This is a genomic window from Burkholderia sp. MSMB1498 (assembly GCF_001526245.1).
Taxonomy (GTDB): Bacteria; Pseudomonadota; Gammaproteobacteria; order Burkholderiales; family Burkholderiaceae; genus Burkholderia; species Burkholderia savannae.
In genome coordinates this window covers 55,638-113,308 of record NZ_LOYJ01000015.1, presented here as the reverse complement: position 1 = coordinate 113,308, position 57,671 = coordinate 55,638, and the positions used below count along the sequence as shown (strand labels likewise).

Here is a 57,671-nt window from a genome sequence, read left to right as displayed (position 1 = left end):
GCTCCTCGTCTGAACGGCGCGCCGCGTGCCCCGGGCAAGCCCGGCGCTGCCTTGGATGACTGCCGATTCCGCGATCTGAAAGAACGTCACGCGCAGGACGAATCGCAGCGGACTCGATGCGCCGCGCGCACAACCGAGCGAGCAGGCTGCGGTCGACGTTCGTTGATCGGCGGTCACCGGCTTCGTTGAAAAATCGGACGGCCCGATGCCGTGCCGGCTCATGCGTTCTGCACGACGTGCGCCTCGGCGCGCGCGGGCGGTGATCGTTTCGCGTCGAGGATCGGCGCGATCCGTGCGACGCTCGGCGCGGCGAACAGCTCGCGGATCGACAGCTTGACGCCGAATGTCGCCCGCACGCGATTGATGACGCGCATCGCGGCCAGCGAATCGCCGCCCATCTCGAAGAAATTGTCGTCCGGGCCGATGGTGTCGACGCCGAGAATGTCCGCGAGCAGCACGCAAAGCGCGCGTTCCTGCTCGCCGGCGGGCGTGCGCGTGCCGTGGCTCGAGAAAACAGGTGCGGGCAACGCGCGACGATCAAGCTTGCCGTTCGGCGTCAACGGCAGCGCATCGAGCGCGACGATCGCGGAGGGCACCATGTGCTCGGGCAGATGCCGCGAGAGATCCTCGCGCAGCGCCTGCGGCTGCGCGGAAAAGCCCGCCGCCGCGACGACGTAGGCGACGAGGCGCTTCTCGCCGGGCCGGTCCTCGCGAACGACGGCTTCCGCTTGCGCGATGCTTTCGTGCCGCATCAGCGCGTGGGCGATTTCTCCCAGCTCGACGCGAAACCCGCGGATCTTGATCTGATCGTCCTGCCGGCCGATGAAGTCGAGCGTGCCGTCGGCGCGCCAGCGCGCGAGGTCGCCGGAGCGGTACATGCGCGCGCCCGGCGCGCCGAACGGGTCCGCGACGAAGCGCTGCGCCGTCAGGCCTGGTCGTCGGAGATAACCGAGCGCGAGTCCCGCGCCGGCGACGTAGATTTCGCCCGTGACACCGGGCGGCACGGGATTGAGCGCGCCGTCGAGGACATAGAGGCGCAGGTCGGGAATCTTGCTGCCGATCGGGCTGTGAGCGGGCTCGGCGGCCATGCGCTGCGTCAGCTCGAGATAGCTGACGTGCACGGTCGTCTCCGTGATGCCGTACATGTTGATCAGTTGCGGCGCGTTTTCGGCGTGGCGCGCGTACCAGTCGTCGAGCTTGCGCATGTCGAGCGCCTCGCCGCCGAAGATCACGTAGCGCAGCCGCAACGACCGGCCGAGCGCCGGATCGTCGCGATCCGCCTGCATCAGCTGCTGGAACGCCGACGGCGTCTGATTCAGCACGGTCACGCGCTCGCGCGCGAGGAGGCTCAGAAATTCGACGGGCGAGCGGCTGACCGGAAACGGCACGATCACGAGCCGGCCGCCGCGTAGCAGCGCCCCCCAGCATTCCCATACCGAGAAATCGAATGCGCACGAATGGAACAGCGTCCAGACGTCGTCGGCGCCGAAGCCGAACCATCGATCGGTGCTCGTCAACAGACGGATCACGTTGGCGTGCGGCACGACGACGCCTTTCGGCTTGCCGGTCGACCCGGACGTATAGATGACGTACGCCGGGTCCGACGCAAGCAACGGCCGGAGCCGGTCGCCGTCGGCCGGATCGTGTGCGGCGGCGGGCGATGCGTCGTTTTCGGCGGGGCTGTCGACATACAGCACGTCGCCGCCGCCGCCGCCGCGCGCCGCAAGCGCCGCGGTGGTCAGCGTCGCAGCGGGCCTGGCGTCGGCGAGCATGAACGCGAGCCGCTCCGGCGGATAGTCAGGATCGAGCGGCAGATAGGCGGCGCCCGCCTTCAGGATCGCGAGCAGCGCCACGATGAGCTCGGCCGAGCGGGGCACGCACACGGCGGCGATCGCGCCGGGACCGACGCCGAGCGCGATCAGCTGGTGCGCGATGCGATTCGCGCGTGCGTTGAGCGTCGCGTAGGACAGGTGCTGCGTGCCGAAGGTGAGCGCGATCGCGTCCGGCGTGGCGGCCGCCTGCTGCTCGAACGCGGCCGGCACGGTACCCGTCGGCGCCGTGACGACCGCATTCCAGTCGTGCAGGATGCGGTGCCGCTCCGCGGCGCTCGTCAGCGCGATCGTCGCGACTGGCCGCGCGGGCTCGGCCACTGCCGCCTCGATGAGCCGCACGAAGCGTTCCCGGTGGCGGCCGAGCTCGTCGTCGCCGTACTGCGCGGCGTTCGCGTCGAACGCGATGCACAGCTCCTCGTCGCCGCCGTGGGCGTAGACGGTCCACGAAAAATCGTCGACCGGGCCGGCCGACAAGTGGCGAAAGCGCGCGCGATGGCCGGCGAAATGGGCGTCCAAGTCGAATGTCATCACGTTGACGACGTGCGCGAAGAGGCGGGTGCTCTCGCCCTTTTGCTGCGCGTCGCGGAACAGCTCGACGCTGCGGTAGCGCGCATGGCGCAGCGCCTGCCGAACCTCTCGCGCGGCCTGGCGCGCGACGGCCCGCAGGGACGTCGCCGCGTCGAACGCGAAACGGAGCGGCAGCACGTTCGCGCACATGCCCGGCGTTTTGCGCAGGTCGGGCCCAGTGCGCGCGGTGGCGGACATGCCGACCACGATTTCGTCCTGGCCGAGCGCGCGATGCAGATAGGCGGCCGCCAGCGCGATCATCAATTGCGGGACGCCCGTGCCTTCGGCCTGCGCGAGCGCGCGCAGCGCGCGGCTCGTGTCGGCCGACAGGCGCTCCCATTCGCGGCGAAACCGGCCGAGCGGCGAGAACTCGCCGGGATTCGCGTCGCTCGCGAGGCTCGCGGGCGACGGCCGGCCGGCGAGCCGCGCGCTCCAGTACTCGCGGTCGAGCGCGAACGACGGCGACGCGCGATATGCCGCGTCGATCCGAAGCAGGTCGGCGAGCGTGCCGAACGGCGCCGGCGCCGGCGTCTCGCCGGCGGCGAGCGCCGTGTAGATCTCGGCGCCGCGCCGGATCAGCAGCGAGATGCCGAACCCGTCGATCACGATGTGATGAAAGAACAGATACCAGTAGAACCGGTCGGGCGCGACGCGCAGCAGCGCGAAGCGAAACGGCGGATCGCGGGTGAGATCCGTCGGGCGAACGCGATCGGCGGCCATCCATGCCTCGGCGGCTTCGTGCGGATCGTCCGCGAAACCGAAATCGAGATGGACGACGTCCCGGTCGTCGCGTGCGCGCGCGATCTGCACCGGTATCGAGCCGCGCTCCGCGAACGCGACGCGAAGACACTCGGTTTCGGCGACGAGGCGGCGGACGGTCGCGTCGAAGCGTCCGGCGTCGATCGGACCGTCGATGTCGAGATAGGCGGCGGTGTTGTACGCGCTGGTTCCCGGCGCGAGCTGCTCCGCGAACCAGATTTCCTGCTGCGCAGGCAGCAGCGGGTGGGATGGAAGGGCGAACTCGTTCGTCATGTCGGCGTGTCCTCGTTGGGCGGCGCGTGATCGGGCGATCGCCGCCGCGACGGCGGCGCGCGGCGTCCGCGTTCCGCGGTGAAGCGTCGGCGTGCGCGTGCGCGACGTCAGGCGGCGTGCGGGCGGCGCGGGGTCAGGTCGGTCCAGTGCGCATCGAGGTAGTCGACGCAGGGCTGACGCGCGGCTTGTCCGAACACGACGCTCCAGCCGGCGGGCGGCGCGATCGACGCCGGCCAGAGCGAGTGTTGTCCTTCGGCGTTCGACAGCACGACGAACGTGCCGTCGGGATCGTCGAGCAGATTAGTCATGGCTATCCTCTCTAGCGTAGGGTGGGAGCGACGGTGCCGGAGCGCGCGCGTGCGCGCCGGAGCCGCCGCGCAGGATGGCGGCGAGCGACAGCGCGTACAGCGCCGCGGCAACCAGGAAGGGTGCACCGGGAAGGCGAAGCGGGGACGATGGCCCCGCAAAGAAGTGAAACAGGTTCGCGCCGGCGAGCGGCGCGCAGGATGCGGCCAATCCCATCAGGCAGACGAGCGCGCCCTGATATTCGCCTTGCCGGTCACTGCCGGCGCGCAGCGAGATCATCGTGCGCACGGCGGGATCGCTGACGAGCGCGAGAGCGTGCAGCGCGATCGCGACGATCACGACGGCAGGCGACGCGGCGATGCTGTAGCAGAGATAGGCCGGCACGAACAGCGCATAGCCGGCGGCCGCCGTCCCGCGCTCGCCGAGCCGCGACACGAGGCGCGGCAGCACGAAGCTTTGCGTGAGCGCGATGCCGAGACCCAGCATCGCGAGCGCCAGGCCGTTCTCTCTCGGTCCCCATCCGATCCGATGCTCGTTCGAGATGACGAAGCAGGTGAGGAAGATGCCGTAGGCCATCATGCCGCAGCACACGGCGAACGACAGCCGGCGAAAGTCACTGTCCTGCCGCAGCAGCGCGAGGCTGCCGAACGGATTCGCGCGCCGCCGCGCAAACGGGCTGCGCCGCGTCGCGGGCAGGCTCTCGGGCAGCGCGAACAGCGCGCACGCGCCGTTGCAGAGCGCAAGCGCGCCGGCCGCGTAGAACGGCGCGCGCGGCCCGAGCGTGCCGAGCAGGCCGCCGAACGCGGGGCCGGCCACGAGACCGAGGGCGACCACGCCGCTCGCGAAGCCGAACCGCGCGGCGCGCAGGTGGGGCGGTGTGACGTCGGCGAGATAGGCGGTCGCGACGCCCGTGCTGGCCGCGGTGGCGCCGACGAGCAAATGGCCGGCGAGCAACCACGCGAAGTCGCGCGCGGCGGCGAGCAGCAGGAATGCCGTCGCGTTGCCGAACAGGGCTGCCAGCAGCACCAGCCGCCTTCCCTTTGCGTCGCTCAGCGTGCCGAGCAGCGGCCCGAACACGAACTGCATGAGCGCGGCGCACGTCATCAGCACGCCGATCAGCAGTGGCACGTTCGCGGCGCCGTACCCGATCGCCCGCAGCAGCTGCGGCAGCACAGGCACCGCGACGCCCATGCCGATCGCATCCACCGCGAGCGTCAGCAGCACCACGGCGACCTGCCTAGGCGGGCGGGGGGCACGCCTTTGCGTCGGAGGCGCGCTCATGCGACGGCGGGATTCGCGGCAGAGGCCGCGTCGGCCGAAGCGAGCGCCGCGCGCACGCAGGCGGACACGTGCTCGACGTAGTCGGGCATCAGGCACGAGTAGTGATTGCCCGGCACTTCGCGGCACTCGACCGGCAGGCTCGTGAACCGTTCCCAACCCCACGCGGCGGTGTCGCGGATCTCCGGCAGATTGAAGCCTTCCGGCGTCGGGCCCGCCGCCTTCACCAGCAGCATCGGAATCGGCCGCTGCACGCGCGGCGGATCGTACTTCGGCGACAGGTCGGCGGCCGCTCGATAGACGTTGAACAGCCCGCGGATCGAATTGCTGTCCGCTTGCGAGTGCACGACGCCGGATGCCGCGAGCCGTTCGCCGATGAACTCGAGCAGCGCGGCGCGCGAAAGCGGCGCGAGCGCGGCGTCGATGCCGTCGACGAGCTCGGGCTTGTCCGCGTAATACGCGAAGATGCCGAGGATGAGGCGAGCCATCTCTGCATCGTCTTGATACACCATGGGCGCATAGGGCGGCGCAGCGGAATCGAACAGCACGACGAGCCCGATGCGTTCGCCGGCGTCGATCAACTGCCGGGCGATTTCATAGGCGATCTTGCCGCCGAGCGAATGACCGCCGAAGTGATACGGGCCTTGCGGCTGCACCGACCGCATGCAGGCGATGTAATGCGCGGCGATCTGTTCGATCGACGTGTGAGGCTCGGCCATGCCGTCGAGCCCGAGATATTGAAGCCCGACGACGGGCCGGTCCGCGCGCAGCGTCTTCGCGAGCGGCAGCAGTTGCGTGATGTTGCCGCCCATGCCGGGAATGCAGAAGAACGGCGCCCGGCGGCCCGCGTCGACCATCGGCACGATGCAATAGCGGATCGCCGCGTCGTTCGATTGCGGCGAGTCGCTTGTCGCGTTGCCCGCCGCGTCGATCGAGCGCAGGATTCGCGAGATCGTCGGCGCGTCGAGAAACTCGCCGAGCGTCAGGCAGCGGCCATACAGATCGCGCACTTGCGAAATCAGCTGCGTCGCCAGCAGCGAATGGCCGCCGAGATCGAAGAAATCGTCGTCGATGCTGACGTCGTCGACGCCGAGCAGGTCGCGCCAAAGGCCGACGAGCGTGCGCTCCACGTCACTCGAAGGCGGCGCGGCGGCCGCTTTGCGCTGCGCGTTCGATGGCTGGCGATCGAAGCCGAACTTGCTGACTGCGAGTTGCGCGATGCCCGAGCCGGGCATGCGGATCGCGAGGTCGAAGATCGCGCGGCCCTCGCGATTGGTGAGGCCGCGCACCGAGTCGGCACCGCGATGCGCGGTGCGCTCGGTGTAGTCGACGGCCATGCCGGTTTCCGTCCACGCATCCCAGTTCAGCGAAACGACCGGGATGCGCGCTCGGCTCCAGTGGCGCGCGATCGCGTCGAGGTAGCCGTTCGCGGCCGCGTAATCGGCCTGACCGAGGCCGCCGACGAGTGACGCGAGCGACGAGCACAGCACGACGAAGTCGAGGCGATCGGCTGCGACGAGATCGATGAGGTTGTGCGTGCCGGCGACTTTCGCGGCGAGCACGCGCCGCCACGCGTCGGGCGCGCCCGTCTCGATGAGGCCGCTCGCCTCGACGCCTGCCGAGTGGACGATGCCGTTCACCCGACCGAAGCGCGCATGCAGTTCGGCGATCGCCGTACGCATCTGCCGCGCGTCGGCGACGTCGGCGCGCAGCACGAGCACGTCGGCGCCCGCGGCTTCCAGCGCGCGTAGCCTGGCCGCTTGCTTGTCGGTCAACCCTTCGCGCTGGCGGCCGATCAGCGCGAGTTTCGCGCCCGGCGCCGTTTCCGCGATGTGCCGGGCAAGCTCGCCGCCGATGCCGCCCAGCCCCCCCGTGATCAGATAGACGCCGCCGTCGCGCAGCGGCGCGCCTTGCGTCGTATCGGGCGCCGGCGCATCGACGAACCGGAGCGTTTCGCGTGAGCCGGCCGCGAGGCAGACGGTCGCCGCTTTGTCGAAGTAGCCGATGCCGCTCTCGGAAATCTCCGGCACGATCGACAGTTCCGTGTGCAGCGCCTGTTGCGTCGACGGCTCGTCGTCGTCGACGTCGAGATGCCGGCAGACGATGTCGGGAAACTCCCACTGCACCGCCTTGAGCGACGCCGCCGTCGCTGCCGTCGCGCAGGCGGCGGGCGCGTCGGCGCGGCGCCATCGTCGCGTGACGAGCGTCACGCGCGGCGCGACCGCTCGTCGCGCGAGCGTCTGAATCAGCGTGACGAGATGCGTGAAGCCGTCGAGCGTTGCGTCGAGCGCCGGGCGCGATTCGTCAGCGCGCCACGCGTAGACGATCTGCGACGGCAGCCGTCCGGCGCGGGCGAGCGCGTCGAGCAACCGGGCGTAGTCGTCGCCGGAGCCGGCACGCAACGCGAAACGCGCGTCGTCGAGCTGCCGGAACGCGTCGCCCTTGACGACCAGCACGCTGCGCGGCGGCGCGTGCGCGGCAAGCGGTTCGTCCGGCGCATCGGCGAACGTCAGCCAGGCGCCCGTATCGCGTTGGTGCGCGGGCAGCGGCGCCCGCGCCCAGGCGGGCGTGCGGCACCAGTCGGCCGGCGTCGCGCCGCCGGCCCGGTTGGTTTCCCGCAGGCCGAATCCGCGGACTTCGACGAGCGTCGTCGCGCGCCGCGCTTGCGCGTTCCACGAGAACAGCGTGACGTCGAATGTCCGCGGCGCGCGTTCGATCGCGAGGCTGTAGCACTCGGCCGTCAGCGGCGCATGAACCGTCAGCGTCTCGTACCGGAACGGCAGCGATGCGTCGGCGGGGCGCAGGCACGCATGCAGGAACGCAACGCCGAGATCGAGCAGCGCCGGATGCAGCGCGAACGCGGGCAGGTCGCGCTCGAACGTGTGGGGCAGGCGCAGGCGGGCGAGGCCTTGGCGCTCGCCGAGCCACACCGCGTCGATGCAGTGCCAGCGCGGGCCGTACTCCGCGAACGCGCGCCGGAACTGCGCCGGCGCATCGGCGAGCGGCTGCAGCGACAGGCGGGCGCACAGCGCGTCGATCGAGCCGTCGGAAAGCGTTGGCGCGTCGGCGAGGCGCGTCGCCGAGACGTTGCCGCTCGCGTGCGGCGTCCAGGCGCCGGATGCGTCGTCGGGGCGGCTCTCGAGCACGAAATCCAGCGCGCCGTCGCGCTGCTTGAACACGGCGCGCAGGCTGCGCTGCACGCCGGCGTCGAACACGAGCGGTGACGGGAAATAAACGTCGCGCAGCACGGGCTGCGACGCGCCGTGCGAGATGACGAACGCGCGCCGCACGAGCTCGAGGCAGCCGGTGCCCGGCAGCACGCCGTGGCCGCCGAAGATGCGATGTTCGTCGACGAACCAGTGGCGCTCGCTCAACGTGAAGCAGACGTCGATGCGCTGCGCGTCGATTTCCTTGCGCTCGAAGCGCAGCGTGCCGTCGTCCGGCGAGGACGGCGGTGCGGGAGCCGGCGCGGCGTCGGCTGCCGGGCGACTCAGCCAGTGGCGTTTGCGGGTGAACGGATAAGTGGGCAGTGCGACGCGGCGCGCGGCGGCGCCGTCGCGCAGACGTTCCCATTCGACGTGCGCGCCGTGCGCCCACAGCGAGCCGACGCCCGTCAGCAACGCCACGTCGTCCGTGCGCGGCTCGCGCGCATGTCGCATCGTCGTCGCGACGCGCGAACGCTCGAGGCCGTCGACGCCGGCCGCAAGCGATGCGAGCGCGCGGCCGGGACCCACTTCGAGCAGCAGCGGGCGATCGAATGCGGCGAGCACGGTCGACAACCCTTCGGAGAACCGAACCGTGCGGCGCACGTGGTCACCCCAGTAGCCGGGGTCCCGTCGGTCGCTTTCGTCGAACCACCGGCCGCTGCGATTCGAGATCATCGGCACGGTGCCGTCGGCGGTCCGCAGCGATGCGCCGACGCGGTTGATCTCGCCCACCGCGTTTTCCATCAGCGAGCTATGGAACGCATGCGATGTCGCGAGGCGCTGGCACGGCAGGCCGGCGAGCACGCACGCGTCTTCGAGCTTTGCGATGTCGCCGGGCGCGCCGGACAGCACGAACTGGTCGTCGCCGTTGACGGCGGCGAGCTCGCAGCCGGTCGCGTACAGCGCGTCGAGATGCTCCGGCGACGCGGTGACGGCGAGCATCGCGCCGGCCGGCTGCCGTTGCATCGCCGATGCGCGGGCGGCGACGAGCGCGAGCGCATCGTCGAGCGCGAGCCGGCGCGACACGCACGCGGCGACCAGTTCGCCCAGGCTGTGGCCGATCAGCGCGTCGGGGGCGATGCCCCAATCCTCGAGCAGGCGCGCGAGCGCGTATTCGACCGTGAACAGCGCGGGCTGCGCGTAGCGCGTCTCGCGCAGCCGGTCCGCGCCGGCCGTGCCGCCGCCGTCGCTGTCGCCGCGGATCAGCGCGCGGATGTCGACGTGAAGATGCGGCATGAGGATGTCCGCGCAGTGGTCGACGACATCGCGGAATACGCGATACCGGCGATACAGCGCCTGTCCCATGCCCGCATGCTGGCTGCCCTGGCCGGGAAACATGAAGACGACGGGCGCCGACTTGCGCGCGCCGACGATCGGCAGGTCCGCGGCGCGCGCAAGCTGCGCGGCGACCGCGCCCATGTCGTCGCCGACGACGAAGGCGCGATGCGCGAACGCGGTGCGTCCGGCCTGAAGCGTGTGGGCGACGTTGCCGAGCGTCGCGCCTTCGACGCCGTTCGACAGGCGCGCCGACAAGCGTCGCGCGGCCTCGCCGACCGCCTCGGGCGATTTTGCCGACACCGGGAGCAACTGTGCGCCGTCGTCCGCGTCCTGCCGTTCGATCGGCGCGATCGGCGCTTCTTCGACGATCACGTGCGCGTTGGTGCCGCCGACGCCGAACGAGCTCACGCCCGCGCGCCGAGGCCTCGGGCCGCGCGCCCACGCACGCGCGGCGCGGACGACCTCGAACGGCGTTTCGTCGAAGCGGATTTCCGGGTTCGGCTCGTTGCAATGAATGCTCGGCGGAATCGTCTCGTGGCGCAGCGCGAGGATCGTCTTGATGAGGCCCGCGATGCCGGCTGCGGCGTCGAGATGCCCGATATTGCTCTTCACCGAGCCGATCCCGCACTTGCGGGCGGACGGCGCGGCGGCGTTCGCTTCCTCGCTCGAAGCCGCCGCGAACGCTTGCGTCAGCGCCCGCACTTCGACCGGATCGCCGAGCGGCGTGCCGGTGCCGTGCGCTTCGACGTAGTCGATCGTGTCGGCGGCGACGCCCGCGGCGCGCAGCGCGTCGCCGATCACGGCCGCCTGGCCGCTAACGCTCGGCGCCGTGTAGCTGACCTTGCTGCCGCCGTCGTTGTTGATCGCCGAGCCCTTGATGACCGCATGGATCGTGTCGCCGTCGCGAATCGCGGCGGATAGCTTCTTGAGCAGCACGAGGCCCGCGCCGCTGCCGCCCGCCGTGCCGTTGGCGGCGGCGTCGAACGGCCTGCAGCGGCCGTCCGGCGACATGATGCCGCCTTCCGAATAGACGTAGCCGGCCTGCTCCGGATCGAGTCCGACCGCCCCCGCGATCGCGAGTGCGCACTCGCCGGCGCGCACGCTCGCGCAAGCCATGTGAACGGCCGTCAGCGACGACGAGCAGGCTGTCGCGACGCTGACGGCGGGGCCGCGCAAATCGAGCTTGTACGCGGTGCGGGTCGCGACGAAATCCTTGTCGTTGCCGAGCATCCACTGACCCGCGTCGAGGCGGTGCGTGCGGATGTTCGGAATCACGTTCTCGACGAGGTAATAACTGAACGCGACGCTGCCGAACACGCCGACGGGCCGCTGCGCGTCGCGGTCGCCGTAGCCCGCCTCCTCGAGCAGTTCCCATGCGAGCTCGAGAAAGATTCGTTGCTGCGGGTCCATCACCTGAGCCTCGCGCGGGGAGTAGCCGAAGAACTCGGCGTCGAAATCCGCGACGCCGTCGAGCACTTTCGCGCGCCGCACGAAGTTCGGATGCGCGATGACCTCGGGGGGCACGCCGCGGGCGCGCAACTCGTCGTCAGACAGATCAGCGCCGGCGTCGTAGCCCGACAGCAGGCGCGTCCAGAACGTTTGCAGATCCGGCGCCTGCGGGAAGCGCCCGACAAGGCCGATGACGGCGATCGCGTGCTCGTCGACGGCGGCCGCCGCCGTTTCCGCCGGCGGCGGCGCTTCGCTCGCGGCCGGTTCGTGCCGGCGTCGCAACACGTCGATTTGCGCGGACAGTGCGTGAATGGTCGGATATTCGAACACGTCGGTAAGCGTGACCCAACTGCCGAATTCTTCGCCGAGGCGCTGATGCAGCGCGACCGCGCGCAGCGAATGGCCTCCCGCCTCGAAAAAATTCTCGTCGTCGCCGATGTCGGCGCGTCCGAGCAGTTCGCGCCAGATGGCCGAAACCTTGGCGATCGTGGCCGCGGGCGTTGCGCGCGGCGAGGCCGGCTTGTCGGGCGGCGTGCGCGCGATCGCGCGCGCCGCGCCGTCCGCCGTCGGCTTGATCGCCTTCAGCGCCTGCAGGTCGACCTTGCCGGTGCGTCCGGTCGGCAGGCGGTCGAGGAACACGAATGCGGTTGGAATCATCACGTCGGGTATCTTGCCGCGCAGCGCGTCGGCGATCGCATCCCGGTCGCTCGTGCCGACGACGTAGCCGACAAGCTCCGACTGGCCGCGCGTATCGGGATGGACGAGCGCTTCGGCCGCGCGCACGCCCGGCGCTTCCATCAACGCGGCGCGGACTGCGTCGAGCTCGATCCGGAAGCCGCGGATCTTCACCTGGCGGTCCGCGCGGCCGATGAACTGGACGCTGCCGTCGTCGAGCTGTCTGACGACATCGCCGGTGCGATACATCCGCGCGCCCGGGCGTGCGGCAAACGGATCGGCGACGAACGCCGACGCCGTGCGGGCGGGCTTGCCCAGATAGCCGTGCGACACGCAGACGCCGCCGACGAACAATTCGCCCGCGGCGCCGTCCCGCGTTTGCTCGAGCGCGTCGTCCAGCACGTAAAAGCGCGCGCCGCCGAGCGGGCGCAGCACGAGACGTTCGCCTTCGGCCCAGTATTCGGCCATCGAGACGGCGATCGCGCATTCCGTCGGGCCATAGCCGTTGAAGAGGCGTCGCCCGGCCGCCCAGCGCTGCGCGACTTCGCGCGGACACGCTTCGCCTCCGACGACGATCGCCTCCAGCGCGGGCAGCGGCGCGTGCGGCACGAGCGCGAGCGTGGACGGCACGATAACCAGATGCGTGATGCGCCGTTGCGCGAGCCATTCGACGAGATCGCTGCCGGGCAGCAGCCTCTGGCGGTCGCCGAAGACGATCGCCGCCCCCGACGCGAGCGGGGGGAATATCTCGGCGAGCACCGCATCGAAGATCGGCGAAAGGTACTGCGCGATGCGCGAGCCGTGCGTGATGCCCAATGTGTCGCGCATCGCGAGCACGTTGTGGCACACGCTTCGATGCGGGACCGCGACGCCCTTCGGCATGCCCGTCGAACCGGACGTGTAAATGACGTAAGCGGTGTCGCCGGGCGCGATTGCGGCGTCGGGCGCGGGCGCGCCGGCGGATGCGTCGACGTCGACGAGATCGGCGTCGACGAGCGGCAGATTCAGGTGCGACACCTTGGCGGTGAGCGCGTTGCGGCTCACGATCGCGCGCAGCGCCGCGTCGTGCGCGATGTATTGGTTCCACTGCGGCTTTTGATCCGGATCGAACGGCACGAATGCGGCGCCGATGCGCGCGATCGCGAGCATCGCCGCGATGGCGTACGGATGGCGGCCCACGCAGATGCCGACGCGGTCGCCGCCGCGAACGCCGACGTTGCGCAGCGCCGTGGCGATCGCCGCTGACAGCGCATCGAGTTCGCGATACGTCAGTGAGAGATCGTCCGCTTCGACGGCGACGCGCTCGCCGCCGTCGGCGACGCGCGCGGCGAACAGCGCGTAGAGGTCGGCATGCCCGGCGTCGCTTTCGCCGTCCGCGTCGGCGATCGCGGCCGCCGCATGGCCGTTCGGCGCCGCATCGGTGCGCCAGTCGACGTCGGCCGCCGCGCGTGCCGCGAGCGCGAGCATGCGATCGCGCATCCGCGTGAGCGATGCGCCGCCGAACGAGCCGGGCCGCGACATCAGGTGCCCGAACACGGCGTCGCCTTGCCGCGTGACGGCGAACTCCAGGTCGAGCTTCGCGACGTAAGTCTCGAGCGGATGAGGCGTCGCGCGCACGCCATCGAGATCGAGCGAGCCGACTTCGTCGAGGTCGTACGAGAATCCCGCCTGGAAAATCGGGCTGCGCGTCGGATGACGCGCCGGATTGAGCGCCTGGACCAATTGCTCGAACGCAACGTCCCGGTGCTCGAACACGTCGAGGCAGGTTTGCTTGACCTGCTCCAGCAGGCTCCGGAACGTGCCGGCTTCGCCGAAGCGCACGCGCAGCGGCAGCGTGTTCGTGAAGAAACCGATGACGGAGTCGAACGCCTCGGTCGGGCGCAATGAAATCGGGATGCCGATCGCGAGGTCGTCGTCGCCCGTTTCGTCACGCAGCGCCTGCGCGAACAGGCTCAGATAGAACATCAGCGGCGTGCAGTTGAGTTGCCGCGATGTTTGCTCGATTCGCGCCGCGAGCGGCGCGGGAATCTCGAAGCTCGACGATCCGGGTTGCGCACGCGCGGCGTCGTCGGCGGGAATGCGCAGCGTCGGCGGCAGTTCGCGCAGGCATTCACGCCAGTGCGACAGCGTCCGTTCGAGCGCGGGCGCGTTCGCGAGTGCGCGCTGTCGCGCGACGAAATCCGCGTACGTCGCGTCGGGCGGCGGCGGATCGAAGGCTTCGCCGCGCGCGCGGGCGTTGTAGGCAGCCTGCAGGTCGCGCCAGAAGATGCTGAGCGACGGGCCGTCGAACACGATGTGGTGGACGGTCACGCATAGCAGGTGGCAGCGTTCGCCGCGAGCGAACAGAACGGCGCGCACGAGCGGGCCCGTCGTCAGGTCGAACGGCGCGGTTTCTTCGTCGTGTAGCAGGCGGGACAGTGTCTCGTCGTCGGCGACGTCGACGATGCGCAACGGCGCGTGCACCGCGTCGGCGACGATCTGCGCCGGTTCGAGCGATGCGTTGCCCGATTCGTCGTCGAGCGGCACGAGCTTCGCGGAAAACGTCGTGCGAAGCGCGGGATGGCGGCGCGCGATATCGTCGAGCGCACGCGCGAGCGCGTCGCGATCCGGCGCGCCGTCGAGGCGCCAGACCATCGGGATGTTGTACGTGAAATCCTGAGGCCGCCGCTTCGCCGCGAGCCACAGGCTGTTCTGCGCGAGCGAGAGTCGGCGGGGATCGCCGGATCGCTGCGCGGCCGATCCGGGGGCCGGCGCGTCCGCGGCGCTCGCGAGCGGCGCTTCCCGCGCGTGGCTCGCCCGCGGGCACGCGCGTCGCGCGTCGTCGACATGCTCGGCCATTTCGGCGACGGTCGGGTGCTTGAACAACGTCGCGACCCGCAGACGCACATCGAATGCGTGGTTGACGCGCGAGATCAGGCGCGCGGCGATCAGCGAGTGGCCGCCGCAGAAGAAGAAGTTTTCGTCGACGCCCGTGACGGGCGCGGGCAGCACGGCGCGCCAGAGCTCGAGCACGCGGCGCTCGGTCTCGGTGCGCGGCTCCGCCCGGCTGCCGCCGAGCGGCGACAGCTCGAGCGCCTGCAAACGCTTTCGATCGATCTTGCCGCTTGCCGTCAGCGGCAGCTCCGGCAGTTGTTCGATCACTGTCGGCAACATGTGCGCGGGCAGGCGTTCGCGCAGGAAGTGATAGAGCGCGGCAGTCGGCGCGTCGCTGACGACGTATGCGACGAGCACGGCGTCGTCGAACTGCTCGTTTTTCGTGGTGAGCGCGCATTGGCGCACGTCCGGATGCGCGGCGAGCGTGCTTTCGATTTCGCCCAGTTCGACGCGGAACCCGCGAATCTTGACCTGATGATCGCGCCGTCCGAGGAATTCGATCGTGCCGTCCGCCAGCATGCGGCACATGTCGCCCGTGCGGTAAAAGCGCGTCTGGCCGGGGGCCTGCGCGAGGCGGCCGCGCGCATCGAACGCGCCGGAGATGAACTTCTCGCGCGTGAGCTCGGGGTTGTTCAGATAGCGTTGCGACACGGCGGGGCCCGCGATCAGCAGTTCGCCCGGCACGCCGATCGGCGTGAGCTGCAGCCTGGCGTCGGCGACGTAGAGCTCGCAACTCGACAGCGGCCGGCCGATCGGAACGACGCTGCCGGGCGCGAGATCGTGCTCGGCCGGATCGAACACGGAGCTGTCGATCGTCGCTTCGGTTACGCCGTACGAGCCGAGCACGCGCGCGTGCGGCGCGCACAGCGCTTGCGCCGCCTGCAATTCGTGGCCGAACCAGACGTCGGCGCCGCACACGAGGGTCGCGAGGCCGTCGAGTCGCGCATCGTGATCGTGACAGTAGCGGATCAGCTCACGCAGCACGACGGGCGGAAAATCACCGAACGTGACGCGCTCGTGCTCGATCAGCGCATGCACCCTGGATGCGTCGAGCATCCAGTCGCGCGGGCACATCACGAGTTTGCCGCCCGAGCCGAGCGTCCGGCTGAGGTCGCCGATACCGAGGTCGAACGTCGGCCCCGCGAGCTGCAGCGCGATCGGATGGCCGGGCTGATCGAAGCGATAGGCCTGACGCCACGCGTGATACGACAGATTCAGGTTGCCGTGCGACACCTCGACGCCCTTCGGCTTGCCGGTGGATCCCGACGTATAGATCACATAGGCGGGATCATCCTCCTGCAATGCCGGGATTTCGAACGGCGGCGCGCTCGAGGTGTCGCGGGCCGGGTCGCCGGCTGCTTCGTCGAGCACGAGCGCGAGCGCGCGAAGGTCGCCGTCGAGCCGCGCGAGATCGTGCGCCGTCGTGACGATCGCGAACGGCTTCGCGTCGTCGATCTTGTCGCGAAAGCGCGGATCGTCCGGTCCGATCGGCAGATAGACGCCACCGGCTTTCAGGATCGCGACGAATGCGATCGGGACCTCGTGCGAGTATGAGACGAACGACGCGACGCGGCTGCCCGCCGTCACGCCTCGCGCGCGCAGCTGCGCCGCGACGCGATCCGACAGCCGATCGAGTTGCGCGTACGTGAGCCGCGTCTCGCGATGAACGACGGCCTCCGCATCTGGCGTGCGTCGCGCCGCAGCGCGAATGCGCTGCGGAATCGGCGAGAATCCGTCCGACACGAGCGGTTCGCCGGGTTTGGCGAGCCGCAAAATGTCGGCAAGCTCGGCATCGCTCAGCAGCGAGCCTTTCGTCACGGGCTCGTTCGGCGCGTCGAGCACGGATTGCAGCAATTGATCGAGATGGCCGGCGAGGCGCGCGATCGTCGCTTCGTCGTAGAGGTCCGTGTCGTATTCGAGGTAGCCGATCAACGCGTCGTCGATTTCCTCGAGCGACAACGTCAAATCGTATTTCGCCGTGCCGTTGTGGATCAGCGCCCCCTCGACTTGCGCGCCGGTGAGCGACAGCGCGTGCGACGAGCCCTTCAGGTAATCGAACATGACCTGAAAGACGGGGGCGTGGCTCAGCGAGCGCGGCGGCTGCACGGCGTCGACGATTTCGTCGAACGACAGGCCGATGTGCTCGAATGCATCGAGCACCGTGGTCGTCGCTTGCGCGAGCAGCTCGAGAAAGCTCGGTGCGCCGCTGAAGTCGAAGCGCAGCGGCGCCAAGTTGATGAAAAAGCCGATTTGCCGCTGCTCATCCTCGGTCGCGCGGTTCGCGAACGGGCTGCCGATGACGATATCGCTCTCGTTCGAATACCGATGGAGCAGCGCGGCGAACGCCGCGACGCCGATCGTGTACGGCGTCACGCCGGCCGTGCGACAGAGGCGCGCGATGCCGGCGGCGATCGACGGCGAGAACGCGTGCTCGACGACGGCCCCCGCGCCGCGCTGCTGCGGCGGGCGGGCCCGGTCGGTCGGCAGCTTGTGCAGGTTCGGAATGCCTTCGAGACGACGCCGCCAGTATTGGCGCGATTCGTCTTTGAGCGCCGCGTCGGCGAGCTGATCCATGGCCTCGTCGACCGTCGCGTACCGCACGGCGGCGAGCGCCGGCTCGCGGCCGTCGCGCAGCGCGCGATAGGCGTCGCCGAGTTCGCGATAAAAGAGATCCAGCGACCATGCGTCGATCGCCATGTGATGAATATTGACGAGCAGCACGTGGCGATCGCCGCCGATGCGCAGCAGCGTCGCGCGCAGCGGCGCTTCGTTCTCGAGATCGAACAGATGCGCGGCCAGCTCGCGCTCGTGCTGTTGCACGGCGGCCGATTGTGCGTCGGCCGCGAGCTCGCTCAGGTCCGCGACCTGCAGCAGCGAGCCGGCGGGGCGTACGTCGATGACGAGCTCGCCGTCCACGGTGCGCAAACGCGACGCGAGAATCGGATGCCGGTTCGCGACGAAGACGAATGCGCTGCCGAGCGCGCTTTCGTCGAGGTGACCGCGGATTCGAAATGCCGCTGCGATGTTGTAAGTGGCCGAGCGAACGTCGCCGCTCGTGATGAACCACAGACGACGCTGCGCCGCCGTTGGGGCGAGCGTGAGCACCCCGTGTCCGGCAGCGGCGGTGTCGCGCTCGACTTCTTCGAGCGATTTCAATCGAGTAGAGCGATTAGTCACGGACGGGCTCCGGATTGGATGTTGGCACGATTGGGCGAGCGGCGTCCGACGGTGAGCGGACGACTGCATCGAGCGGCGTGAAATCGATGAGGATGACGGTGCGCATGCCGCACGGCGCGCCGGGCGCGCACGAGATCGACGTCACGTGATGGCTGACGGCTGCGTCGTCGATGATGTAGCTCTCGAGCGGCACGTGAAGCGAGAATGCGCGAACCTGTTCGTCGGGGACGTCGTCCACCTGGCGGCCCGCATACTGCGGCGGCGCGATGTAATTGACGCCGCCGACCGCGCTGGTGCGGTCGATCAGATGGACGGCCGTGAACGGCTGGCCGTCCTGGTGCAGGCAGTCCGGCGTGATTCTCGACATGACGCCCGGCAACGCGCGCATCCGGAGCACGTGCAGACCGCACAGGAGCGGCTCGTCGAGTTCGCTCAGCGGCGTGAGCGCGAGATCGAAGCGGATGAGCTTGCGGATCAGCGGCAGTGCGAGAATGCTGTCGCTCGTTCGCAGGAAACGGCGGTGCACGCCGCCGTATTCGGGCTGAAAACCGATTTCCTGGCGATATTCGATTTCGATCGCGCCGTCGAGTCCGACGAAGCCCGGCTTCCATGCGACGTGGCCGTCGTTCGGCGCGAGAACGCCTTCCGCATAGCTGCGGTGCCGGCCGGCACCCCCATGGCGATCGACAGGCAACTGATCGGCGTAACGGCTGAGCTGTGCGAGGCAGTGTGATTTTGCTTCGACGTGGTCGAGATCGGCGGCGTCGAATCTGGCCCAACCTTGCTGTTGCAACTTCCCTCGAATGCCTCCGTGTGTGGAGCCGGATGTTTCCGCTAGGGTTTGCGTCTCGATTAGCATTGCTAAATATCCGTCGAAGTCAAGATCAAATGAGCAGACATTGATAATCCGCTTGCCGCAGGCTGCTTTCCCGCACAACATTTGACAGCTTGGAATTTATTGTTATTTTCGAAGGAATGTCGGAGGCACTTTTGCCGGAATTTATCGTTATATCGGTTATTCGACTGAATCCTGCAAACAGGATGAATTCAATCGATGAGAGACGATGGCCCGGCGAGTCGAGTGAATTTAACCATAGGATTCTCGTAACTGTCTAATGAATTTTTAAGGATCTTGTAATTGATCTGTGACAATAACGTGTTGAAAGCGGAATTAGAGCCGATGTTAATTAGAAACTAAAATTTTGATTGTATTTGAAGTGGTTGATTTAAAAGGGTAATGTGGGATTCGTGGAAGCTGAATGGTGATCCTTTTCCGAGATGTGTGAGACGGCTGTCTTTTGCGACCTGTCGGCGGCTAATGCAGCTTCCGCGCGTGGATTTATGATTGATGTGTCGGGTGGGCATTAATCGACTTCGGTCGCCGCGAATCGAGTTCGAAGTGGATCGGGGATGCTCGCATTGCGCGGCTGGGGCCGCGTAATCAAGATCGGCGCGGGCCGTTGGGGCAATAAGGTCTTCGCCGTCATGTGGCCGAGTAAGGCGCGCGCGAACCCGATTTCGACTTGAATGACCGCGTCGCGGCCGTCAACTGGCCTATTCGAAATCTGCAATGCGCGTCGGTTGCGTCGTGAATTCGGCTGGTGCGTTCATGCGCGCGCACGCTCCGGTGCCCGATATATGGTGTCAGTGTCGCGCGTGGCGAATCGGGCGCGCGCGGCGCCGGTGGCATTGTCGCGGGCGCGTGCGGAGTTCGGCGATCCGGCGCCCATCATAACCATCGCAGAATTAATTGGTTTTCGGTTCGTCGTCCTGTCCGTATCGTTCAGCGATTCCAACAACAAGTCGACTACGAGGACAACCACCACATGAAGCAAACGAAGCACCTCGCCGCGCTCGCCGTGCCGGCCGGCCTCCTGCTCTGCGCCGGCGCGCACGCGCAAAGCAGCGTCACGCTGTACGGGATCGTCGATGCGGGCATCGCATACGTGCACAACGCGCAGGGAACCGACGGCCGCAATCAGTCGTCGCTCGTGAAATTCAGCAGCGGCAACCTGTCCGGCAGCCGCTGGGGCCTGAAGGGGACCGAGGATCTGGGCGGCGGCCTCGCGGCGCTGTTCCAGCTCGAAAACGGCTTCAATCTCGGCACCGGCCAGCAGAACGGCAATCGCGAGTTCGGCCGCAAGGCGATCGTCGGCCTCGCGAGCAACACGTGGGGCACCGTCACGCTCGGCCGCCAATACGATCCGGTCGTCGATCTCGTGCAAGGGCTTACCGAGGACAATTACTTCGGCGGCGTGTTCGCGACGCCGGGCGACCTCGACAACTACGACAACAGCCTGCGCGTGAGCAACTCGGTGAAGTACACGAGCCCGGTGCTGTCGGGCTTCCAGTTCGAAGCGCTGTACGGCTTCGGCGGCGTGGCCGGCGCGACGGGCAGCGGCCGCACATACAGTTTCGCGGCGAGCTACGCGAACGGGCCGCTGTCGCTCGGCGCCGGCTATCTGTACGCGGACGGCGGCACGACCGCCGCGAACGGCGTGCGCACGTGGACGAGCAGCTCGGACACGCTGTTCAACACCGTGATCAACCAGGGCTTCGCGAGCGCGAAGTCGATTCAGATCGTGCGCGTCGGCGGCCAGTACGTGCTCGGCTCGGCGACGTTCGGCCTCGCGTATTCGAACACGCACTACGGCCGCGATTCGCTGTCGACGTTCAACGAGACCGCGAAGTTCAACAGCGGCTCCGCGTTCTTCAACTATCAGTTCTCGCCGGCGCTGCGCGCGGGCGTCGGCTACAACTACACGTCGCTGACGGGGCCCGCTTCCGCGCACTATCACCAGGTGAACCTCGGCGCGGGCTACGCACTGTCGAAGCGCACCGATCTCTATGCGCTGTTCGGCTATCAGAAGGCGAGCGGCCGCACGCTCGGCGCGAACGGCTCGGTGGTCGATGCGCAGGCGTCCGTCGGTTCGTATGGCGTGAACTCGGGCACCGATTCGCAGGAGCTCGCGATCGTCGGGATTCGGCACAAGTTCTGATCCGGGCGCGCGATTCGCGGTGCGCGACGGGCCGGGCGGGAGGTTGCGCGCGGGCGTCGTCGCGTCGCGTCGTCGATGGAATCGAGCGAATCGGCGCAAGCGATGCTCGCGATGCGGCGGACGAAAGCGCGACGGAGCCGCGCAGATCGGGTGTCGGGATCGAAGGGCGGGAAGCGATCGAGAAGATCTACGTCGCCGCCGCTCCGACTGCCATTGCGGCGATCGTCGCGAATCGCGCGCGTGTCGATGATGTCGATCCATCGCGACGACGTCGGCTCCGTCCGCCGCCGCGGACGTCTCGGCTGCCCGGCTGGTCGTGAACGACGCGCTCGTGTCGACGGCCGCCGCGCCCGCGGCACGGCGGTCAAGCAAGCCGCCGCGGCACACGAGCCCGTTGCCCGATCCCATTGGCGAGTCCGTTGCGCGACCCTTTTCCCGCCGAGCCCTTGCCGCGTTCTTGCCGAGTTCTCGCCGAGTTCTCGCCGAGTTCTCGCCGCGTTCTTGCCGAGCCCTCGCCGAGTTCCCGCCGAGTCTCTCGCGTCACACATCGAGGCCTCCCGCAGCGCCCGAGATTGTTTCTATACTTCATACGATTGCGCCGTGAAAGAACGGAGCGCGCGGCCGGCGCGCTCGAACGTCAACCCGATGCGGGCCGCCACCAAGATGCCGAACGACGCGGCGCCGCCCCAACCGGACTCTCATCGATGAAAACTGCGATTCGAAAGCTGACGGCGTCGCTGCTCGTCGCCGCCGCGGGCGCGTGCTTCGCCGCCGACGCGCCGCACGCGCCCGAGCATCTGCCGCCCGGCATCGCGTGGCGGCAAGGCGACGTCGACGCCGCGTTCGCCGAGGCGAAGCGCACGAACAAGCCGCTGTTCCTGTATTGGGGCGCGGTCTGGTGCCCGTCGTGCAATCAGGTGAAGTCGACGATCTTCAGCCAGCAGGCGTTCAAAGCGCGCTCGTCGTTCTTCGTGCCGGTTTATCTCGACGGCGACACCGAGAATGCGCAGAAGATCGGCGAGCGCTTCAAGGTGCGCGGCTATCCGACGATGATCCTGTTCCGGCCGGACGGCGCCGAAGTCACGCGGCTGCCGGGCGAAGTCGATCTCGACCGCTACATGCAGGCGCTGTCGATCGGGCTGAACGCCGCGCATCCGTTCAAGCAGACGCTCGCGGCCGCGCTGAAGGACGGCGCGCGCGTCACGCCCGACGACTGGCGCGTGCTCGCCGACTACTCGTGGGACACCGACGGCGATCTGCCGGTGCCGAACGAGCGCGTCGCGACGACGCTGCAAACGCTCGCCCGCCACGCGCGCGCGGGCCATGCGAGCGCCGAGGCGCTGCGGCTCGATTTGAAGGCGGTCGTGTCGGCGGCGCTCGGCGATCCGCCGCAGCGGGGCGATGTCGACAAGGCGGCGGGCGCGGCGGCCGTGTGCGACGCGCTGCGCGAGCCGAAGCTTGCGCGCGCGGACTATGACGTGCTCGTCGCCGCGCCGGACGACGTCGTCAAGTATCTGGCGGGCGGCGACGCGGCGGCGCGCGCGACGCTCGCGAAGCAGTACGATGCGGCGCTCGCGCGGCTGTCGACCGATAGGTCGCTCGCCGCGATCGACCGGACGATGGCGCTGCACGGCCGCGTGCGCATCGCGCGGCTCGACGCGAAGCCGGGCGCGCCGCTGCCGTCCGCGCTCGCCGACGCGGTGCGGCGGCAGACCGCGTCGGCGCTCGCCGAATCGACGAACGTCTATGGGCGGCAGGCGGTCGTCAGCGAGGCGGCGGACACGCTGACCGACGCCGGCCAGTTCGATGCGGCCGACGCGCTGCTGAAGGCGGAGATCGCGCGTTCGCCGACGCCGTACTACTTCATGTCGGGGCTCGCGGCGAATGCGAAGGCGCGCGGCGACCGCGCGGCGGCGCTCGCTTGGTACAGGAAGGCGTATGAAGCGGCGACCGGCCCGGCGACGCGGCTGCGCTGGGGCGCGGCGTACTTCGCGAACGCGGTCGATCTCGCGCCGGACGACGCCGAGCGAATCCGCGCGATCGCAAGCGACGTGCTGACGCAGGCGAGCCAGACGCGCAACGCGTTCTACGGCGCGAACCGGCGCGCGCTGACGCGCGTCGTCACGCAGCTCGCGCATTGGCGGCAGGGCGGCGCGCACGACGCGGCGGCGCTCGCGGTCGTCAGGCAGTTCGAAGGCGTGTGCGGGAAGCTGCCGGCGGGCGATCCGCAAGTCGGGACCTGCGAGAGCTTGATCAGGAGCGCGAGGGCATGACGGCGTCGAACGACGCCTCGCGTGCAGGCGCGCGCGGGGCGCGAGAGGGGGACGCGCTGGGTTGGCGCGCTTGAGCGGCGCGCCCGCGAGCGCGCATTGCGCGCGGACGTCGCGCATTTCCGTGGCGCATGGCCGGACGCAGCATGCGTCGTCGCTCATGCGAAATCGTTTGTCGCGCGAGCCGGCAATGCGCCCGCGCCCGCCCGGCCGCACTGAAGCCACGCGAAGCCGCTGCCCGGAAGCGGTTCGCGCGGCCGGCCCACGCACTTTCCGGGTCAAAATCGAAACAAGCGCCCGGTATTCGAAAGAGGTTCGCGCCCGACTGCCTAACATTGGCGCCGTACGAGCAACCAAGAGCCAATCGATGGAAATGACGAACGCCCTGCTGGGCGAATTCGGCGCGCGGATCGGGCTATCCGATCTGAAATTCGACGCGACCGGCGTATGCCAGCTGCGAATCGACGATCTGAAGCTCGCGCTTTACGACAACCGTGCGCTCGACTGTCTGACGCTGCTCGCCGAATTGCCGATGCCGACGGTCGACACGCTGCAACGCGAAGCGTGGACGCGCTTCGTGCTCGCCCGCCAGTTCGACGCGTTGCACGAGCACGTGCCGACCATCGGCCTGAATCCGCAAACGGATGCGCTCGTGGCGATGCGTCATTTGTCGCCTGCGAACCTGACGCTCGAACGTCTGACGGGCGCATTCGCCGGGCTCGTCGAATGGCTGGCGGCCTGGAGCCGCGAGTCTTGCGCGATCGAGCAACAGGCGTTTTCCGCGTCGCACGATGCGCTTCGCTCGACCCGCGAATACGATGCGCTCGCCCATGCTTGAGCTTGATTCGGTCCCGTTCGTTTCCACGCAATCCGGCGTCGGCCCGGCCGCGGCGGCCGAGCGCAACGCCGGGCGTCTCGACGTCGCCGGAGCGCCGCGCACGATCGCTTCGGCGGCGCATCGTTTCGCTTCGATTTCGACGATCCGCATTTGCGCGATACCGCGTGGCTCAGCCTCGTCGAAATGTGTTTCGCGCGCACGCCGAAGCTCGATCGGCACATCGAAGGCCCGAGCCGGGACGAATGCGCGCGCTTGTCCGGGCGCACGCCGCAGCCGCTCCGGACGGCATTCGCCGGCGAGGTCATGAAGGCGGGCGCTGCGCTGTCCGTCGTGCGCGACGGGCGCGCGAACCTGCCGCCGGACGCGCGGGCGCGCGTGCTCGGCGGCGTCGACGACGTGCCTGTCAACAAGCTCGCCGACGCCCTGCATCGCCCGGAGATCGGGGCGGCGCGCCGCGTCTTCTCGAACCGGTACATGGAAGTCGCGGTCAAGAAGGACGACAAGTTTTGACGCCGATGCGGCGGCGCGGATGACGGCCGCCGCCGTCGCCGCGGTGCGCGCCCGTTGCCCGGAACGACGGGCGTGAACCGCGGCGTCGCGGGCGGGGCCGCAGTTGCGACGCGTCGGCGTCAACGGCGGCATCGGCGGCAGCATCGCGATGCCGCTCCGGCCCCGCCATCCTTCGGGCGCGTCGCCGCGTTTGGTACGATGCACGCTTTCCCACCCATTCGCATCACCGCGTGAATCGCCGAATCGTGTCGTCCCTCCTCGACCGTTGCGCGGCCTGGCTCGCCGCCGCAAAGCCGCACGCCGCCAACGTCCTGCGCCGCTTGCGTCATCCGACGCGACGCGGCGTCCTGCTCGCGCTCGCCGCCGTCCCCGCGCTGTTCGTGATCTACGTGTTCGCGCTGATCCCGTTCACGCCGGGCATCGGCGACATCCGCAAGGCGCGCGTCGACGCGCCCGCGCAGATCCTGTCCGCCGACGGCAAGCTGCTCGCCGAGTTCAAGCCGTCGAACCGCGAATGGGTGCCGCTCGCGGGCATCTCGCCGAAGATGGTCGATGCGCTGATCTCGACCGAGGACCACCGCTTCTACGAGCACCACGGCCTCGACTGGCGCCGCACCGCGGGCGCCGCGCTGCGCACGTTCTCGGGCGAGCGGCAGGGCGGCTCGACGATCACGCAGCAGCTCGCGCGCAATCTGTATCCGGACGAGATCGGCCGCGCGCCGACGCTCACGCGCAAGCTGAAAGAGGCGATCACCGCGCTGAAGATCGAGGCGGTCTACAGCAAGCCGCAGATTCTCGAGACGTATCTGAACACGGTGCCGTTCCTGTACAACGCGTACGGCGTCGAGATGGCGGCGCGCACGTACTTCGACAAATCGGCCGATCAGCTCGACGCGCTCGACGCCGCGACGCTCGTCGGCATGCTGAAGGGCAACAGCTATTACAACCCGGTGCTGAACCCCGAGCGCGCGCTCGCGCGGCGCAACACGGTGCTTGCGCAGATGGTGAAGTACGGGAAGTTGTCGCCCGCCGCGTATGCGTCGCTGCAGAAGAAGCCGCTGCGGATCGACTTCGAGCGGCAGAAGGAGCCGCCCGGCCCCGCGCCGCATTTCGCGCAGCAACTGCGCAAGTGGCTGATCGCGTGGGCCGACCGCAACGACTACAACATCTACTCGGACGGCCTCGTCGTGCGCACGACGATCGATTCGCGGCTGCAGACGTACGCGACGCAGGCACTCGCGCGGCAGACGAATCAGCTTCAGGGCGTCGCGAACGGGATGTGGAACGCGGGCAGCGGCTGCGCGCCGGGCAATCCGCTATTCCGCGCGTTCGTGCGCGAGACGCCGCAGTTCCGCGCGGCGCTCGACGGCGGCGCGACCGAGGGCGCGGCGCTCAAGCGCCTGCTCGCCGATCGCGGCTTCGCGCGCGCGCTCTGCAAGACGAAGGCCGACGTGCAGGCGGGCTTTCTCGCGATCGATCCGCGCAACGGGCAAATCAGGGCGTGGGTCGGCAGCCGCGACTTCACGACCGAGCCGTTCGATCACGTGCAGCAGGCGCGCCGGCAACCGGGCTCGACATTCAAGCCGTTCGTCTACGGCGCGGCGTTCGCGGCGGGCGCGACGCCCGACGACACGTTCGTCGATCAGCCGGTCGAGATTGCGCTGAAGGGCGGCGAGATCTGGCGGCCCGACGACGACGCGCCGCCGACCGGCAAGCCGATGACGCTGCGCGACGCGATCGCGTATTCGCGCAACCGGATCACCGCGCAGCTGATGATGAAAGTCGGCCCGCAAAAGGTCGCGCGGCTCGCGCGCGCGATGGGCGTGCGCGACAGCGAGCTCGACGCGGTGCCGGCGCTCGCGCTCGGCACGAGCCCCGTCACGCTCAAGGAGATGGTGTCCGCGTACGCGACGATCGCGAACGTCGGCGAATACGTCGAGCCGCGGATGGTCACGCGCATCGAGGATCGCAACGGCGAGGTGCTCGCCGAATTCGCGAGCGCGTCGCCCGAGCGCGCGCTCGACGCGTCGGCGGCGCGCACGCTGATCGACGTGATGCGCGGCGTCGTCGAGCGCGGCACCGGCGCGGCGATCCGCTCGCGCTACGGCATTCGCGCGGACGTCGCCGGCAAGACCGGCACGACGCAGGGCGACACCGACGGCTGGTTCATCCTGATGCAGCCGGAGCTCGTGGCGGGCGCGTGGGTCGGCTTCGACGACGGCCGCGTGACGCTCGGCAGCGACTGGGGGCAAGGGGCGAGGAGCGCGCTGCCGATCGTCGGCGACTTCTATCAGCGGGCGATTCGCGCGCGGATCGTCGATACGCGCGAGCGCTTCGCGACCGAGGCGCCGCCGGGCGCGTTCGACACGTTCCGCGACAAGCTCGGCGACTGGTATCGCTATCTGTTCGGGAAGCCCGAGCCGCAGAAGGCCGCGCCGCCGCCGAAGGCGCCGCGTGCGCCGGTGGAGGAGGTGATGCCGGCGTCCGAGGTCGAAGCGGCTTCCGAGGCAGCGGCGGCGGCGCGCGCCGCGTCCGAAGCGTCAGCCTCGGCCGCGTCGGCCGTGAGCGTTGAGCCGTTCGCGCCGGGCGGCGCATCCGCGCCTCAGATGCCGCCGCTGCTGCAGCCGACGCCGCCTTCGTCCGTGCAGCCGCCGCCCGCCGCGCAGCCGGACAACGGCTTGCCGAACGACAGCGCGCCGATGTCGCCGACGCCGACGCCCGACGCGCCGGCGGCGAGCGGAACGGGCGCAGGCAACTAGCGGCGCCGCGCGAAGGAGGGGCGGAGTCGCGACGCGCCCGCGCATGCCGGCGGCGTGCGCGTCGCCGGATCGGCCCGCGCCGGCTGGCGCGCAAGCAGGCGGTGCGCGGCGGCGCGGGACATCGGCGCGGCGGCGCGTGCCGCCGTCGAGCACACGCAAACACTGCGGCCTCGAGACGAGTTCGAGAGCGGCCGTGTCGATCCGCTCCGCGCGGCCACGCCGTGCCGCCGCGCGCTCATTTCGGCAACTGTTGCGGATCGTAGCGATTGCGCGCGTTCCACAGCATCCAGCCGTCGGTGTCGGCGGCCTCGGCGGCGTCGACCTGCGCGCGGATCTCCTCCGCCGCGAAATCGCGGCGGTCGAACGCATAGTCGCGAAACGCCTGCAGCCATGGCCGGAACCGCACGCCCGGCAGCCCGGTCCGCGAGCGCGCCTCGGCGAGCGAGCGGCGCACGATCTGCCCCGGATCGGCAGTCGGCTGCGTGCAGCCCGGCAATCCCCACGTGAAGCCGGACGGGTAGAGCATCGGCGAAATGTAGTCGAGCGGCCCGCCGAGCATTTCGATCTGCTGACCGATCGCGGTGTCGTCCTCGTTCCAGCAGACGTAGCCGAAGATATCGGCGGCGACGAACACGTTGTACGGCGCGAGCCGGCCGCGCGCCGCCTGCAGGAAGCCCGTGATCGCCGCGGTGCGGTTCGCGCGCGTGTTCGGCACGCTGAAGCGCAGCCCGCGCGCGTCCGGAAAGCGCACGTAGTCGAACTGGATTTCGTCGAAGCCGAGCTTCGCCGCTTCCTCGGCGACGTCGAGGTTGTGCGTCCACGCCTCGCGCAGCGTCGGATCGATCCAGCGCAGCTTCTCGCGATCGTGCCACACGTCGCCGTCCGCATCGCGCACCGTCCAGTCCGGATGCGCGGCGGCGAGCGGATCGTCCTTGAACACGACGATCCGCGCGATCAGATAGAACCCGCGCCGATGCAGATCGCCGACGAGCGCGGCGAAGTCGCGCACCACGGGCGCGTTCGGCGTTTGCGCGGCCGCGCCCGACGCGCGCCGCGCCGCGCTCGGATACGGCGCGATGCCGCGATCGCCCTTCATGTCGATGACGAGCGCGTTGATCGCGGTGTCGCCCTTGAGTTTCGTCGCGGCGTCGCGCAGCGTCTTGCTCGTGATCCCGAATACGGACAGATAGACAGCCTTCGGCCGGAACGGCGCGAGCGCGACGGTGACGGGTTTGCCGGTTTCGACGGCCGCGCGCGTCGCGAGATAGCCGGGCGCGCGCACGGCGATGTCGGCGGCGGCCGCGGGCGTTGGAGTTGGCGTCGGTGTCGGCGTCGGCGTCGGCGATGCGGCCGCCGGTGCGCCGGATGATGCGTCGGCGGCGAGCGCATCGCCGGCCGGCGGCACGGCTGCCAATGCGACGGCGAGCACGCACGCACGGGCGCTCGTACGCAACCATTGTGCGATTGTGTTCATGTGCGGTCCTCTGCATGCGTCGCGACGAACGCGTCGGTAGGCGCGGCGGCGGCAATGGCGAGCGCGCGTGTGCAAGGGCTCGTTCGCAGCCGTCGGGCGAGCCCGTTCATGGTCGATCTCCCGCGTGCGTCACGGCGATCGCATCGATGAGTGCGGGCGGCGATGGCGAATGTGCGCGCACATGCGCAGGTTTTCAGCCATTGCGAACACGCGTTCATCGCCGGCCCGCCCGCATGCGTCGCGGCGAGCGCGCCGGCGGATGCGGCGGCCGTGACGGCGAGCGCGTCCGCAGCGGCGTTGGTCCGTGATCCATGATCGAACTCGGGCATGAGCGATGCTTCGAGTGAATATCGGCGCTCGCCGTGGCGGTTACGGCGGAGGTGGTTGCCGTGAGCGTGCGAGTGATCGCGCACCCGTGGCCGAGAGTCGATTTCGTTCACTGCGGAACCTCCGCGTGCATGTCGCCATGAGTATCGGCGTGAGACGCGGCGTGAGACGCGGTGTGAGAAGCGGCATGCACATCGTCGCGCTCGCCGAGCAGCCGCGCGAGCGCGGCCGGCGTGCAACCTTCGACGATCAGGAAGCGCGGCAGCGCGAGCGGCGCGTCGCCGCGCCGGGCCTTGCGCGCGTCGAGCGTGAAGCCCGCGACGTAGCCCGCCTGAGCGGCGAGCGCCGTGAGTTCGTCGTCGTAGAGGCCGAACGGCCATGCGAGCAGATCGATCCGGCCGCCGACTTCGCGCTCGAGCAACGCGCGCGAATGCGCGAACTGCGTCGCGGCGAAGCGGCGGAACGCGTCCGGCGCGAGACGCCGCCGCTCGGTGCGGAAGTTCGGATGCCACCACGTATGCGACTGGATGTCGAAGCGGCCGGTGTCGCGCAATGCGCGCAGCTCGTCCCACGTCATTGCGTACGATGCGTTCGAGATCGCGGACGGATAGATGAACAACGTGACGGGCAGCCGCTCGCGCAGCACGATCGGCCGCAATAGTTCGTACACCGAGCGATGGCCGTCGTCGACGGTGATCGCGACCGCCTTGTCCGGCAGCGACGCGGACGGCGACGCCGCCCATGCGACGACCTCGCGCAGCGGCACGACGGTGTAGCCATGCGAGCGGAGGAATGCGAGCTGCGCTTCGAATGTGCTGACTCGGATGGTCATCGAGTCGGGCGGCGCCGATATCGAGAAACGGTGATAGACGAGAATCGCGGGGCGCGACGCGCCGTCGGCGGGCGGTGCGGCGGCATCGGCGTTTGCCCCGGCGAACGCCGGCGATGCGACGCTCGCCGCCGATGCGAGACACCAGGCCGCCGCCGCGAGCCGGAATCGGGTGAAGCGGGAGCCTGAGTGTCGCAATGGCGTTCCTTCGGTTGTTCGAAACTTGTTCGGGCGGACCGATCGCGATTGCGCCGGGGCGTCGCGAGTGGCGGCGAGCATGCGTGCGCACGCTTCGTCGCCGTGCGCTTCGCCTCGATCGGCGGGTGCTTTCGCCATGCGGCCGCGCTCACCGAGCCCGCCGCGCACGCATGCCCGCCGTGCAAGCATGCCCGATGCATCATGCGGCACGATGATTCGCAGTCGGCGAGCCACGGCAGCGCGCCGAGCGGAGCCGGTGGACGCCACCGGTTCCCGTAAAGGCTCACGTCAGCTCCCGTAAAGACTCACCGCCGCGGCGCCGAACGCCGTTGCGGCGGCCACGTGAGCGGCCGGCGCGCGTGGCCGGGCGGATCGCATCGAATCGAACCGGTTACGCCATGTCGAACATGCTGCTATGGTTTGAGCGGCGGCGATTGATCGTGGTCAATAACGCCGGCCTTGGCGCCGCGAATTCGACGGACGCGGATCGCGCGGACGGCGGCGCGAGCGAAGAGGGAAGACGAACGATACCGGGGCGCGACGCGAAAGACATCGGCAGGCGGCGTCGGCGAGGCGGCGAGGCGGCGGGGCGCTGCGGGGCGGCGCATGCGTCGCGTCAGGCGGCGAGCGCCTCGGCCGAGCGCAACGTCCGCATGCCGGACGCGCGCATCGAGCGCAACCTCGATGCGCTCGATGCGCACGCGCCGTTCGTCACGCGGCGCTCTGGTAATAGACGTTTTGCGGATGCCGCGCTTCGGCGAAGAAAAACCAGCGTTCCGCGACGAGCCCCGCATACTGGATCGCGAACGCGCCGCACGCAAGCGCGAACGACGCGACCGCCGGCGCGGCCGCGCCGCCGATCGCGAGCAGCAGGAACGGCAACGCGAACGCGCAGATCAGGAACGTCCACTTCACGCGTTGCAGCGTGCGCGGCGTTTTCCCGTGAAAGAACTCGCGCAGGTTGAACGCGCCGGCCGTGAAGCCGCGCGATCGCTGGACGACCTGCCGCGCGCGAATGCCGGTCGCGCTCTGCACGGTCGAGCGCGGCCGCAGCCGCGCGTTGCGCGCGAGCGACGCGACGCGCGTCGCGCCGCCCGCGAGGGTCAGCGCGCATGCGCACGCGGCGAGCGCGGGCACGAGCGGCGGAACGAACCACGCGGCGCCGGCGGTCGCGAGCGTGAAGCCGGACGCGCAACCGAGCAGCACGAAATTGGTCATCGTGAGCGGCGTCGCCCATTCCTGCAGAAAGCGCAGACAGATGTAGATCATGCCGGTGCAGACGAACAGCGCGCCGCCCGCGATCGTCGCGAGCAGGCCGAGCGCGAGCGTGTACGGCAGCGCGAGCAGATGCGCGCCGCCGTAGGCGGTCGTGCACGCGAGAAACACCGGCAGCGCGATGCATTCGCGCGCGAGCCACGACGTGCGCCACATCGCGATCGCGCGCCACGCGCGCTCCGGATGCCCGAGATGGAAGAACGACGCGAACAGGCCGAGCGAGCCGAGCAGCACCGACAGCGCCGCGTTCGCGACGAAGAACGCCTGCGGCGGCGCTGCGAACAGCCCGAGCCGCGCCGCGAGCTCGACGCCGAACAGCGCGATCATGAGCCCCTGGCTCGCGCCGCACAGCGTCGTCAGGAAGATGACCGAGAAAGCGGGTTTCATGCGTGGTGCTCCGGATTCGTTATCAAAGGCGATGGCCGGTGACGCGCGCGTCCGGCGCGTTCAGGCGCGCTTCGCGAGCGCGGCGAGATTCACCGGTGCGTACGCGAAGTCGTCGTCGGCGGAAGCGGGCGCGGGCGCAGGCGCAGGCGAGACCGCCGCGTCCGCCGATCCGCACGCGCATGCGTTGCCGCCGCCGCCGCATGCGGTCGTCGTGCGGCGCGGCAGATAGTGATTCGCGGGCCGCGTGCCCCATTCCGGCATCAGCTGATAGCCGCCGCGCTCGCGAATCGCTTGCGATACGGCCGAATCGGGATCGTGAATGTCGCCGAACAGGCGCGCCGACGTCGGACATGCGAGCACGCAGGCGGGCTGGCGGTCGCGCTCGGGCAGCGCGTCGTCATGGATGCGGTCCGCGCAGAGCGTGCACTTCGTCATTTCCTTGCGCGCCTCGTCGAGCTCCCGCGCGCCGTACGGGCACGCCCACGCGCAATACTTGCAGCCGATGCACTTGTCGTAATCGACGAGCACGAGCCCGTCTTCCTTGCGCTTGTAGCTCGCGCCCGTCGGGCACACGGGCACGCACGGCGGGTCTTCGCAATGCAGGCACGACTTCGGAAAGTGGATCGTGTCGGCGAGCGGAAACTCGCCCGCCTCGAACGTCTGCACGCGGTTGAAGAACGTGCCGGACGGATCGGCGTCGTACGGCCGCACGTCCGACAGCGCGCCCGCCGCGCCCGACGTGTTCCATTCCTTGCAGCTCGTCACGCAGGCATGGCATCCCACGCACACGTTCAGATCGATCACGAGCGCCATTTGCGTCATCGCATGCTCCTCGTCAACGGCGTTTCGCCGGGTTGCGCAGCCGGGCGGCGAATTCGCCGCGGCCCGCGAAATAGCCCTGCACGATGCGTCGCACCGCGCCCGTCACGCCCGGCAGCGCCGGCATCGGCGCGAATTGCGGCAGCGTGTGGTCGGCGTGCGCTTCGGCCGGGTAGATGCGCACGCGCACGTCGTACCACGCGGCCTGGCCGGTGATCGGATCGGAGTTCGAGATGCGCGGCGCACGCGCGGCGTCGCCGGGCAGCTCGTCGGTGATCACGTGATTCAGCAGGAAGCCGCGCTGCGATTCGTTCGCGTGCGGGCCGAGATTCCACGCGCCCGCCGCCTTGCCGATCGCGTTCCAGGTCCACACGGTGCCCGGCTCGACAACCTCGCTGTAGCGTGCGCGGCAACGCACCTTGCCCCATTGCGATTCGACGTAGATCCAGCCGCCGTCGTCGATGCCCGCTTCGCGCGCGGCCTTCGGGTTCACGAACAGATAGTTCTCCCCATGAATCTGGCGAAGCCACGCGTTCTGCGAATCCCACGAGTGATACATCGCCATCGGCCGCTGCGTGACGGCGGCGAGCGGGTAGCGTTGCAGATCGGTCGCGCCGAGCTCGAGCGGCTCGTACCAGAACGGCAGCGGATCGAAATAGCGCGCGATGCGCGCGCGCAAATGGTCGGGCGGCTGCCGGCCGCTCGTCCTGCCCTGGGCGGCGAGGCGGAATGTCTGCATCACGTCCGAATAGAGGTGGATCACGATCGGCTCGTCGAACTTGCGAAAGCCCTTCTCGACCGCCCATTTCAGATACGGGCCGTTGCAGCCGCGCATGTACTGCAGCGTATCCGGCAGCGTGTGGTGGAACACGCAGCCGTGCTTCGCGTATTCGTCCCATTGGCGCGGATTCGGCGCGCCGACGAGCGCGTCGCCGCCGTTCTCGCCGCGCCAGCCCATCAGGAAGCCGACGCCGGAATTGGGCGCGGTCTGATAGTCGACGACGAAGTGCGGATAGTCGCGGAACTTGCGCGTGCCGTCCGGATTCGTGAACGCCGGCAGCTTCAGCCGGCTCGCGAGTTCGATCAGCACGTCCTGAAACGGCTTGCATTCGCCTGTCGGCGGCACCACCGGGACGCGCACCGAGTCCGCCGGGCCGTCGAATTCAGAGATCGGGCGGTCGAGCATCGACATCGCGTCGTGACGCTCGAGGTACGTCGTGTCGGGCAGGATCAGATCGGCGAACGCGGTCATTTCGGACTGGAACGCGTCGCACACGACGATGAACGGGATCTTGTATTCGCCGTTCTCGTGCTTGTCCGCGAGCATCTTGCGGACCTCGACCGTGTTCATCGACGAATTCCACGCCATGTTCGCCATGAAGATCATCAGCGTGTCGATCGGATAGGGATCGCCGCGCCACGCGTTCGTGATCACGCTGTGCATCAGGCCGTGCACGGCGAGCGGGTATTCCCACGAGAACGCCTTGTCGATCCGCACCGGGCCGCCGTGCTCGTCGACGAACAGATCCTCGGGCGCGGCCGGCCAGCCGAGCGGGCCCGCCGCGAGCGGCGTGTTCGGGCGCACCGCGTCCGGGCCGTTCGGCGGCTTCGCCGAAGGCGGCACCGCGCGCGGATAAGGCGATTTGTGCCGGAAGCCGCCCGGCCGGTCGATCGTGCCGAGCAGCGACATCAGCACCGCGAGCGCGCGGATCGACTGGAAGCCGTTCGAATGGGCGGCGAGGCCGCGCATCGCATGGAATGCGATCGGGTTGCCGGTGACGGTGTCGTGCGTCTCGCCCCATGCGTCGGTCCAGCGGATCGGCAGCGTGATCCGGTGATCGCGCGCGACGTCCGCCATTTCGTGCGCGAGCCGGCGGATCGTCGCGGCCGGGATGCCCGTGATCCGCTCCGCCCATTCCGGCGTGCATTCGGCGGCGCGCTCGCGCAGCAGCGCGAACGACGGCGCGACGGGCGTGCCGTCGTCGAGCGCGTAGCGGCCCTCGAGCGCGGGCGTCGCGCCGCGCGTGTGATGCGGCACGGGCCGGCCGCTGCCGAGATCCCACCACAGATGGTTTTGCGGAAACAGCGGATTGCGCTCGGGCGTCGCCGCGTCGCGCACGAACAGGCCGAACGTGTCGGCGTCGGCGCGCATGTCGAGCAGTTCGGCCGCGTTCGTGTAGCGCGTGACGAAGTCGCGATCGTAGCGCTGCGTCTCGATCAGCTCGCGGATCAGCGCCATGAACAGCGCGCCGTCGGTGCCGGGGCGGATCGGCACCCATTCGTCGGCGATCGCCGCGTAGCCGGTGCGGATCGGATTGATCGCGACGAACCGGCCGCCCGCGCGCTTGAACTTCGAGATCGCGATTTTCAGCGGATTGGAATGATGGTCCTCGGCGGTGCCGATCATGAAAAACAGCTTCGCGCGATCGAGATCGGGGCCGCCGAATTCCCAGAACGAGCCGCCGACCGTATAGATCATTCCGGCCGCCATGTTCGCCGAGCAGAAGCCGCCGTGGGCCGCGTAATTCGGCGTGCCGTACTGTTTCGCGAAGAGGCCCGTCAGCGCCTGCATCTGGTCGCGGCCGGTGAAGAGCGCGAAACGCTTCGGATCGGTCGCGCGCAGGTGCGCGAGACGTTTTTCGAGCACGGCGAACGCGCGCTCCCACGACACCGGCTCGAACTGCGCGCTGCCGCGCTCGGCGTGCGCCGTGCGCATCAGCGGCTGCGTGAGCCGCGCGGGCGAGTACTGCTTCATGATCCCCGATGCGCCCTTCGCGCAGATCACGCCCTGATTGAGCGGGTGATCAGGGTTGCCGTCGATGTAGCGGACTTCGCCGTCGCGCAGATGCACGCGGATTCCGCAGCGGCACGCGCACATGTAGCAGGTCGTCGTCTTGACTTCGAGTTTCTCGTTGCCGGATCGCACACGATCGTTCATGTTCGCTCTTTGTCGTGGGGCCTGTCGAAGCGAGCGCGACCGTGGTCGACTCGCGCTTTGCATGCTACGTGCGACGTTCTCGTATGAAAAATCGCGATTTCGAACGGAAGTCATCAGCGGGGCCGATAGATCGCCGATGCAGGCGGAGCGTGCGCACACACAAGCCTCATACGCGGTGCGGTGCGGCGCGGCCGGGCACGTCGCGCGAGCGAGCGGCGGATGCTCGCCGTCCGGTCGCCGCCGAGCCGGCGCGGCGCGCGGACGGAACGAAACGAACCGAAACGAACCGGGCGCGCCGACGCGAGACATCGATGCCGCTGCGGCCCGTTCGGACACCCATGAGCGCTGATTGACTCATGTCAATGCCGGCCGGGCCTGCGGCGCTACGCTGAAATCGGCCGGTATCGATCCGGCCTGCATCAACGAATCGAGAGGCGTTCGGCGAGCGCCGGACGCCGTGTGCGGCGTCGGCCGCGCATCGTGCGCGGCTGCGAATTCCTGGAGAGAGCAATGAGCAATTTGACGCGTTACGACCCGTTTTCGCTGGAGCCCGTGTCCGACCTGTTCCAGGGTCTGTTCCGTCCGCTGCGCGGCATGGTCGACGTCGAAGAAGAGAAGCTCGCGTCGATGAAGATCGACGTGACCGAGAACGATCAGTCCTACATCGTCAAGGCCGAGCTGCCTGGCGTCGACAAGAACGACATCAACGTGCAGATCGAAGGCAACACCGTGTCGATCAACGCGAAGGTCGAGCGCAACAAGGAGCTGAAGGAAGGCGAGCGCGTGATCCGGCGCGAGCGTTATTCGGGCGAGTTCGGCCGGACCTTCTCGCTTGCGAACGAAATCGACCGCGACGCGGCGGTCGCGCAGTATCAGGACGGCGTGCTGTCGCTGACGCTGCCGAAGAAGGCGACGGCGGAGAAAAAGAAGCTGGCGATCAGCTGAGCATGCGCGCGCCGCGGCTGACGCGGCGTTGCGCGATGCGGGCCGGCGCGCGTTCGGCGGCGCGTCGGCCGCGCTTGTGCCGCTTGTGCCTTTTGGCCTGACGCGGCCCGCGCGCGGCTGCCGTCGCGCAATTGATCTGCGATGCATGTGTCGCGCACGGCGAAGCGCGCGCTGAATGCGGCGCGTGCTCCATGCTACGGCGCGAGGCGCGCGGCGCGTGCCGAGCGCCGCCGGTCATCCGTTGCCGGTCATCCGTTGCCGGTCATCCGTTGCCGGTCATCCGTTGCCGGTCATCCGTTGCCGGTCATCGCCAGCCCCGATCGACGCGCGGCGTCACGCCCCGCTCCCACCCGCGACGCCGCCGCCGAATCGTCATGCGTTCAGGCGTGCCGCGCGCCGCCCGCGTGCGCCGCCGGCTTGCCGACCGTCTGCGCGAGGATCGGCAGTTCGTCTTCGTTCAGGCTGAGCGCGTCGGCGAGCAGCCGATGGTTGATCCAGCCGCGCACGACGCAGCCGAGTCCCGCCGACGCGCAATACAGCGCGACGTTCTGCGCGATCGCGCCCGCCGCCACCGCCGGGAACGCCTCGCGCAGCGGCTTGGGCATCGACAGCAGCCGCGACGTCCGCACGACGTACACGAGATCGAGCGGCGCGGCGCCGACGAAATCCTGGTAGCCGGTCAGGTTGCGCGCGTCGATCGAGCGCTTGAGCAGCAGCCGGTGCAGCGGCGCGTCGTAGCGATAGACGCCGTCCGGCAGCGCGACGTAAACGTCGATTTCGTTGAACGCATGCGCGGACGGCGCGGTGCGGCCGCCCGTTGCCGGGCGGTTGACGCCGTCGGCCGCCCACAGCAACTCGCCGAGCGTCGTCGGCGCGAGCGCCGCGGACGAGAATTCGCGCGCGCTCGCCCGCAGCGACAGCGCGGCCATCAGCGGCAGGCCCGCGCCGAGATCGGGTTGCGGCAGGTCGATGATCGCGGGCGCCTGCGCTTCGGCAGGCGCGGGCAATGCTACTGCGATCGGTTGATAAGTCAGCAATTCGGGTTCGCTCATGTCCGTCTCCAAGACAGGGGAAAGCCGCGCCGCACCCGCGCGCGAGCGCGTCCGTTCGTCAACGATAGCGAGTGTGCCGGATGCCGAACTGATCCCGATCAAGCGTCGCGCGCCGGCGCGTGCGCGTCGCCACGTCGACGCCGACGCCGACGCCGACGTTGACGTTGATGTGCGTCAGAATGCGCGAAGGTCGCGCGTGCGACGCTGACCGTTCGCTTGAGCGCTCGCAGGACCGGGCACTTCACCGCATCTCGTTTCGTGTCGTGCCGTTGCGCGCCGCGCTGCCGGAACGCCGTCGCGCGCCGGCCGCGCCGCGCGCGGGCGCCCTGCATATGAAAACGGAGGCCGATCGTGAACGCTGCCGAAATCTGCACCCGCGACGTCGCCGTGTGTCGCCGCACCGACACCGTGCTCGACGCCGCGCACCTGATGCGCGACCGCCATGTCGGGGACCTGATCGTCGTCGACGACGCGGGGCGCGCGCAAGAGCCGGTCGGCATGCTGACCGACCGCGACATCGTGCTGTCGCTGATCGCGAAGGAGATCGACCCCGCCGCGCTGTTCGTCGGCGAGATCATGTCCGCGCCGGCGACCGTCGTGCACGAGCAGGACAGCCTGTGGACGATCGCGCACCGGATGCGGCTGACGGGCGCGCGCCGGATGCCGGTCGTGAGCGCGGGCGGCGCGCTCGTCGGCATGGTGTCCGTGGACGACGTGCTGGCGTGCGCGGCGTCGTTGTTCGACGAGATCGCGTCGATCTCCCGGCGCCAGATTCACTTCGAGGAGAAGGCGCGGAGTTGACGCGCGCGCGGGGCGAAGGCGAGCGGGTGCGTTTCCGGCAGGCGATAGATATTCTCTGCGGCGAGATGCCGGAGAAAATTGTCGACCTCTCGGAATGCGCGACGAATTGCTCGTGCGGCGTCGGTAAGGAAGCCCCAAAAACCGCATGCGAGCACTTCGCAACCCCGTTTTCAACCGCCCGCCAGAACCTGCGATCAGCGTGACCCGGCTCTGGCCGGGTGCGACGTTCCGCGCGCCGTCATCGCCGCGGCTTCGCCAGCGAATGCGCGGAGCGGTTTCGCCGGAATGGCGTTGCGTCGCGGGTGCCGCGCGGCCGGTCTCGCCGCCGCATAGATCGCCTGCGCGCGAGCGCCGTTGCCGGTCGGTTTCGCGCTGCGTTCGCGCAACCGGTTCCATGTCCGCGGATTGCGGGCGATTCGCCGGAGATCGATGCGTGCCGTGTCGCGCGGTCGTGGTCGTATGTCCCGTCGCACCCTGCGCGGACGCCGTGCGCGGCGCGATCGCGCGCGCCGCCTTCACGCGATCGTTTCGTGCTCGCGGATGACGGAGGCATGTCTGCAATCGATCTCATCTGTTTCGCGCGATCGCCGCCGAGCGCCGCCGCCGGGCTTCGTTGCGGTGCTGCGGTCTTGCGAACGATGCACGATGCGTTGCCGCGGGCCGCATGCGAGCAACCGGTTTCATCCTCGCGGAGCGAGGGGCGGACCGCCGCCCGACGCGGCCTGAATCAGGCAATCGCCGTCACGCCTTCGCGGCGCGCCGAAATCGGCGCGGCGGCCGCACTGCCGTCGCGAGCCGCATGCGCGCCATGCGATCCGGGTGGTGTTCGACGAGCGAAACAACGCGGTTTCGACCGATTCCGCCGCGCGCGATCGCAGGCATGCGTGCGCAACGCAACGCGCCGCGCCTGCGCCGCACGCCCGGCGAAATTTCATCGCCGCGCCCGCCGCGCGGCCGCCACGTCCTTGCGCACCTGCGCGAAGCGCGCAACCGCGTCCGTCACAGTCGGAAAGAAGTGATCCGCGCCGATCTTGTCGAAGAGCCCGTACGTGCGCAGCCGGTCCTTGACCGGCCCTTTCATCTCCGCGATGTACAGCGTGATGCGGCGCGCGGCGAGCTCGTCGCGCAGCGTCGCGAGCATGTCGGCGGCGGTGACGTCGACGTCGGTGATCGGCTCGGCCGCAATCACGACGCAGCGCACCGGCGCATCGGCATCGGCGATCGCGTCGCGCACGTGGTCGCGAAAGATCGTCGCGTTCGCATGAAACAGCGGCGCGTCCCAGCGGAACGCGACGAGACCGGGCGTGAGAGCCGCGTCCGGATGGCGCGACACGTCGTGAAAGCCGTGCATGCCTTCGACGCGGCCGAGCACCGCGTCATACGGATGCCACGCGCGCCAGACGAACGACAGCAGCGAGAGCCCGACCGCGAGCAGGATGCCCGGCACCACGCCGAGCAGCACGACGCCCGCGAAGCACAGCAGCGACACCGCGCACTCGCCGCGCCGCACGCGGTAGAGCCGGACGATCGCGCGCACGTCGACGAGGCCGCTCGCCGAATAGACGACGACCGCCGACAGCGCCGCGAGCGGCACGCGGGCGAGCAGCAGCGGCGCGACGAGCAGCAGCGCGATGCAGCCGGCCGCGACGACGCTCGTCAGCTGCGTGCGCGCGCCGGCCGCGAGCGCGACGGGCGTGCGCGACGAACTGCTGCTGACCGCGCAGCCGCGCAGCGCGCCGGCGAGCAGGTTCGCCGCGCCGAGCGCGATCAGCTCCTGATTGCGGTCGGTCTCGCGGCCGTCGTCGGCGGCGAACACGCGCGACAGCACGCTGATGTCGGCAACGGACACCAGCGCGATCGCGAGCGCGCCGGCGACGAGCCGGCTCGCATCGGCGAGCGCGATCGACGGCAGGCCGGGCGGCGGCATGACGCCGGCAAGCGAGCCGACGAGGGCGACGTGCGCGTTTGCGACGTGCGCGTTCGCGACATGCAGATCCGGCGCGGCCCCGAGCCACGCGGCGGCCACTGACGCGGCGGCGACCGCGATCAGAATGCCGGGCCACGCGGGCGCGACGCGCCGCAGCAACACGATGGCGGCAAGACAGCCGCCGCCGAGCGCGAGCGATGCGATATCGATCCGGCTTTGCGCGACGGTGCCCGCGATGCTCGCCGCTTCGTCGACGAACGTGCCGCCGCAAGGCGCGGCGCCGAGCAGGCTCGGGAGCTGGCTCGCGATCAGCGTCAGCGCGAGCCCGTTCAGATAGCCGTATTGAATCGGCTTGGACAGCAGATCGGTGACGAAGCCGAGCTTCAGCAGCCCGGCGAGCACGCAGAAGCCGCCCGACATCAGCGCGAGCGCGGCCGACAGCGCGACCGCGTGCGCGGGATCGCCGTGCGCGAGCGGCGCGACCGCGCCGGCGATCAGCGCGGCGAGCGCGGAATCGGGGCCGAGCACGAGAATCCGGCTCGGCCCGAAGATCGCGTAGCCGACGAGCGCGGCGATCGTCGCATACAGGCCGGAGACGACGGGCAGGCCGGCCGCCTGCGCGTAGCTCATGCCGACCGGCACGAGGACGGCGGTCAGCGCGACGCCCGCGAACAGATCGCGCGCGAGCCACGCGCGCCGGTAAGTGCGCAGCGTCGCGACGCCGGGCAGCCAGCGGCGCCATGATTCGGTGCCGCCGCCGCGGTTGTCACTGCCACCGCTACCGCTACCGCCACCGCCACCGCCACCGCCACCGCCACCGCCATTACGGCGGCTATCGTCGCGACTTCCGCCACTTCCGTTACCGCCGCTGCTGCCACCGCTGTCGCCGCCGCCACTAGGATCGCTATCGCCGCGACTTCCGCCGCTTCCTCTATCGCCGCGGCCACCACGGCTTCCGCCGCTTCCGCCGCTTCCGCCGCGCCGCGCGGCGTCCCGTCCGCGCGCGGCGCGTTCCCGCTCGATCAAGACACGACGTCCGTCAGCGGACGCCGTGGCGCGTGCGCGACGACCGGGCCGCGTCCGACGCGCAGCAGCAACTGCGGATGCGCGTCGACGTGCAGCAGCGGCCGCAGCCGCTCGCGCAGCGTGTCGATTTCGATCGGCTGATTCAGATACGACGCGGTGAGCCCCGCGGCCGTCGCGACGAGCAGCACGCGCTCGAGCGCCTGGCCGGTCGCGACCCAGGCGTCGCGATCGTCGCTCGCCGTCGAGATGCCGACGATGAGCGGCGAGCCGTCGACGAGCTTGTGATGCATCGCCGCCATGCCGCCGCCGAGATCGAACGTGCGGACCACCGACGCGACGACGGGCGTCGCGAAGTCGAGCAGCGCGGGCACGCCGGCCGCGAACGCCGGCATCCCGTCGTCGCGGCGGCGCGGATGCACCCAGTTCGCGAGCTCGCGGCGAAAGCGCGGATCGGCGAACTGCAGGCGGTCGGCGTCGGCGATCATCTCGGCGATCTCGTCGCGCGCGCCGGGCGCGTCCACGCACGCGATCTCCGCGCCTTCGGCCTCGCCGGCGTCGACGAGCGCGCGCTGGACCTCGCACGACACCGCCTCGCTCGCGAACGGCGCGCGGGTCGTCACGCGCTCGACGATCGCGTCGAACAGCGGCACGAGACTTTCGTCGTGGTAGCCGTGGGGATCGAGCCGCACGAGCGCGATCACGTCCGGGTCCGACGTCGACGGGAACATGTCGATCGAGTAAGCGAACCCGAAGCGGCTCAACGCGACGCGCAAATTGAAGAGCGCCGCGCCGCAGCTGATGAGCAGCTCGCGATCGTACGGATCGACGACGGACAGCGCGCGCAGCCGGTCCGCGCACAGCATCACCGACGCGTCGCCGAGGATGAAGCGCCACGGCTGCGTGTTGTGGCTCGACGGCGCGAGGATCGCGTAGCGGATCGCGAGGCGCAGCTGGTCCTCGACGCTCGCCGACGGATCGAACGGGGGGATGTCGTCGTGCGTCGTCGTCTGGAGCGGGGATGTTTCCATGTTGCAGGTCTCCTGTCGGGAAGCGCGGGGCCGCGCGCGGGCGGGTACGACGCGCCGGAATTCGAGGGCGGGGCGGATCGCGTAGGACCGATTTCAGTCTATGGAGCGGCCGTCCGGCGGAGCTTGACCCAGATCAACGGGGGATGGGCGGCGGGTGGAGCGCGCACTCGGTCGTAGGGCTGGCGGACGCATGTCTTTCTGCCCGAATGGACGCCCGTTGTAACCGGAGCAAAGGTGCGTGCGTTTCTCATCGAGACCGATCTGTTTTAATTGAAGTGGTAAATATGGAAAGCACGCCTGCAATGCTTCATATGCGATTGAGGGATTCAATCGAACTTTGACGGGAAGTCAGGTATTTCGGGGGCGTGGATTTGAATTGTGTGACGGTGAATGAATTGCTTTGATGGATGGTAAATTGAATTCAAATCGATCCCGGAAGGCGAAATTGGTGACGGGCCCGCCGTTGTTCTTGTTATGGCGATTGCCGGGTTGGTGATTGCCATGATGTACGCGAGAGTCTGCGACGGAGGCGATGGAGTTTTCCCCGATACGACGCGACAGGAGATTAAATAAAAAATCGCGAGGTACGCGTATCGAAATAACAAGAATCCAAGAATTGACTTCGATGAATATTTTTTATATCCGAGCGATGTCGCGCAATGGAAGGTCCCATATAGGGTGCGACGGGCACCGGCACGTTGTCGAGATGACTTGCAAAGACTGGGTCGTGGATAACGTCGGCCCGCATGGCTGAGCTGTTGGGCGAGCGCTCGCGTCGCACCAGAGCCAGTCGGCGGGATGCGCTGTATCGCTGCGGCGCGCTTCGTCAGATCGTACGATCCGGTACGACGTATTGCCGGTATGAAATGGGCGGCCGCGGCGGCGCAATTGATCAGACCCAGGCGGTTCATCCGACAGTGGCGAGCGTTTCCGGCGCGGGGCCTTTTCGGCATCAACTCGTCGTCGCGGCATCAAGTGAGGCCGTATCGAGCGCGTCGAGCACCGGCCGCCAATATTCGGCCGACCGGATTGCTTGCAGCGGCACGTCGGTATCGAAGCCGATCGTGTGTGTGCGTTCGTCGGCGTCGAGCGGATCGGCGCTCGCGAGCTGCGTCGCGAGCACGGCCGCGCCCGCGTCCGAACGGTCGTTTTGCACGGCGGCGCGCGCGTCGACGCGCCGTTCGAGACACGCGCGGCTCGCGCGGAAATCGAGAATGAAGACGGGCACGCCCATTTCGCGTGCGAGCGCGACGAAGCGCGCGCGGCGCGCCTGCGAGAGAAACGTCGCGTCGACGAGCGCCGTGTAGCCGGCGCGCAGCACGTCGCGCGCGAGCGCGCGCAGGCGCTCGTATTGCGCATCGATCTGTTGCGGCGTGTACGCGGCGGCGGGCAGCGGCCGCGCGTCGACCGCCGCGAACGGTCGCGCGCGCTTGCGCTCGCTGTCGCTCGACAGCCGGATCGCGCCGCATACGTCGGCGAGCGCGCGGCTCGCCACCGATTTGCCCGAGCCCGAATAGCCGTGGCACAGCAGCAGGCACGGGCGGCGCGCGCGGGCCTCGCTCGCGGCGACGTCGACGTACCTGCGCGCGCGCTCGATGTGCGCGGCGCGCGCCGCGGCGTCGCCGCCGCCGCGCATCGTCGCGACGAGCGCGCGCACGAGCGCCCGGTACGCGACGTACAGCGGCAGCGCGGCGAGGCCCGCGAAATCGCCCGTCTCGTCGAGCCAGCGGTTCAGCAGCCGGTGCGCGAGATCGGCGCGACCGTGCGCGTGCAGATCCATCAGCAGAAACGACAGGTCGTTGATCACGTCGATCCAGCGCAGCGCGTCGTCGAAATCGATGCAATCGAACATCAGCGCGTCGCGGCCGTGCTTCACGACGTTGTCGAGATGCAGGTCGCCGTGGCACGCGCGGACATAGCCGCTCGCGCGGCGTGCGTCGAGATGTGCGGCGAGCTCGTCGCAGCGGCGCACGCACCACGCGCGCAGCGGCGCGGGCAGCGCCGTGCCGAGTGCGCGCTCGAGCGGTGCGAACACGTCCGCGATCTGCCTGCGCAGCTCGCGCGCGCCGCCGTACTCGCGCCGCGGAACGTCGCGCGGCGCGTGCAGATGGTATGCGGCGATGCGCGTCGCGGCGGCGTCGATGTCCGCCGCGCCGAGCTCGCCGCGCGCGAGCAATCGGGAAAACAGCATCCGTTCGTCGAAGCGGCGCATCTTGACGACATGATCGACGGCGACGCCCGCGTCGAACAGGCGAAGGCCGCGCGCGCGGCGCACGATCGGGCCGGCCGCGAGATATATGGGCGCGGCGAGCGGGCGGTTCAGCGCGAGCTCGGCTTCGCACGCGCGGCGGCGCGCGGCCAGATCGCCGAAGTTCGCGAAGCCGAAGTCGAACGGCTTCAGGCGCTTGTACGCGAAGCGTCCGACAAGGTAGACGACGGAGATGTGCGTTTCGATGCGCACGATGCGGCCGGCCGGATGCGGGTATGTCGACGCGCGGCGCAGCGTCGCGTCGATGTCGCGCGACAGGCGGCGGGCCGCACGCTCGCGCACGGCCCGCCGCTGCGGGCCGTTGCCGCGCATGGCGGCTGCGCGCGCGCGGCGCGGCATGTCGGCGGATTGCGCGAGCTTCGGTCGGCGCGCACGGCGCATCTCGTCACCTCCGGGGTTCGTGATCACGCGGGACGGGACGCAGCCGGCCGCGCGGTCGACGTGCCATGGAAACCGCCGCGCCGCGATTGCGCCCGTTGTCATTCGACCCGATTGCGGCGAGCGCCGGCTTGACGTGGGTCAAGCGCTCGCGCGCGCCGCCCGTGGCCTCAGACGCCGCTGCCTTCGCCGCCCGCCCCCGCCCCCGCGTCGCGCGCGAGATCCGTGCGCCGTATCGCGACGCTCTTCAGCTTCGCGCGCCATGCGCCGAACAGCAGCGCATTGATCTCTTCGAGCGAGTAATGCTTCGCGAGCGTCAGCGTGCTCTCGACCCCCGCGTCGACATAAGGCTGCAGCGCCGCGCGCATCGCGAGGCGCTCGCTCGGCGCGACGTCCGCATCGGTCGCGAAATAGTCGGGCAGCGCGACGCGATCGCCGCGCAGCGACCGGAACAGCCGGTGCGCGTGGTTCTCCGCGCGCATCCCCGCCGCGCCCGCGCGCACCGCCCGGTGCTCGATCCACGCGTGCGCCGGCTCGACGCCCGGCGAGCAGTTGTCCCCGAACGCGAGGCTCACGCCGACGGCGGGCGCGAACGACGTCAGATGGCTGTTGCGCAGCCCGTCGCGCTCGATCGCGTGGCGAACCGCGTGCGGCAGCGGCGGCCCCGCGTGCAGCGCGTCGAGGTGCGCGTGCCGGTCGCACAGCGGATACGCGCCGCGCTCGGCGGCGAGCTCGGCCGACGCCGCATACGCATGATTGCGCAGATCGGACGCGATGTAGCGCGCCATCTCGCGCGCGGCCGGCGAGTCGTAGCGCAGCCGCATCATCGCGAGCATGTCCGCGAGCCCCGTCACGCCGACGCCGATCCGTCGCTTTTGATACGACTCGCGCGCATGCGCGGCGAGCGGCCAGCGCGTGACGTCGAGCGCGTTGTCGAGAAAGCGCGCCTGGACGCGCACCGCCGCGTCGAATGCGGCGAAATCGAAGCGCGGCTCGCCGCCGACGCCGAACGGATTGCGCACGAACCGCGACAGATCGATCGCGCCGAGCATGCTGCTGCCGTACGGCGGCAGCGGCTGCGCGCCGCACGGGCTCGTCGCGTCGATCCGCTCGCGGCCGCGCAGCGGGCCGGCGGCGTCGATCGCGTCGACGAACACGAGCCCGGGCCCCGCGCCGTCGCGCGCCGCCGCGACGATCTCGCGCCACAGATGTCGCGCGGGCACGGTCGCGTATGTCCATGCGCCGTCGGCGGCGGGCAGCGCGCCGCTCGGCGCGCCCTGCGGCGGCGCCGGATGCCGCAGCGTCCACGGCAGATCCTGCTCGACCGCCAGCATGAACGCATCGGTGGCGGCCACCGCGAGATCGAGCGTCGCCCGGCACGCGCGCTCCCGCTTGTGCTCCCGCTTCGCGGCGGCGAACGCGAGCAGGTCCGGATGATCGCAGCGCAGCACCGCTAGCTGCGCGCGGCGGCGTCCGTCGCGCTCGCCCGCCTGCGCGCCGATGCGGTCGAACCGGTCGAGCGCCGCGCACACGCCGGGCGACGTCGACCGGTCGGTTTCGGGCCGCGCGCTCGCGGGCGGGATCTCCGAGAAGTCGTAGCCGATGTCGCCGCCCATCGCGAGCGTGAGGCGCGCCTCGTCGATCGCCTGGTCGAGGTCCGGATGAAAGCGCGTGAGCGCGGCGGGCGCGCGGATCGGATGAACGAAGCAGCTCGCCATCGTCTGATCCTGCGCGGCGCCCGCGCGCGCCATGATGCTGCCCGCGCCGAGCGCGCCGGTCAGCAGGTTGCGGTAGAAGCGCCGCGCGGCGCCCGGGCGCGTCGCGACCGGCTCCGCGAGCGCGAGCGCGCGAGCGACCCGCGCGAACGCCTGGGAGCGCGAGTTCTCGCCCGGCAGCGCATAGCGGTCGGCGAATACGGCGTCGCAGATCGGTTGGTCGTCCATGACGCCGATCATGCGGACGAACGAATCCGTGTGGCGAGCGGCGCGCGTGCGTTTGTTGATCGTCCGCAAGCGGCGTGTGCGCGGGCCGGGCCGGGCGGCCCGATGCGCGGCGCGATGCTCGATTCAATGCGCGGCGCGGCGCGCGTGGTCCGAGTCCGGCGTTTCGGCGCGCGTCCAGAACGCCTCCAGCGCCGGATAGATCGATCGCTGCCAGCGCGGGCCGAGGAAGAGATCGTAGTGATCGCAGTCCGGCTCGGTGATCCGCTCGCGCGCGGCGTCGGGCGGCGCGTCGCACAGCCGCTGCGCGGCGTGCGTCTGGCCGGCGCCGGAGATGTCGTCGCGGCCGCCTTCGATCGTGCAGAGCGCGGTGCGCGTGAGCCGCTCCGGCGCGACGCGGCGGCGGCCGATCGACCAGCGGCCCTCCGCGAGCAGGCATTCGTGAAAGATCACGCGGATCGTGTCGAGGAAATAGCGCTCCGTCATGTCGAGCACCGCGCCGTATTCGTTCATCTCGCGCAGGCAGCGCGCGGCGCCCGCGAAGTCGCCCGTCATCCACGCGGCCCAAAGGCGGCTTTCGAGCGACACGCGCCGCTGCGGGTGCGCGACGACGATCGCCGCGTGCTGAACGAAGCCGGGATAGACGCGCCGCCCCGCGCCCGCGTACGGCGGCGGCACGACGTCGATCGCCGCGCGGCGGAACCAGTCGAGGTCGTGCTCGAGGGCGAAGCGATCGACGAGCGTCGGGCTCGTGCGCGTGTCGATCGGGCCGCCGAGCAGCGCGACGCTCGCGACGTGGACGCCGCGCGCGGCAAGCAGCGCGGCCGCCGCGAGCGCGGGCACCGTCGCCTGGCAGACCGCCATCACGTGCAGCCCGTTCGCGTTCGCGCCGGCGATGAAGCGTTCGAGCGTGAGCACGTAGTCGTCCAGGCCGAACGCGCCCGCCTCGGGCGGGACGTCGCGCGCGTTGCGCCAGTCGGTCACGTAGACGTCGCGCGTCGCGAGCAGCGTTTCGACGGTCTCGCGCAGCATCACCGCGTGGTGCCCGGCGAGGGGCGTGCACAGAAACACCGCGGGGCGCGCGGCGGCTGCGCCCTGGAGCCGGCGGGAAAACTTGCGCAGCGCGCAGAACGGTGTGTCGCCGACGATGCGCTCGTCGATCGGGACGACCGCGCCGCCGCTCGCGACCGCCGCGATCGCGAACGGCGGCGGCACCGGCACGGCGTCGGCTGCGCGCGCCATCGGGCCCCATGTCGGCCAGCCGGCCGGGCGCGAGTTGGTGTCCGCGCGCTGCGCGGCGCCCGCCCAGGGCTGGCATGCTCGGACGAATTCACGTTGCGCTTCAAGCCACGCGTAGAGCATCGAATCTCCTTACTGGCGGCGCGGGATCGGGCGCCGCGGCCGCGTCGCGCGCAGGCCGCGGGTGGCGGCATGCGCGCGACGGCGAGGGCGGCGCTTGCGGCGGGCGGGGCGCTTGCGGCGCCGAAGCGCCCGCTGTCGCGAGGCGACATCGGCGATGGCGGCCAAGCGCCGCGCGCCTGCCGCCGCGCGCCGGATTCGCTGCGCATCGGATGGGGAAAGAATAGGCCGGCGGGCGCCGCATGACCAGATTAAAAGCCGGGCTCGCGGGGTTTTTGACGATCGTCAAGCAGGCGGCGGATGACGTTCGCCGCGGCGCGCGGCGGCTGGCTGTGACGCGCCGTTGCGGCCTCGGCTCGGCGGAACGCGGCGGGGACCGGCGTCGCGCTTCGCCTCGCGTTGCGGCGGCCGCGGCGCTGCGAACGGCCGCGCGGCGATACGGCGCGGCGGCGCCGCCGCGCCGCGGACGGCAAGCGGCGGCGGGCTGCACCGCGCACATGCGGCGCGACACGTTGCGGCGGACGCGGCGCGGTGGCATCGTGGCGGGAACGCGCTGCGGTGCGGCGCGTAGCCGCCGCATCGGCGAGCGCCGATTGACTCAAGTCAACGCCGGCGGGCCGGCTCGGCATACGCTTGCGCAGCAATCGGCCGAAGGCCGCGCCGAGCCGCCGCGTCCGAAAAACGGAAACGGAAACGGATCGGCGTCCGGCGTTCCGGCGCGCCCGTTCGCCGGGCGCGGCGCATGCGGCGCGCGCGACAGGGGCGGCGCATGCGCCGCGAACCTGTCGCGCGCACGAAACACGCGCACGAGCGGCTAGCAACCAGCCCGCCTCGTCCGCCCGTCGGTGCGGACCCGATGCGGCAACGCAATACGCGGAGGATCGGATGGCAGCGTTCGACGAGCATCAACTCCAGGTTCTAAGCGATCTGCTGCATGCGTGCAGGCAGGTGCTCCAGGCCGACGTGCGCGCATGCGAGCGGCAGCGCGCCGACGAACCGTACGCGAACCTCGCGGGCACGGCGCCCGACGAAGGCGACGAGGCGAACGCGAATCTGTTCGTCGACGTCGACCATGCGCTGATCGGCATGAAACTCGCCGAGCTGCGCGCCGTCGACGCCGCGCTCGACCGGCTCGCGCGGGGCGGCTACGGCTACTGCGCGGACTGCAGGCAGCCGATCGAATACGAGCGCCTGCTCGCGCGTCCGACCGCGTCGCGTTGCGCGCCGTGCCAGCACGCGCACGAGCGGCGGTTCGCGACGCTGCCGAGGTCGTCGCTGTGAGCGGCGGGGCCCGGCCGCCCGCCGCATTCGCCGCGCGCGTCTGCTCGACGGGAGGCGCCGATGCGTGAATTCGACTATCTGCTCGTCGGCGGCGGCATCGCGAGCGTCACCGCCGCGCGGTCGCTGCGCGGCGAGGACGCTTCGGCGAGCATCGCGATCCTGTGCGGCGAACCCGTGCTGCCGTATCAGCGCCCGCCGCTCAGCCAGGAATTCCTGATGGGCACCGCGCAGGCCGCGAGCATCGCGCTGCACGACGCGGCGTTCTACGCGTCGCAGCGCATCGACGTCGTGCTCGGCGCGAGCGCCGAGCATCTCGATCTCGCGAAGCGGGTCGTGCGTGCGTCGAACGGCGCGGCGTACCGCTATCGCAAGCTGCTGATCGCGACGGGCGCGAGCGCGAAGGTGCCCGCGCTGCCGGGCATCGAGCTCGACGGCGTGCACGTGCTGCACACGATCGCGCAGGCGCAGACGCTGAAGGACGCAGCCGCGCACGCGCGCCGCGCGACCGTGCTCGGCGGCGGCTTCCTCGGCGTCGAGATCGCCGCGACGCTGCAGGCGCTCGGCCTGCAGGTGACGCTCGTCGAGCATGCGCCGGAGCTGATGCCGCCGCTGCGCGCGCCGGCGCTCGCGCGCCATTTCGAGGCGCTGTGCACGGCGCGCGGCATCGACGTGCTGACGAGCCGCGAGGTGCGCCGCGTGCTCGGCGCGCAGCGCGTCGAGGCGGTCGAGACGAGCGACGGCGAGACGCGGCCGTGCGACCTGTTCGTCGCGGCGGTCGGCGTCGCGCCGAACTGCGGCTGGCTCGAAGGCAGCGGCCTCGCGCTCGGCAACGGGATCGAAGTCGACGCGTTCCTGCAGACGGCCGATCCGAACGTGTTCGCGGCGGGCGACGCCGCGCACTTCGACGATCCGATCTTCGGCGTGCGGCGGCGGATCGAGCATTGGGACAACGCGGTGCGGCAGGGCAAGATCGCGGCGCGCAACATGCTCGGCCACCGGCTGCCGTATCGCGACATATCGATCTTTTACGGCAGCGTGTTCGGGCTGTCGTACAACCTGGTCGGCTATCCGGTCGGCGCGACGGAGACGATAGAGCGCGGCGCGTTCGACGATCGCTCGTACGCGCTGCTCTATCTCGCCGACGACGTGCTGCGCGCCGCGTTCACGATCGACCGGCCGGCCGTGGAGATCGCCGCGCTGAGCGACGCGATCAGGCTGCACGTGAACGTCGCCGCGCAGCGGGCGACATTGAGCGATCCGAACTTTTCGCTCGACAAGCTGCCGGTGCAGACGATGCTGATCCTGCAGGGCGGCGGCGCGCTCGGCGCGTTCGAATGCGGCGCGATCAAGGCGCTCGAGCAGCACGGCGTGCGGCCCGACGTGATCTCCGCGGTGTCGATCGGCGCGTTCAACGGCGCGATCGTCGCGAGCCATCCGACGGGCGCGGCGAAGGCGCTCGAAGCGTTCTGGCGCGAGCTGTCGATCGCGCTGCCGTCGCCGTACGGCTCGCAGTGGCATGAGGCGTGGCTGTCCACTTACGTGCTGTGGTTCGGCGTGCCGAATTTCCTGAAGCCGCAATGGTCTCGGCTCGGCTTCGACCTCGACCGGCTGCGCGCGAAATGGACGAGCTTCTTCGACGCATCGCCGATCGAGAAGCTGATCACGCGCTACGTCGATTTCGATTCGCTCTGCGTGAGCCCGACGCGGCTGCTGATCAGCGCGGTCGACGTCGAGACGGGCGAGCCGCGCATCTTCGACAGCTACGTCGATCGCCTGAGCCCCGCGCATCTGCTCGCGAGCGGTAGCCTGCCGCCCGGGATGCCGTGGACCGTCGTCGACGGCCGGCCGTACTGGGACGGCGGCGTCGTCAGCAATTCGCCGCTCGACCTGGTGATCGAGCGGTGCGGGCAGATCGGCGGGCGCGTATTCATCGTCGATCTGTTCTCGGGCACGAAGACGCTGCCGACGAACGTCGTCGAAGTGATGCTGCGCCGCGAGGAAATCGCCTACATGGACCGCGTGCGCAACGATCTGCGCTTCGAGGAATACGCGAGCGATTTCGGCGATCTCGTCGACGGCATCCTCGCGCACGTCGACGCGCAGAGCGCGAACGAGATCCGTCAGCAGCCGCTGTACATCCGGCTGATGGGCAACCGCGGGGCGCTCGACATTGCGCGGATCACGCTGAATCGGGACGGGCGGCTGTCGTTCATCGAGGACTACGATTTTTCGTCGGACGCGGTCGCGCAATTGCAGAAGCAGGGCTACGACGCGGCGCTCGTCGCGCTCGCGAACGGCCGCGCGAATCATCGGCGCAGGCGTCGCGGCACGTGACGCGCGACGTGTGACGTGTGACGTGTGACGTGTGACGTGTGACGTGTGACGTGTGACGTGTGACGTGTGACGTGTGACGTGTGACGTGTGACGTGTGACGTGTGACGTGTGACGTGTGACGTGTGACGTGTGACGTGTGACGTGTGACGTGTATCGCGCGCGGCGTCCGCCGCGCGCGATACCGTCGCGCCTGGGTTTCATGCGTGCACGTCGATCGCCACGCACCACACGCACCGTGCGCCATGCGCCGCGTCGACACCCCCCACGCCGCCCCCACTCACGCCGCGAGCTCTTCTCCGATGCTGTCCCAGCGCTGCTCGCCCGCGGCGGGCACGTGGCTCATTGCGTGCTCGGCGAGTGCGGTGATCGTGAGACTCGGGTTCACGCCGAGATTCGCGCCGAGCACCGAGCCGTCGCAGATGTACATGTTGTGATAGCCGAACACGCGGTTGCGGCCGTCGCACACGCCGTCGCGCGCGTTGCGCGCCATCGCCGCGCCGCCCATGCAGTGCGCGGTCATCGGCACGTTCAGCAGGATCTCGGTCAGCGACGTCATCGGCACGCCGCCGAGCGCGCGCGCCGCCTTCTGCGCGAAGTCGTTCGCGGCCGGGATGTACGCGGGGATCTTCGCGCCCGACGTCGCGAGCTGCTTCGAGAACGGCCAGAACCAGCGGCGCTTCAGGCGCATCGTCAGGTGCCCGTCGAGCGTCTGCATGCACAGGAAGATCATCGTCTCGCGCGCGAAGCCGCGCGGATCGATCATCCGCAGCGCGGTCAGCGGCCGCGTCGCTAGCAGCTTCGCGAGCGAGCCGAGCCACACGAGCGGACGCAGCCCGCCGGGCGCGCCGCGCGTGAGCACGGTCGTCAGCAGTCCCATCGTATCGGAGCCCGAAGGATAGCGGGTGGCCTCGATGTGCGTGTGCTCGTCGATGTAGATGCCCGAGCCGATCGCGACGCCCTTCGAAAGATCGACGCTCGATTTCGGAAAGCGCACGCCGATCAGCGATTCGGCGTTCGTGCGCACGCGCTTGCCGAGCGCGCCCGACAGATGCGGCAGCGAGCGCTTCTCCCGCAGGCGCATCAGCAGATCCTGCGTGCCGAGCGACGACGCGGCGAACACGACGCCGCGGCACGTGATGCGGCGCTTCGCGCCGCGCGTGCCGGCCGCGAGCGACACGGTTTGCACCGCGTAGCCCGCCGCGCCGTCGTCGCGCGCGCCGAGCGGGCTCACGTCGACGACCTTCGTCTGCTCGCTCACCTGCGCGCCGAGGCGCTCGGCGAGATACAGGTAATTGCGATCGAGCGTGTTCTTCGCGCCGTGGCGGCAGCCGACCATGCAGCCGCCGCAGCCGATGCACGACGTGCGTTCCGGGCCCGCGCCGCCGAAGTAAGGATCGGCGTAGCGCGTGCCGGGCGCGTGCGCGTCGTCGCCGAAGAACACGCCGACCTCGGTCGGATAAAAACTCTTCTCCACGCCGATCAGCTTCGCCATCTCCTTGAGCCGGAAATCGGCCGCGTCCATTCGCCGGTTCGTGACGACGCCGAGCATGCGCTTCGCGGTCGCGTAATGCGCGGGCATCACGCGCTCCCAGTCCGCGAGGCCCGCCCAGGTGCCTTCGCGCCACACCTTGTCGGGCGGCACGAGCAGCGTGTTCGCGTAAGTGATGGAGCCGCCGCCTACTGCATTGCCGTGCAGCACGACGACGTGCTTGAAGAAGCGCATGCTGAAGAAGCCGCGCAGCCCGAGCGCGGGGCGCCATTGCCAGCGCGACAGGTTCCACGTGCTCTCGGGCAGGTTCTCGGGCGTCCAGCGACGGCCCTGCTCGATCACGAGCACGCGATAGCCTTTCTCGGCCAGACGCAGCGCCGACACGCTGCCGCCGAAGCCGGACCCGACCACGACGTAGTCGTAATCGTAGGACTGCTGCTTCATTCGGTTCACCTTTTATGATTGTTCGAACCGCCCGGCGTGCGCGACGACGCGCGTGCGGTTCGTCTCCCTGTCTTCTTCGTCGCGCGATCCGGCGCACGACGCGCGCCGGGCGCCGGATGCGCATGCGCTACGCACATGCGCGTCGATCCGATGCGCGTCCGCCCGCGCGAACCGTTTAGTTTCGAGCGCCTTTCGCCGAGCATCAATTCGAAACACGGCGCGCGCGTTATCGCATTGAATTCGAATTCGTTTACGCGGCGATTCAAACGGGCGGCGACGAAGCGTTCGGCCGGATCGGCGCGCGCGCTTGCCGGCCGGGCCGTGTTGATCTAGGGTTCCTGCACCAGCATCAGCCCGATGCGGAATTTGCCGCCACCACACGAACGATGACCGCCATGCCCATCTCGAGGAAACTGCTTTGCACCGCTTACGGCGTGATCGCGCTCGTCGCGCTGATCGGCACGTGGGCCAACAATCTGCAATATCTGCCGCTCGGCGCGGCGAACGCCGGGCCGCGCTTCCTGCTCGACACGCTCGCGAATCCCGCAAGCCGATCGATCACGGTCGACATCGTGCTGCTCGGGCTCGCGCTGTTTCTGTGGCTCGTGCTCGAAGCGCGCCGTCTCGCGATGCGCGGCGCGTGGATCTACATCGTGCTGAGCGTGGCCGTTGCGATCAGCGTCGCGTTTCCGCTGTTCCTGATCCATCGCGAGCGCGCGCTCGCGGCCGCGCAGCGGCCGACGCCGGAGACGCGCAGCCTGCGCGCGGGCGACATCGCGGGCCTGGTGCTGATCGCGCTGTTCGCGATCGGCTACACCGTCGTCGCGCTGCGGCACGCCTGAGCGCCGCCGCCGCGGCGCGCGTCACGCCGTCGCGCGTTCGGCATTCGCGACGATCGCACGATGCGTGTGCACGATCTGCTCGCGCAACCAGCGAAGGCCCGGCTGCGCATCCTGCTGCCGATGCCAGATGAGGCTTACCTGGATCGGCGCGATATCGACCGGCAGCGGCGCGATCTGCAGCGCGTAGACGTCGGCGAACCGTTCGGCGAGCCGGCGCGGAATCGTGCCGAGCAAGTCCGATTTCGCGACGAGCGCGGGAATCGTCAGATAGTGCGGCACCTGCAGATGCACGACGCGCCGCACGCGGGCGGAACCGAGCACGATCTCGAGCGGCGAGCCGCGCCGGTCGCGCGGCTGGATCGACACGTGGCCGCTTTCCTCGTAGCCGCGCAGCGTGAGACCGTTCGTGAACGCCGGATGGTCGTCGCGCCCGATCACGACGAGATGCTCCTCGTGCAGCGGCTCGTAGCAGAGCTCGGGATTGTCGAAATGCAGGTAGTCGATGGCGAGATCGAGCGTGCCCGTCGTCAGCTGAGCAGGAATGGAGCCGGCGTCGTCGCTCTGCACCGACAGCATCACGTTCGGTGCGCGCGCCTTGATGTGCGCGAGGAGATCGGGCAGCAGCACGGCCTGTCCGTAGTCGTTCATCGACAGCCTGAACAGGTGATGCGTGTCGAGCTCGAAACCGGATTGCGGGCCGAGCCCGATCTGCAGCAGATACAGCGCTTGACGCACCGGTTCGTACAGCGCGCGCGCCTGCGCGGTCGGCGTCATCCCGCGCGCGGTGCGCGTGAAGAGCGATTCGCCGAGCTGCTGGCGCAGCCGCGTCAGCGCATTGCTGACGGCCGGCTGGCTCATGTGCAGCCGCACCGCGGCGCGCGACAGGTTCTGCTCCTGCATCAGCGCGTCGAAGACGAGCAGCAGGTTCAAGTCCAGTTGTCGCAGGTTCTGGATCATTCGGCGGCGCTCCGGAGCGTGCGCGCGCCGCTCGCGCAACGCCCTCCGCTCGCGCAACGGCGCGAGCGCGCGTTGCGCCGTCGCGCCGACACGGGCGGCGGGCGTTCGCAATCGAATGCATCGTTCGACATATCGGAGCGGCGCATGATCGAATTCAGGTCGATGAATAAGTCAAATCACGATTCTCCATTGGAGAAATCATCGAGGCTACTCTAATCTGCCGTCAAGCCGGCGCGCATCGGATGCGCCGCGCTTGCCCGACGACAGGAGACGACGATGACCCAGGACGTGACCGCGTTCCGGACGCACTATCGCGCGAACGTTCATTCGCGCTACAACGCCTGGCGGCACGGCGGTTTCGTGTTCGCATACGGCGCGGCGGCGATCGCGTTTTTCCTGAAGGGCGTCGCGCACGTGAGCGCATATCAATGGGCGACCGTGCCCGTCGCGTTCCTGCTGTTCAACTGGCTCGAATTCTCGATTCATCGGCATGTCGGCCATTTCAAGCGCCGCTTCGGCGCGATGTTCTATCGGCGGCATACGGGCGATCATCACAGCTTCTTCGTGAACGAGCAGATGACGTACCGCGACGCGCGCGACTGGCGCGTGATCCTGTTCCCGGCCTGGCTGATCGTCGCGTTCAGCATCGGGTTGTTCGTCGCGCATGCGCTGCTGAGCCGCGTCGACGCGAACGTCGCGGGGCTCTTCGCGAGCACGATGCTCGGCGGCTATCTGCTCTACGAATGCATGCACGCGTGCGAGCACTTGCCCGATGCGCATCCGTTCGCGAACTGGCCATGGATTCGGCAGATGCGCACGCTGCACCGGATTCATCATCGCCGCGACCTGATGCGCGCGTGCAACTTCGACGTCGTCTGGCCGCTGATGGACTGGCTGCACGGCACGCTGCGCTGGAGTGCCGAGCCCGGCGCGGAGTTCTCGACGCGCATGCGGCACGAGATCGATATCGCGCGCCGCCCCGAGGACGTGCTCGCGTATGCGAGCACCGCGGCGTGCTGGCCGCAATGGCATCCGTCGTCGCTGCGCGTCGACGGGCCGGCGGGATCGCTCGCGGCCGGCAGCCGTTTCGACGAGGACGTGCGTGCGGCCGGGCGCGTCGATCATCTGCGCTGGGACGTCGTTCGCCACGAGCCCGGCGTGATCTGGCAAGCGCGCGCGGCGAACGCGGCTGGCAGCCTGCGCATCCTGCTGACCTACGAGTGTCGCGGCGGCGCGCACGGCGCGCGTTTCGTCCGCACGCTGCACTATCATTCGCCGAACCCGCTGCTGCGGCTCGCGAATGCGCTCGTGATGCGCAGGCGCGTCGAACGCGAGTCCGCGCATTCGCTCATGCTGCTGAAGCGGCGGCTCGAAGAGGCGCGCGACGAATGACGTCGGGCGCGCGCGGCCGTTCGACGATGCGTTCGCCGGCGCGGCGACGCATGCGCGACGCATGCCGGGCGTTCCGGGCAAGGTGCAATGTTGCGCATGTCGCGTATGTTGCGCATGTTGCACCTTGCGTCGCTCGAATCGTTCCGGCTGCCCGCGTCGCGCGTGTTTCGCACCTTCGGCACGTCGCGCGCTCCGCGCCCTCCGTGTCCTCCGCGCGCCGCGCGGCGGCCACGCCCATTGCCGTATCCCGCACGCTCATGCCCAGAGCCGCCGCCGCGTCACTTTTCCGATCCCGCGGCGAATGCTGCCCTCGAGCACGTGCCGCACGATCGGCGCGACGAGCGGCACCTTGCCTTCGAACGTGATCACGTAATGAAAATACGTGCGGCGCTCGTCGATCGGAACGAAGCGCATCACGCCGTGATGGTCGCGCAGGGGGCTGCCGCGCGTGATCCGGTATTCGATCAGTTCGTTCTCCAGATAGGCGGTCACCGTCTCGACGAACGGCGGCGCGCCGGGCACGCGCATTTCGCGCGCCGAGCCGACGCCGTTGCGCGCCGGCTCGCCGTCGCTGATCCGGCGGATCTTCGCGGGCGAGAAGATTGACCCGAGATTCTCGTGCTCGCTGAAGAAGCGGAAGACCTGCTGGACCGGGGCGTCGAACTCTTCTGCGATTTCAATGCGTTGCTGTTTCATACGAAGGTCGCTTGTCGAGGGTTGAGGAGTGGCCGGCGGGCGGTCGAGCGGCGTGTCGCTCGATCGGGCGGCGGCCGATGCTGCGGTGCGTCACGATGGCCGGTGTTGTCGCGCATGCAATGACGATGACATTGATCAATGTCATCGTCAATCGGGGTGATTGCGCGTGCGAATGCGGGGTCGTATCGCAAGCGCGGTGCGTGCATGCTCGCTG

General features: G+C 69.6%; 33 protein-coding genes and 1 pseudogene. 13 read left to right on the top strand and 21 right to left on the bottom strand.

Translation table 11 applies throughout. The features are described from left to right. Nucleotides 1-218: 218 nt before the first annotated feature. The 5 genes from WS91_RS03365 to WS91_RS03345 form a co-directional block, all read right to left on the bottom strand. The gene (locus WS91_RS03365) at nucleotides 219-3,431 is read right to left on the bottom strand and encodes a non-ribosomal peptide synthetase (protein WP_059669747.1); all 3,213 of its coding nucleotides are present in this window, start codon (nucleotides 3,429-3,431) and stop codon (nucleotides 219-221) included. Nucleotides 3,432-3,538: 107 nt separating this feature from the next. Further along, the gene (locus WS91_RS03360; RefSeq protein WP_038752032.1) at nucleotides 3,539-3,739 is read right to left on the bottom strand and encodes an MbtH family protein; all 201 of its coding nucleotides are present in this window, start codon (nucleotides 3,737-3,739) and stop codon (nucleotides 3,539-3,541) included. Beyond that, nucleotides 3,732-4,964: an MFS transporter gene (locus WS91_RS03355; RefSeq protein ID WP_231751965.1), complete on the bottom strand. Its 1,233-nt coding sequence runs from the start codon at nucleotides 4,962-4,964 to the stop codon at nucleotides 3,732-3,734. Before WS91_RS03355 ends, WS91_RS03360 begins: the two co-directional genes overlap by 8 nt. 50 nt (nucleotides 4,965-5,014) lie before the next feature. Then, a complete protein-coding gene (locus WS91_RS03350) occupies nucleotides 5,015-17,674 on the bottom strand; it encodes a hybrid non-ribosomal peptide synthetase/type I polyketide synthase (RefSeq protein ID WP_231751964.1) in 12,660 nt (4,219 codons plus the stop codon). Beyond that, entirely contained in the window at nucleotides 17,667-18,614 is a 948-nt protein-coding gene (locus tag WS91_RS03345) for a 2OG-Fe dioxygenase family protein (RefSeq protein WP_231751963.1), read from the bottom strand. Before WS91_RS03345 ends, WS91_RS03350 begins: the two co-directional genes overlap by 8 nt. Nucleotides 18,615-19,500: 886 nt before the next feature. Here WS91_RS03345 and WS91_RS03340 point away from each other — a divergent pair. From WS91_RS03340 to WS91_RS03320, 5 genes are all read left to right on the top strand, one after another. Beyond that, nucleotides 19,501-20,673 carry a porin gene (locus WS91_RS03340; RefSeq protein ID WP_038752021.1) on the top strand — a complete coding sequence of 391 codons (1,173 nt, stop codon included), beginning with the start codon at nucleotides 19,501-19,503 and terminating at the stop codon, nucleotides 20,671-20,673. A 704-nt stretch (nucleotides 20,674-21,377) separates the two neighbouring features. Next, nucleotides 21,378-22,946 carry a thioredoxin family protein gene (locus WS91_RS03335; RefSeq protein ID WP_059669744.1) on the top strand — a complete coding sequence of 523 codons (1,569 nt, stop codon included), beginning with the start codon at nucleotides 21,378-21,380 and terminating at the stop codon, nucleotides 22,944-22,946. Nucleotides 22,947-23,316: 370 nt separating this feature from the next. Further along, nucleotides 23,317-23,781 carry a type III secretion system chaperone gene (locus tag WS91_RS03330; protein ID WP_059579850.1) on the top strand — a complete coding sequence of 155 codons (465 nt, stop codon included), beginning with the start codon at nucleotides 23,317-23,319 and terminating at the stop codon, nucleotides 23,779-23,781. 150 nt (nucleotides 23,782-23,931) lie between these two features. Continuing rightward, nucleotides 23,932-24,291 carry a hypothetical protein gene (locus WS91_RS03325; protein WP_059669743.1) on the top strand — a complete coding sequence of 120 codons (360 nt, stop codon included), beginning with the start codon at nucleotides 23,932-23,934 and terminating at the stop codon, nucleotides 24,289-24,291. Between the two features lie 230 nt (nucleotides 24,292-24,521). Further along, nucleotides 24,522-27,050: a penicillin-binding protein 1A gene (locus WS91_RS03320; RefSeq protein ID WP_059669742.1), complete on the top strand. Its 2,529-nt coding sequence runs from the start codon at nucleotides 24,522-24,524 to the stop codon at nucleotides 27,048-27,050. A gap of 235 nt (nucleotides 27,051-27,285) precedes the next feature. Here the strand turns inward: WS91_RS03320 and WS91_RS03315 are convergent, their stop codons facing one another. From WS91_RS03315 to WS91_RS03290, 6 genes are all read right to left on the bottom strand, one after another. Then, nucleotides 27,286-28,524 carry a putative glycoside hydrolase gene (locus WS91_RS03315; RefSeq protein ID WP_059669741.1) on the bottom strand — a complete coding sequence of 413 codons (1,239 nt, stop codon included), beginning with the start codon at nucleotides 28,522-28,524 and terminating at the stop codon, nucleotides 27,286-27,288. Continuing rightward, the gene (locus WS91_RS35435; RefSeq protein WP_145986941.1) at nucleotides 28,521-28,964 is read right to left on the bottom strand and encodes a hypothetical protein; all 444 of its coding nucleotides are present in this window, start codon (nucleotides 28,962-28,964) and stop codon (nucleotides 28,521-28,523) included. The genes WS91_RS03315 and WS91_RS35435 overlap by 4 nt, the downstream gene beginning before the upstream one ends. Next, the gene (locus tag WS91_RS03310; protein ID WP_231751962.1) at nucleotides 28,961-29,683 is read right to left on the bottom strand and encodes a polysaccharide deacetylase family protein; all 723 of its coding nucleotides are present in this window, start codon (nucleotides 29,681-29,683) and stop codon (nucleotides 28,961-28,963) included. The genes WS91_RS35435 and WS91_RS03310 overlap by 4 nt, the downstream gene beginning before the upstream one ends. A 906-nt stretch (nucleotides 29,684-30,589) precedes the next feature. Further along, nucleotides 30,590-31,540 carry a dimethyl sulfoxide reductase anchor subunit family protein gene (locus tag WS91_RS03300; RefSeq protein ID WP_059579865.1) on the bottom strand — a complete coding sequence of 317 codons (951 nt, stop codon included), beginning with the start codon at nucleotides 31,538-31,540 and terminating at the stop codon, nucleotides 30,590-30,592. A gap of 60 nt (nucleotides 31,541-31,600) precedes the next feature. Then, on the bottom strand, nucleotides 31,601-32,362 hold the full coding sequence (locus tag WS91_RS03295) for a 4Fe-4S dicluster domain-containing protein (RefSeq protein WP_038752002.1): 762 nt from the start codon (nucleotides 32,360-32,362) through the stop codon (nucleotides 31,601-31,603). Nucleotides 32,363-32,375: 13 nt separating this feature from the next. Beyond that, nucleotides 32,376-35,297: a molybdopterin oxidoreductase family protein gene (locus WS91_RS03290; RefSeq protein WP_059669739.1), complete on the bottom strand. Its 2,922-nt coding sequence runs from the start codon at nucleotides 35,295-35,297 to the stop codon at nucleotides 32,376-32,378. A 510-nt stretch (nucleotides 35,298-35,807) separates the two neighbouring features. Here WS91_RS03290 and WS91_RS03285 point away from each other — a divergent pair. Next, nucleotides 35,808-36,242 carry an Hsp20/alpha crystallin family protein gene (locus tag WS91_RS03285; RefSeq protein ID WP_059669738.1) on the top strand — a complete coding sequence of 145 codons (435 nt, stop codon included), beginning with the start codon at nucleotides 35,808-35,810 and terminating at the stop codon, nucleotides 36,240-36,242. A 380-nt stretch (nucleotides 36,243-36,622) separates the two neighbouring features. On the opposite strand, the gene WS91_RS03275 is transcribed toward WS91_RS03285, so the two are convergent. Beyond that, nucleotides 36,623-37,294 (bottom strand): nitroreductase family protein, encoded by a 672-nt coding sequence (locus WS91_RS03275; RefSeq protein WP_038755285.1) that lies wholly within the window; start codon nucleotides 37,292-37,294, stop codon nucleotides 36,623-36,625. Between WS91_RS03275 and WS91_RS31940 the strand changes: the two genes are divergently transcribed. Together WS91_RS31940 and WS91_RS03270 are read left to right on the top strand one after the other, a co-directional pair. Then, a complete protein-coding gene (locus tag WS91_RS31940) occupies nucleotides 37,293-37,502 on the top strand; it encodes a hypothetical protein (RefSeq protein WP_081990131.1) in 210 nt (69 codons plus the stop codon). The genes WS91_RS03275 and WS91_RS31940 overlap by 2 nt on opposite strands. Nucleotides 37,503-37,645: 143 nt before the next feature. Continuing rightward, entirely contained in the window at nucleotides 37,646-38,095 is a 450-nt protein-coding gene (locus tag WS91_RS03270; protein ID WP_038755286.1) for a CBS domain-containing protein, read from the top strand. Between the two features lie 931 nt (nucleotides 38,096-39,026). On the opposite strand, the pseudogene WS91_RS03260 reads toward WS91_RS03270, so the two are convergent. The 5 genes and pseudogenes from WS91_RS03260 to phaZ form a co-directional block, all read right to left on the bottom strand. Then, a pseudogene (locus WS91_RS03260) lies at nucleotides 39,027-40,799 on the bottom strand (SulP family inorganic anion transporter); the annotation flags it as partial. Nucleotides 40,800-41,044: 245 nt separating this feature from the next. Then, nucleotides 41,045-42,076 carry an Acg family FMN-binding oxidoreductase gene (locus tag WS91_RS03255; RefSeq protein WP_038755287.1) on the bottom strand — a complete coding sequence of 344 codons (1,032 nt, stop codon included), beginning with the start codon at nucleotides 42,074-42,076 and terminating at the stop codon, nucleotides 41,045-41,047. Nucleotides 42,077-43,028: 952 nt separating this feature from the next. Beyond that, nucleotides 43,029-44,828, bottom strand: a complete 1,800-nt coding sequence (locus tag WS91_RS03250) for a bifunctional aminoglycoside phosphotransferase/ATP-binding protein (protein WP_059669735.1) — start codon at nucleotides 44,826-44,828, stop codon at nucleotides 43,029-43,031. A 65-nt stretch (nucleotides 44,829-44,893) separates the two neighbouring features. After that, on the bottom strand, nucleotides 44,894-46,735 hold the full coding sequence (locus WS91_RS03245; protein WP_059642750.1) for a ribonucleotide reductase-like protein: 1,842 nt from the start codon (nucleotides 46,733-46,735) through the stop codon (nucleotides 44,894-44,896). A gap of 54 nt (nucleotides 46,736-46,789) precedes the next feature. Further along, the gene (gene phaZ, locus WS91_RS03240; RefSeq protein ID WP_059669734.1) at nucleotides 46,790-48,025 is read right to left on the bottom strand and encodes a polyhydroxyalkanoate depolymerase; all 1,236 of its coding nucleotides are present in this window, start codon (nucleotides 48,023-48,025) and stop codon (nucleotides 46,790-46,792) included. An 882-nt stretch (nucleotides 48,026-48,907) separates the two neighbouring features. On the opposite strand from phaZ, the gene WS91_RS03230 reads away from it, so the two are divergent. Together WS91_RS03230 and WS91_RS03225 are read left to right on the top strand one after the other, a co-directional pair. Then, on the top strand, nucleotides 48,908-49,303 hold the full coding sequence (locus tag WS91_RS03230; RefSeq protein WP_059642741.1) for a TraR/DksA family transcriptional regulator: 396 nt from the start codon (nucleotides 48,908-48,910) through the stop codon (nucleotides 49,301-49,303). Nucleotides 49,304-49,363: 60 nt separating this feature from the next. Then, on the top strand, nucleotides 49,364-51,637 hold the full coding sequence (locus WS91_RS03225) for an FAD-dependent oxidoreductase (RefSeq protein ID WP_038755291.1): 2,274 nt from the start codon (nucleotides 49,364-49,366) through the stop codon (nucleotides 51,635-51,637). Between the two features lie 277 nt (nucleotides 51,638-51,914). On the opposite strand, the gene WS91_RS03220 is transcribed toward WS91_RS03225, so the two are convergent. After that, entirely contained in the window at nucleotides 51,915-53,570 is a 1,656-nt protein-coding gene (locus WS91_RS03220) for a GMC oxidoreductase (protein WP_059669732.1), read from the bottom strand. Between the two features lie 135 nt (nucleotides 53,571-53,705). Between WS91_RS03220 and WS91_RS35425 the strand changes: the two genes are divergently transcribed. Both WS91_RS35425 and WS91_RS03210 read left to right on the top strand, forming a co-directional pair. Next, complete coding sequence (locus WS91_RS35425; protein WP_059642733.1) at nucleotides 53,706-53,903, top strand: hypothetical protein; 198 nt, start codon at nucleotides 53,706-53,708, stop codon at nucleotides 53,901-53,903. A 62-nt stretch (nucleotides 53,904-53,965) separates the two neighbouring features. After that, nucleotides 53,966-54,412, top strand: a complete 447-nt coding sequence (locus WS91_RS03210; RefSeq protein ID WP_063889423.1) for a DUF2834 domain-containing protein — start codon at nucleotides 53,966-53,968, stop codon at nucleotides 54,410-54,412. 21 nt (nucleotides 54,413-54,433) lie between these two features. On the opposite strand, the gene bsrA is transcribed toward WS91_RS03210, so the two are convergent. Beyond that, entirely contained in the window at nucleotides 54,434-55,369 is a 936-nt protein-coding gene (gene bsrA, locus WS91_RS03205; protein WP_059669731.1) for a LysR family transcriptional regulator BsrA, read from the bottom strand. Between the two features lie 276 nt (nucleotides 55,370-55,645). Here bsrA and WS91_RS03200 point away from each other — a divergent pair, with 276 nt between their 5' ends. Next, nucleotides 55,646-56,761 (top strand): SRPBCC family protein, encoded by a 1,116-nt coding sequence (locus WS91_RS03200; RefSeq protein WP_059669730.1) that lies wholly within the window; start codon nucleotides 55,646-55,648, stop codon nucleotides 56,759-56,761. Between the two features lie 255 nt (nucleotides 56,762-57,016). Here the strand turns inward: WS91_RS03200 and WS91_RS03195 are convergent, their stop codons facing one another. Both WS91_RS03195 and WS91_RS35420 read right to left on the bottom strand, forming a co-directional pair. Then, complete coding sequence (locus WS91_RS03195) at nucleotides 57,017-57,457, bottom strand: SRPBCC family protein (RefSeq protein WP_038753903.1); 441 nt, start codon at nucleotides 57,455-57,457, stop codon at nucleotides 57,017-57,019. Beyond that, complete coding sequence (locus WS91_RS35420) at nucleotides 57,438-57,602, bottom strand: hypothetical protein (RefSeq protein ID WP_156432272.1); 165 nt, start codon at nucleotides 57,600-57,602, stop codon at nucleotides 57,438-57,440. Before WS91_RS35420 ends, WS91_RS03195 begins: the two co-directional genes overlap by 20 nt. Between the last annotated feature and the right edge of the window lie 69 nt (nucleotides 57,603-57,671).

Bases quoted from the DNA above. Each gene is read 5' to 3' on its own strand.
- WS91_RS03275 (WP_038755285.1), bottom strand. From the start codon at position 37,294: ATGAGCGAACCCGAATTGCTGACTTATCAACCGATCGCAGTAGCATTG.
- WS91_RS03330 (WP_059579850.1), top strand. From the start codon at position 23,317: ATGACGAACGCCCTGCTGGGCGAATTCGGCGCGCGGATCGGGCTATCC.
- WS91_RS03345 (WP_231751963.1), bottom strand. From the start codon at position 18,614: ATGTTGTGCGGGAAAGCAGCCTGCGGCAAGCGGATTATCAATGTCTGC.
- WS91_RS03225 (WP_038755291.1), top strand. From the start codon at position 49,364: ATGCGTGAATTCGACTATCTGCTCGTCGGCGGCGGCATCGCGAGCGTC.
- WS91_RS35425 (WP_059642733.1), top strand. From the start codon at position 53,706: ATGCGCGTCGATCCGATGCGCGTCCGCCCGCGCGAACCGTTTAGTTTC.
- WS91_RS03200 (WP_059669730.1), top strand. From the start codon at position 55,646: ATGACCCAGGACGTGACCGCGTTCCGGACGCACTATCGCGCGAACGTT.
- WS91_RS03295 (WP_038752002.1), bottom strand. From the start codon at position 32,362: ATGACGCAAATGGCGCTCGTGATCGATCTGAACGTGTGCGTGGGATGC.
- WS91_RS03315 (WP_059669741.1), bottom strand. From the start codon at position 28,524: ATGAACACAATCGCACAATGGTTGCGTACGAGCGCCCGTGCGTGCGTG.
- WS91_RS03300 (WP_059579865.1), bottom strand. From the start codon at position 31,540: ATGAAACCCGCTTTCTCGGTCATCTTCCTGACGACGCTGTGCGGCGCG.
- WS91_RS03250 (WP_059669735.1), bottom strand. From the start codon at position 44,828: ATGACAACGGGCGCAATCGCGGCGCGGCGGTTTCCATGGCACGTCGAC.
- WS91_RS03210 (WP_063889423.1), top strand. From the start codon at position 53,966: ATGCCCATCTCGAGGAAACTGCTTTGCACCGCTTACGGCGTGATCGCG.
- WS91_RS03285 (WP_059669738.1), top strand. From the start codon at position 35,808: ATGAGCAATTTGACGCGTTACGACCCGTTTTCGCTGGAGCCCGTGTCC.
- WS91_RS03230 (WP_059642741.1), top strand. From the start codon at position 48,908: ATGGCAGCGTTCGACGAGCATCAACTCCAGGTTCTAAGCGATCTGCTG.
- WS91_RS31940 (WP_081990131.1), top strand. From the start codon at position 37,293: ATGTCCGTCTCCAAGACAGGGGAAAGCCGCGCCGCACCCGCGCGCGAG.
- WS91_RS35420 (WP_156432272.1), bottom strand. From the start codon at position 57,602: ATGACATTGATCAATGTCATCGTCATTGCATGCGCGACAACACCGGCC.
- WS91_RS03255 (WP_038755287.1), bottom strand. From the start codon at position 42,076: ATGGAAACATCCCCGCTCCAGACGACGACGCACGACGACATCCCCCCG.
- phaZ (WP_059669734.1), bottom strand. From the start codon at position 48,025: ATGCTCTACGCGTGGCTTGAAGCGCAACGTGAATTCGTCCGAGCATGC.
- WS91_RS03365 (WP_059669747.1), bottom strand. From the start codon at position 3,431: ATGACGAACGAGTTCGCCCTTCCATCCCACCCGCTGCTGCCTGCGCAG.
- WS91_RS03290 (WP_059669739.1), bottom strand. From the start codon at position 35,297: ATGAACGATCGTGTGCGATCCGGCAACGAGAAACTCGAAGTCAAGACG.
- WS91_RS03195 (WP_038753903.1), bottom strand. From the start codon at position 57,457: ATGAAACAGCAACGCATTGAAATCGCAGAAGAGTTCGACGCCCCGGTC.
- WS91_RS03220 (WP_059669732.1), bottom strand. From the start codon at position 53,570: ATGAAGCAGCAGTCCTACGATTACGACTACGTCGTGGTCGGGTCCGGC.
- WS91_RS03310 (WP_231751962.1), bottom strand. From the start codon at position 29,683: ATGACCATCCGAGTCAGCACATTCGAAGCGCAGCTCGCATTCCTCCGC.
- bsrA (WP_059669731.1), bottom strand. From the start codon at position 55,369: ATGATCCAGAACCTGCGACAACTGGACTTGAACCTGCTGCTCGTCTTC.
- WS91_RS03335 (WP_059669744.1), top strand. From the start codon at position 21,378: ATGAAAACTGCGATTCGAAAGCTGACGGCGTCGCTGCTCGTCGCCGCC.
- WS91_RS03340 (WP_038752021.1), top strand. From the start codon at position 19,501: ATGAAGCAAACGAAGCACCTCGCCGCGCTCGCCGTGCCGGCCGGCCTC.
- WS91_RS03360 (WP_038752032.1), bottom strand. From the start codon at position 3,739: ATGACTAATCTGCTCGACGATCCCGACGGCACGTTCGTCGTGCTGTCG.